Source organism: Robiginitomaculum antarcticum DSM 21748, assembly GCF_000365025.1.
Taxonomy (GTDB): domain Bacteria; phylum Pseudomonadota; class Alphaproteobacteria; order Caulobacterales; family Maricaulaceae; genus Robiginitomaculum; species Robiginitomaculum antarcticum.
The window spans coordinates 459352-501823 of record NZ_KB823013.1 but is presented as its reverse complement, the minus strand read 5'-3'; the positions used below and the strand labels follow the sequence as shown (position 1 = coordinate 501823).

The window sequence follows — 42472 nt, the reverse complement described above, 5'->3', positions numbered from 1 at the left end:
AGGATCAATTCCTAGAGGGTTCTGTTACGTGCAAAATTATTTAGAGACGCGGCCCCCAGGCATGGATCCTTCGCCGCCTTGCGGCTCTGGATGACGAAAAGGATGTGCGTTTGGCTTACGCCTGTCAGCCCGTGCGGGCGGCCCCGTTGGCTGCGCTCTAGCTGACCTACATTTCTGTTCAGCCTCGTAGGTCGGATAGAGCACCGCGAAATCCGACATCACGAAACGAGGCATTCCTTGGCCGCTAGGACGCGGCGGCTATCCTTCGGCCCGTTTTATGAGCGCGGCTTTATTTGTAATAAAAAATCTGCGGCCCGCTTTTTTAATGCAGCCGGCTTCAGTTAAAGACGACATAGTTCGCGATACCGTCTCCCGGCTGGTATTTAATTGCTGCGCTAGGGTTGTCACGGTGAGGTCGGAGTTAACCGCAAGCAGTCCATTGCCGAACTGATGGGGACTGGCCTGACGTAACAGCTCCGCACAAATCCGGCCGGGGATTTCAAGGGCTACGCGTTCATTGGAATATAGCGTCGCCTTTTGGAGACGCGAAACCATGTCTTTTAGGAAAAATAGAGCCACGCCGGAATCAGATTCGAGGGCATTTAAAAAGTGAGATTTTGACAATATCCCAATTTTTGACTCTTCAAGCGTGACGATTGTAGCGCTGCGCGGCAAACCGCTTATGGCGGCCATTTCTCCAAATGTATGGCCTTGGTTCAGAGCCGCATGCCAGACCTCTTTGCCGTTGGGATGAAATGACGTCACTTTAACTTTGCCGTGCAGAATAAAATAAACTTGCGCCGTGGATTCACTTTCAATGAGAATTGTTTGGCCGGCCGAAAATTCACTGAGCACAATATTATCGCGGATAATGGCGCAGTTTTTAATGGCGCGGTCAAAGGTCTTAAACTCATCTGTCATATACGTTTTGCCCGAAGAGATCATAGAAGTTTCATGAACGATTAAAAAATCAAACCCTGCGTGACGTGGGTCACAGACAATACTCAATTAGAACGGCTAAGCGGTATTTGCAACAGGATGCGAGCGTGTGGAATGGGGCTTCATATTTGTTCCCATCTTGTTGCACTCATAAGACATTATGAGATGCGCGGCCTGCAATGCGAGCATGACACCCTCCAAACGCTCAAAGCCAATATCCTGACGGATGACCGCCATACTAACATACTAATATTGTCTCTGAAGTGTGGGAGCTGGAAGAGACGCGTGCTTATCCGAAATGGTCTATTTTCGCTCTTCAAAGCTCGGCGTGTAATGTGTCAAAATAATTGGGGTTCATTACGATGTGTGACTTTAATCAAATCACAGCCCTTCCCACGGCACCCCCTTTCCTTTAACAGGTTGCAAACACAACTAAATAAGGTTGATCTATGTCTGCTATTGTACATCTCGCTATTCCCGCCGGCGATCTCGCCGTCACCGTCAAATTCTACACCGATATTTTCGGCTGCACGCTTGGCAATCGCGAAGAGGGCCGCTGGGTCGATGTCAATTTTTGGGGCAATGAGCTGACATTGCATCAAAGTGAAGAGCAGCTTCCCAATGTTCGTCATGATGTCGAGATGGGCGCTGTGCTCGTCCCGCATTTCGGCGTTCATCTCTGCCAGGACGATTTTGACGCTGTTAAAGCCCGCATCGCCGCTGCAGGTCTCGACTATATCGATAAACCTTACCGCCGGTTTGAGGACGATAAATATGAGCAGGAAACCTTCTTTATCGCCGATCCGAATAATAATGTCCTCGAGATCAAGGCTATGAAAAATCCAGAGGTTTTGTTCCCCGTGATCTAAGGAACGGTCACTCTTTAACTTTCCGTCGCGAGCCGCGCCTTGGCTTTGTCCAAAATAGCGGGATCGACATTGTCTTCGAGGCGTTTTTTAAGCTCGCGATAATCCCGGTCATAGACATCAATGCCGGACGGCTTAACTTTGAGCAGCCAGTAATAGGCATCTTCAAAATCTTGTGTGACGCCTTCGCCTTTGGCGAGGGTGAAAGCGTATAGGAATTTACCTTGATCGTCACCGGAATTGGCCGAGCGGGCAAACCATTGTGCGGCCTCGGCCTGACTGCCTCCGGCGAGGCCCTGATAGACATAGAGTCCGTAATCCGCCATCGCTGCGCCGTGACCCGACCGTGCCGCCTGATGCATCAGCTCTACCGAGCGCGGCTCATTGGGGCGGATATCCATATTTTCGACATACATAATCGCGGCTATATAGGCCGCGTCAGCGTCGCCCGCTATTGCGGCCTGTTCATAAGCCTCCAGCGCGGCTTTGGGATCCGTTTCGATCAGCAGGTCACCGCGTTTTTTTGCTGCGCCCGCATCGCCCTGCGCAGCGGCTTTGGCGAGCCAAACGGCGGCTTCATTATTATCTTTGGTTACGCCGCGCCCGGTTTGATACATCACGCCTAAGGCTTGCATCGCCTCCTCGCGGCCTTGCGCCGCGGCATCTTTGAAATAGCCCTGCGCGTCCAATGGTGTTAGCCCGCCTTCACCTTTGAGCGCCATATCGCCCAGCGCCAGCATAGCGTCGCTATTTCGGCTTTGCGCCGCGCGGCTATACCACTGCGCCGCATCTACGTAATTTACGTCTCCGGCGCGGCCGCTGCGCAGGATTTGCCCCGCCATTAGCTGGGCCAGAACATGACCCTGTGATCCGGCCGTTTTGGCATAGACCAGAGCCTGGGCATAATTACCGTCATTATAGTGAGTTGCGGCGCTCTCATAGCTGACATTGTCAGTTTGGGGCGCAGTCAAAAGCCAGCCATTCGTCTGTGTATCATCGCTCATTTGCGCCTGCGCAGGTATTGATGCGCTAATCAGGAGTCCGAGAGCTGACAGAGCGCCGAGAGCTTTGACACCGCTGCGGCGGCGCCATCCGGATGCGCCCAAACGCCCGACGAGACCGCGATAAAGTCCGCGCCCGCTGCGATCACTTGCGCGGCGTTGCCGGGCGTAATTCCGCCGATTGCCACGCAGGGCACTTCTACCATTTCTTGCCACCATGACAAAATCTCCAATTGCGCCCGAGTTTTGGGCGTTTTTGTCGGCGTATCGAAGAAAGCTCCGAACGCCACATAATCTGCCCCGTCCATCGCGGCTTCGAACCCCAGATCCCGGCTGTCGTGACAGGTCACTCCGATGATCGCGTCGGGGCCCAAATAATCGCGCGCTTCGGCATAAGGCATGTCCTCTTGCCCGATATGGACGCCGTCCGCGCCTAAATCTTTGGCCATCTTCACATCGTCATTGATCAGAACCGCTGTACCGTATCCTTGGGCAAGCTCGACTATAGCGCGGGCCGCCTGAATGCGGGCTGAACTGTTCCAGTCCTTATGGCTGTCATCCTCTTTGAACCGGATTTGAAGGCATGCCACAGACGCGGCCGACAAGGCCGCGTCAAGCGTGCTCAAATAGGCATCTAAATCTTCAATGCGCGGCGGCGTCAGAAGATAAATTTGGCACGGTTGGGGCGGCGAAGGTATATGTGCTTGCGATTTTGATTTTCTTTTACTCATATCATCCCCCTAACGTAACCCCGCCAAGGCGGTAACGCAGGAGCACGCGGCAATCTGACAGGCCGCCATTTTTCGGCGGCTCGAAGCGCCAGTCGCGTACGGCGTTAACCGCGGATTTGCTAAAGCGACCTTCCGGGACGGAGCGCTCGACGGCAATATTTTGCGTGACGCCGGCAGCATCGACATCAAGTCGTACAATCACCCAGCCCTGACGGCCCGCGCGGTAAGAGGCGCGGGGGTAATCCGGCATATCGAGACTCATCGCCGCGAGGTCTTCGCCGCCTATACAATCATCATCATTGGCATAGCCTTTGACCCAAGGATCAGGTGGATAATCGCTTCGCGGTGTGAAAGGAGCATTGGTGGCACAAGCGGCCAGCGCGAATGCGGATAATATTAAAGCGGCAGTCTTCATGCCGCCCTCATAGCCTTTAACGCTAAAATGTCAGCCCCCAAAGGCATGACATATTAGACAGGCCGTTAGCCTATTTTCCCAAAAGCGGCTTCAAGCCGGCTAATCTGGTCAGCGACCGTATTACCGGTCTGGGCATTGATCGCGCCGTACAGGCTGCGGTCAAGGCGCACTATACGTTCGTAAAGGGCTTCGGACCGCGCCAACAAATCCAGCAGAAGGGCGGGCAAGATGTCTCCATATTCTGCCAGAGGCTTTACGCTGTCATCCGGCATTTCTGAAGAGAGGCGGTATTTTTCCTGCCGCGCTTCGACAGTGGTCATGTCACTTTCTTTAAGTGCGCGCTGCACCAGCAGCCACGACGCGACTTGCATAAGGCGTGTTGTCAGTTTCATGGACTGGCTGGCATAGACCAGTGCATTATCACGCGCCAGGGCTTTACTCTGCGCACGGCCCGGACCGTCCAGATAGGCAGCGGTTTCTTCAACCATATCCATGCCTTCCCGGAAAGTGCGTGCAAAAAGCTCGCTGCGCGTGAATTCAAGCAGGCGCGCTTCAGCCTGCGGGCCAAGCGTATCGGCAGCGGAGCTGTGGGCACCCTTTTCGGTCATAACATTATCTTTCTGTGTCTGCACGCCGCGCCAATGCGGGAACGCACCGTATTATTTGCCTTTGATGTGCAAGGCGCGTTCCAACATGGATGCCTCTCATGCCAAAGGCGTAATTTCCGCTCAGTCTGTCTTGCGGGGGGCGAAAAGTGTTTCAGCCTCGGACATATCACCGCGTTTTTTAGTTAACGCCAAATATGTACGCTCGACTTCTGCGTTTAACGCATCAATGCGGGCCTGTAATTCTTTGATCGACAGGCCGTATAAATCGTCCCCGATTGATACAGACCCCATGAGTTTAAGCAGGGCTTCATTTTCATCATTTGTCATAGTCATCCCTCTTGCTCCAAAATCTATCATTGGCGCAATCTGTCTCTTCTAGCGGTCAACCCCACAAGACGAAAGACCGGAATAAGACAAAGTCGCAATGCATACATTAAAGCTCCCAATACAGTTAGGCGCGCGTAAACACTGCGAAAGCCGCGTTACTGCACGGCCTCTTGATATTTATCTCAATCAGCGGTACATAGAGGCTAATGGATTACGGAATTCCCCGAATTCCACGCAAAACGACCCCGCCGAGCGGGGTTTTTTTAATGGCCCGACACGGCCACCAAGGAGACGATGATGAGCACGATTTTAATGCCAAAGGCTACAGCCGTCTGGTTGATCGATAATACCGCCCTGACATTTGAGCAGATTTCTAAATTTTGCGATCTGCATCTTCTCGAAGTTAAAGGCATTGCAGATGGCGACGTCGCCACAGGTATTCGCGGTGCGGATCCGATTGCTAACGGGCAATTGGCGCGCTCTGAAATTGAAAAGGCCGAAGGCAATGCCGATTATGACATGAAGGGTGAGACCTTTGATCATGCGCCTGTTACGACAGGGAAGAAAAAGCGTAAAGCGCCGCGTTATACGCCGCTGTCACGCCGTCAGGATCGCCCGGATGCCATTGCTTGGATCGTACGGAATCATCCCGAAGTGTCAGACCCGCAAATCTCCAAGCTTATCGGCACAACCAAGCCGACTATTAATGCTATTCGGGACCGCACCCACTGGAAAACATCGACAATCAATCCAACCGATCCGGTCAGCCTCGGCCTGTGCAGCCAGATTGAACTTGATGAAATGGTGAAAACCGCTGCTGAAAAGCTCGCTAAGAAACGCGCGAAAGACGGCATTATCGATGACGAAGTGACAACGGACAGTCTTGCCCCTGTGGCCGATACGCCCGCCGAAGCGCCGAAGACAGAGCATACGCTGGAATCTCTGTTCAAACCCAGCACGCACGATCAATAGTTAAGCGTACATCGCGTATTTAATTAACCCCGCTACGCTTTTGCGCGGCGGGGTTTTTTACGACCCCGCGCCTGTGCGCGGCGGCATCACATAATTGAGCGCGAGGCGGCCACCATCGACATAAATAATTTCGCCGGTCACATAGCTGGCGTCATCCCCGGCTAAAAAGGCGGCGACGCTGGCGATCTCGCTGGGCTGAGCGATGCGGCCCAGCGGCGTGCGGGAATAAATTTTGCCCATAGCATCTTCATCATCGACCACGCTGGCCAGCATATCGGTGCGAACGCTGCCCGGCCCAATCGCATTCACCCGGATGGCTTTGGGCGCCAGCTCTAACGCCATAGAGCGCGTCAGCTGGTTCATGCCGCCTTTGGACACATTATAGGCCAGATTATCAGCAATGGCGACTTTGGCGTTAATTGAGCTAATATTGATAATGTTATAATTGGGCAGACGCAGTCCCGAGCGGTCGTCAGCCTTATCGAGCGTTTCAACCATATGGCGCGCGACGGCGCGGCTGACGAGAAATGCGCCGCGCAAATTCACAGCTAAAACACGGTCAAAATCAGCTTCGGAGACATCCAACGCGCCGCCGCGCGCCACGATGCCCGCATTATTGATTAGCACGTCGATCTGATTAAAGGCGCTCAACGTCTCTGCGACCAGATTGTGCACGGAGAGGCGGTCCGCCACATCGCAATGCAAAAAGGCCAGACGCGATTCCGGCATATCCAAAGTGTTAATGGCCTCTTGCCCCGCATATTCATCACGATCAGCCAGCATGACGCGGTAGCCGTCATCTAAAAACCGCTGCACGCAGGCAAAGCCGATGCCGCGGGCTCCGCCAGTAATAATTGCTACGCGTCCTGCCATGATCTGCCTCTTAATGTTTGCGCAGACCTAACAAATTGAGCGGCGCAGCGGTAGAGCAAATACGCTCAAACTCTCTCAATTTATAAGACCAGGCTTGGACTGACGCGGCGATTATGCTGCCGCGAAGAAATGTGCGACATTTACTTAATGCCATGCTAGCCAGAGTCTAATTTGAACATATTATAGCATTGCTGGTTGTGAAGACTATATGATGCTGCCGGATTGGTATTCGAAAGACGTCTATGCTTATCGCGCAAATTACAGATCTGCATATCGGATTTGACGGGCCGGGTCCCGGTGATGAAAACACGAAGCGATTCAAAGATGTTTTAGCGTGGATTGGAAGTCTGATAAAACAGCCCGACATGATCTTTCTAACGGGAGATTTGGTCGAATCGGGTGAAGTCCGCGATTATAAAACCCTCAAAGCCATCGCTTCGACCCTGAATGTCCCCGTCTATATGGGCATGGGCAATCACGATCGCCGCGCGGCATATTTATCTGTTTTCAGAGACTCGCCCCAGGAAAACGGTTTTATTCAATATGCGGTAGAACATGACGGTCTGCGTTTTATAATGCTTGATACACTTAAAGAAGGACGCCATGGCGGCGGATTTTGCGAGGGCCGGGCAAACTGGATGGACAAGACCCTGTCTGAAAAGCCGGATATGCCCACGCTGATTGCTATGCATCATCCCCCTATCGAGACGCAAATTCCCTGGATGACATCAGACAATGATGCCCCGTGGGTCAAACGGTTTAGGGCCGTTGTCGACAAGCACAAAAATATTATTCACATTATGTCGGGTCATATTCACCGCCCAATATCGCAGCGATTTTCCCATACCTCGGTCAGCGTCTCGCCGGCAACCGCGCCGCAAGTGAAGTTCGAAATCGCCGATATGGATTTAAATACGCCCGACAACCGGCCGCTTTTAGTTGAAAGCCGGCCAGGATTGTGCCTGCATCACTGGGATGGGGGGCACGTGACCACACACACCGTTTACGCACCGGAAGGTAAACCGATTATCCGATTTGATAAAGATCACGCCTATATTCCGAAAATGACCCGGGATATATCGGAGCCGCGTTGAAATATTTTACAACGTCTATAATTTTGTGAAATTAAAAGAATTAATATACGCAGCCATTGGGGGGACGCGACATGATTATTGAAAAGAATATTTCTTTTATAAGGCTGTTTAAAGTCATTTGGAAGCAATTGCTGGCCATGGTTTTACTGGCCTCTGTAATTATCGTTCCCATTCAGGTATTTAACCTTCAATATCTGACCATTGATATGGCAACGCCGCTCATTTTGGGTACGGCCCTCTCTATCTTTTTAGGGTTTCAAACCAATAGCGCTTATGAGCGCTGGATGACGGGCCGGAGTACATTTGGGCAGGTTCGCTGTAATATCCGTAATATGGCGATACTTTTAACGCGGCGCCGCGGAGAGGCCTATATTAATCATAAGACCGGCAAACCGTCTAAGATTGCGGCCCAAGTGATGCCGCGCATGCTGCGCCGGATGATGGCCTATATTTGGGTCTTGAACCGTCAACTCAAGGGCCTGTCTCCGCTTGGAGATATTGAGGCCTTTCTGGATCATGATGAATATGAGGCTTTGAAAAGCTCGCCCAATCCTGCCTATGACCTTTTATTAAACAATAGCCGTGATTTTCGAATCGCGCAGTCCGAAGGCCAGTTTTATGATGGTGAGCACTTCGAAATGGTCGGTATTCACCGCGGTTTGATCACGGCGCAAAATACCTGCGAGAGCCTTAAAAATACGCCTTTTCCCGCACATTATATCTTTTTTACCAAGACATTTATCTGGCTGTTGATAATTTTAACGTCGCTATCTCTGCCGTCTCTTGAAGAATTTTCCTATTTTGCGATTTTATTAGTCGTTCTGATCGGTTGGATGTTTTCCATGATTATGGGAATTGGGAGCTATATGGACGAGCCTTTCGTAAATAACCGCAATGTCATTCCGATGGACTCAATAGCCCGTGATGTTGAAATTGCGATAAAATCCCATGCTCTGGGCGAGACAGACCTGCCGCCGGCTGTGGAGCCGATAGAGGGCGCGCTGTATTAACCGATATAGAGGCTTCACCAATCCGGTCAACAAGAGCAGACCTAGGCGCCGAGACCCCAAGACCCCGATAGATTGCGTGGATAATCAATGGGGCCGCTTTCGCAGAAGTTCGACACTTAGCCCTCAATCAGACCCTTATGCGTCGCGGCATTCATCATCGCCTCTTGCAGTTTTTCAAATGCGCGCGCTTCAATCTGGCGGATACGTTCGCGTGATACCTTATAGACTTGCGCCAGTTCTTCCAGCGTTTGCGGGCTATCCGACAGGCGGCGTTTTTCAATAATATCCTGCTCACGCGCATTCAGATCGCTCATGGCGTCACGCAGAAGCGACATGCGGGCATCATATTCCTGGCTATCGCCAATAACCTTATCCTGCGGCGCATAATTTTCATCTTCGAGCCAATCCTGCCACTGGCCGCCGCCATCCTCGCCGCCTATGGTGACGTTAAGCGACGCATCACCGCCTGACATACGGCGGTTCATCGACACGACTTCGGCTTCTTTGACGTTAAGCTTGGTCGCGATCTTGGCGACATCATCGGGATGCAAATCGCCGTCATCAATCGCTTTCATCTCGCCTTTAAGGCGGCGTAGATTGAAAAATAATTTCTTTTGCGCGGCGGTCGTGCCCATTTTCACAAGCGACCAACTGCGCAGAACATATTCCTGTATCGCGGCGCGGATCCACCACATGGCATAGGTTGACAGGCGAAACCCCTTATCAGGATCAAATTTCTTGACCGCCTGCATCAACCCGACATTGCCTTCACTGATGACTTCACCAATGGGCAGGCCATAGCCGCGATAGCCCATGGCGATCTTCGCCACGAGACGCAAATGTGATGTCACCATTTGCTCAGCCGCGCCCATATCATCGTGATCGGCAAAACGCTTGGCGAGCATAAACTCCTGGTCCGGCTCAAGCATAGGGAATTTACGAATTTCGGAGAGGTAACGCGACAATCCCTGCTCGGGTGAGAGCGCCACAGACATCGTCATATTGCCCGTATAGGTCGACGGGGTCGACGCAGCGGTTTTCTTCGCGACCGCTTTGCTCTTAGGTTTCGTTTTTGATTTCGTCTTGGGTGTCTTGGCCATAAGTCCCTCCAGCAGAGTTATATAGATATGATTTCACATTTGTGAAGGTTTCGCGCGCGGAATTATGATTTTGTAATGGGAAATAAGATATTGGCCGAGCAGATAAAAACGAATTTCGGTTTGCCATGTAGGCTTATTTCCCTATGATTTCCAATCATGGCGCTTAAGAATCTAAAATATATATTTTTTCTTGTTATATGTTTACCTGCCTTTAACTCGAACTTAGTGACGGCGGCAAGCGGTGCAACCGCTTTAAGTCGTTATGATTTTGATATTCAAAGCGGGCATTATGATTATATTGATATCGAAGCTAAATCAAAACTTACACTATCGGGCCAAATTAGCGGAAAAATGAACATAACAGCTTGTAACCGCCACGAAAAATGGGGTTCAGGGTTAAGGTTTCAAATTAAAAGTGTTCAGGAAGGCCTATCTATAAATATTGGGATTATATGCCCACAGGTTGGCAACCATGTTGAAGCGGAATGGATGAAGTCGAAAAAAACAGGTAAGAGCTGGGACACCATTGATGGTGACTACGCAGTTTTGCACCAAGTTATTGGACAAGAAGTTCAATTTAGTATCACATTACGCAGTAATATTGTCATTCTAGTTGTCGAAGGTATAAGATATGATGTTTCGGTTGATTTTAATCCTGAGACAATCGAATTGGCGGCATTTGGAAGCACAGGCTATATTTTAATCACGCCTCCTGTAGGCTAACCCCAGCCCTCAGGCAGGCGTTTGATCAGGTCTTCCAGCTCTTCATCATTGCGGTAATGAATTTCAAGGCGTCCATTCGGGCCTTTATGTTTTAAATCCACCCGTAGGCCGAGCGTATCGCCGAGCTGTTTTTCCAGCGCGCGGATGTCCGCCGACTTTGTCTCTAAGCGCGGCTGTAGCGGCTGTCCTTTTTTCAGACGGCGAACCATCTTCTCGGTTTCGCGTACGGACAGATCTTTGGCGACAATCATTTCAGCCAGAGCCAGTGGGTCCGGGGCAGATATAACGGCGCGCGCATGTCCGGCTGATAGTTTTCCCATAGCGAGAAAGTGCTGTGCACGGTCAGGCAGGGTTAAAAGCCGCACCATATTCGCCACATGTGAACGGCTTTTGCCGACGGCAGTGGCGACGTCTTCCTGTGTGCGTCCAAATTCATCCATCAAATTGCGATAGGCGCTGGCCTCTTCGATCGGGTTCAAATTGGCGCGCTGGACATTTTCGACCACGCCAATCTCAAGAACCTCGCGGTCCGACAACTCGCGTATCATAGCGGGGAGCTGATCCAGTCCCGCCTTCAATGCAGCTTGATAGCGGCGTTCGCCGGCCACGATCTGGTAACGGGTCTTCCCCTTGCTCTCAAACGGGCGCACGAGCAATGGCTGCAACACGCCCTTCTCCTTAACGCTGCGCTCCAGCTCCACCATCTTGACCGGGTCGAAATATTGGCGTGGTTGATTAGGGTTACGTTCAATCAGAGATATCGAAATAAATTCGGCTGCGCTGCGTGTAGATGGGGTAGTCTTTACATTTTCATGCGTTTTATCAGGTGATACCTTCGATATCTTCGGAGATTCTTCAGAGGCAGGATTGTCTAAAACAGCGTCTGAAACATCATTCATCAATGCAGATAAACCCCGTCCAAGACCACGATCGCGTGCCCGTTTGGGCGTCGATGCTTCAGATTTGGGAGATTTTACCATTATGTGCCTCGTTTCTGTTCAGGTTTTCTTCGCGCCAATATCTCTTTTGCTAAATCCATATAGGCGATGGATCCGGCGCAATTACGATCATACATAAGCACCGGCCGGCCATAGCTGGGCGCCTCGGCAATGCGGACATTGCGCGGCACCATGGTTTTAAACACGGCGCGGCCCAAATGCTTGCGGACATCCGCGGCGACCTGCGCTGACAAGCGATTACGTTGATCATACATGGTCAGCATAACGCCCTCGATGATCAAAGCGGGATTAATATTGGCCTTCGCCATCTCTACAGTTTTGAGCAGCTGGCTTAATCCCTCAAGCGCATAAAACTCACATTGTAGCGGCACAAGAACGCTATCGGATGCCGCTAAGGCATTGACAGTCAATAGACTTAAGGACGGCGGACAGTCGATCAAGATATAGTCCGGTTTGGGCGACAAGCTGTTCAGGGCAGATTTTAACCGCGTTGTGCGCCCGGCCTGCTCACCAATTTCGAGCTCCGCGCCGGATAAATCCATATCGGACGGGATGATCTGTAAATTCGGCACAGAGGTTTCGTGAATAGTGTCATCAATATCCACGCCATCGACTAGTAAATCATAACTGGTTTGATTGCGGTCTGCGCGCAAAAGGCCAAGACCTGTACTGGCATTGCCTTGTGGGTCCAGATCAATGATTAGAACCGTTTTCCCGAGAAGGGTCAACGCTGCGGCCAGATTGATCGTTGTCGTCGTTTTCCCGACGCCGCCCTTCTGATTGACGATAGCAATAGTCTTCATGGCGGTTATGGCGTCCCTATTTGGCGGTGTCTCAGATCAGAAAGCACGAGCACATGTCCCTCAGGGTCAGAGATACTGGGGAATATATCGCAATTAAAGTCAAAATCGGTGCGCGCTTGCTTGATTTCTGTGGGTGCTTGCCGCCCTTTAAGCAAAATCAGCCGTGTATCAGGCCCCGTAAACCGTTCGGCATAGGTCAAAAGCTTCGGCAGCGGCGCAAAAGCCCGCGCCGTTATCACATTATAGGGGTCGTTAGGGAGCGATTCAGCCCGTTTCGCCGCGACATTCACCGGTAAGTCCATTTCGCGCGCCGCCGTGCGTAAAAATGAGGCCTTTTTACCGGCTGCCTCGACAAGCTTCACCCCGCCTTTACCTTGTGTCTTAAGCCATATCCCGACCGCCAGGCCCGGAAATCCCCCGCCGGAGCCCAGATCAATGGCCCGCAGTGTTCCGTCTGGAATATAATCGGTGATTTGCCAGCTATCGGCGGCATGACGGGTCCAAAATTGCTCAAGTGACGTTTTTTGAACCAAATTTATCGATGCATTCCAGCGGGTGAGAAGATTAAACCAAATATCGAAAGCCGCCAATGTTTCACGTGAAACATTGTCCTGAGCAGCGAAAACGGCGCGTCCCGGCATAATCGGCTCAGCTTGCTTTGCGGACATAGGCGAGCAAAGCGGACAAAGCGCCGGGCGTAACGCCTTCAATGCGCGCGGCTTGGCCAAATGTAGCAGGCCGCGTAGTTATCAGCTTTTCGCGCACTTCATTGGAAATTCCGCCAATCGACGTATAATCCAGAGCATCAGGCAGTTTTAGACCCTCTTCACGACGAAATGTGGCGATATCAGCGGCTTGACGGTCAATATACCCGGCATAAAGCGCGTCAATTTCCATCTGCTCAGCAATCTCAGGGCCAATTCCGGAAAGCTCCGGCCAAACGCGGCACATATCCGTCCACTGAACATCCGGATAGGCTAACAGATCCGCAACCGTGCGCGACCGGCCGTCCTGATTGACTTTAAGGCCGTGCTTTTGCAGTTCTGTCGGTGTCCCCGCCAGCGTTTTGACTAAATGCGTCGCGGCTGTGATTTCGCCCATCTTGCTCTCAAACGCGCCGCGTCGGTCGCCATCGACTAGACCACGCTCTATAGCCAGAGGGGTAAGGCGGCGATCAGCATTATCGGCCCGTAATGTCAGGCGATATTCGGCCCTTGATGTAAACATACGGTAAGGCTCGGAGACGCCTTTTGTAATCAAATCATCAATCATAACGCCGATATAGGCATCTGAGCGCGTCAATATTAGCGGGTCTTTGCCCTTCACCGCAAACGCCGCATTAACGCCGGCAATAAGACCTTGCGCCGCCGCTTCTTCATATCCGGTCGTGCCGTTAATCTGTCCCGCCAAATAGAGGCCGGAGAGTTTACGCACCTCCAAAGTCGCGCGAAGTTCTCTCGGGTCGACATAATCATATTCTATCGCGTAGCCATATCGCTCCACCACGCACACTTCGAGTCCCGGAATAGTGCGCAGCCACATATCCTGAACCTCTTCGGGCAAGGAGCTGCTAATCCCATTGGGATAAACCGTATCTCCGTCAGGGCCGCCCGGAAGACCTTCGGGTTCGAGAAAGACCTGATGGGCATTTCGATCCGCAAACCGCACGACTTTATCCTCGATAGACGGACAATAGCGCGGCCCGCGTCCGGATATGGAGCCGCTAAAAACCGCAGATTTTTCGATATTATCCGAAATAATCTTATGTGTATGCGACGTTGTGCCTGTTATAGCGCAAGATATTTGAGGAATCGTGATTTTGGGTGTCATAAATGAGAACGGTACTGGCGTCTCATCAGCCTCCTGTTTCGGCAAGCTATCCCAGTCCAAGCTGGATTTTTGAAGCCGGGCCGGCGTCCCTGTCTTAAGCCGCCCGAGATCAAGTCCGGCCTTATACAGACGCTCAGATAAACCCAAAGCCGGTGCTTCGCCATGACGTCCGGCCGGAATACGTTGATCGCCGATATGAATAACGCCTTTGAGGAATGTCCCAGTCGTCAAAACGACTTTAGACGCGCCGTACTCACATCCATCCTCACACCGCACCCCAATAATGCGGCCGGCGTCAAGAATAAGGTCGTCAACAGCCCCCGCAATGATGGACAGGTTTTCAACTTGTGACAAAGCCAGCTGCATAGCGCTGCGGTATAAGCCGCGGTCACTTTGCGTGCGAGGCCCGCGCACGGCCGGGCCTTTACTGCGGTTTAACACCCGAAACTGTATGCCTGAAGCATCAGCGGTTTTGCCCATCAAACCGCCAAGCGCATCCACTTCGCGGACAAGATGACCCTTACCCAGACCGCCGATCGCCGGATTGCACGACATTTCGCCGATCGTCTCCATATTATGGGTCAAAAGCAATGTCGCTACGCCGGCTCGCGCAGACGCGCTGGCCGCTTCACAGCCCGCATGGCCACCGCCAATTACAATAACGTCATATGTGGAATTTTTACTCATAACGGCGCTATAGCAGATTTGCGCGGCGAGTCATCTGGCAGAATCACCCACGCAAACTACTTGCCGATACAAAAGCGCGAGAAGATGCGATCCAAAACGGCTTCAATATCCGTTTCTCCGGCCAATTCCTTTATCGCATGCAAGGCACGGCGCAGATCATCTCCGGCCAATTCAGGCGCTATGGATAAAGCCGTAATCGCGCGGCTGACGGCTTCATTGGCTTTTACAACACAATCACGATGGCGCGCGCGAGTCAGACCCGCATCCTCCGTCATAGAAAATCTGTCCTGCAAAACTTTAGTGAGAAGTCTCCGCGCCGCAGTAACGCCGTCAATGTCCGTCGCCGCAATACGGGCGATTTCGAATGTTTCACGTGAAACATCTCGGCGGTCTGTTATCATTGCAAGCACAGCCTCCGCCGCTTTATCAGCAGGATTGAGATCCGTCTTATTGAGTAGAATAATGTCTCCGGGCTGTAAAAGATCTAATAAAACCCGAACATGTTGAGACCGTTTTGTCATATCTATCAAAGCGATACGCAAATCTGCTTGACTAGCGCGGGCGCGGGCGCGCCGAACGCCCTCCGCTTCAATAACATTCTTCGTGAGCCGCAATCCCGCCGTATCCGATAGTCGAACGGGCAAGCCGTCAATATCAATATAAGCGTCCAGAACATCACGTGTCGTTCCCGCTATATGAGACACGATAGCAGTATCTTTATTTGTTAAGCCATTGATTAAAGATGATTTTCCAGCATTAGGCGCTCCGATAATCGCTATATCCACGCCATGCCTAATAGCTTCGCCGCGCCGGCTTTGCTGTAAAGCAGTTTTAAGCTGGTCTGACAGTGTTTGCAGGCCCGGCAAAGCTCTGTGTGAGAGCCCGTCCGGAACATCACCCTCATCGGGAAAGTCGATCTCCCCTTCAATCTGCGCCAATGCGTCTAGAATCGCCTCGCGCCATAGTTCATATTCGTCTTTCAGCCCGCCGTCCATTTGGCGCAAGGCTTGCACGCGTTGACGCTCGGTTTGGGCATCAATCAGATCAGCCAGGCCTTCAGCCTCTGTCAGATCCATTTTTCCATTTTCAAAGCCGCGGCGTGTAAACTCCCCCGCCCGCGCTAAACGCAAGCCGAGAGACAGCATGGCCGTAGCGACAGCTTCAAGGACTGCCGGACTGCCATGCAAATGAAGCTCGGCCATATCCTCGCCTGTAAAACTGGCCGGGGCGGAAAAGCGTAGAACCAGCGCTTCATCCAGAACATGTCCGCTCTCCGGGTGGCGAATTTTACGAAGGCTGGCTTTTCGTACATTCGGAAGGCTGCCACGCAGGATTTGCCGCAATATAGTGTTGGTGTCGGGCCCGGATATGCGGACAACGCTAATGCCCGCACGGCCTTGTCCGCTCGCGGGGGCAAAAATAGTGTCATTGGGAAAGTTTTGGTTTAAAGCATCCATAACGCCTTTTGAACAAAGAGTCAGACAATGAAAAGAACGCTTTTCGGTTTCATCTCCTCTCTTGCACTCGCAGCATGTGATCCGGCCCCCCAATCCAGCGTAGAAAACATTAATACCACAAAAACCGAAATCGCTCAGACCGAAACAGTCGCAGCCCTACCGTCTATCGCATCAACATTATCCTGCCTGTCGGACAGCGGCCCGATACTGGCCCTCCACCGCGGCCGTGATAAAGGTCTCGATCAAGCTGAAAACGCCTTGGAAACGTTAAAACTGGCTTATGAGGCTGGCTTTATAATGGGTGAGGTCGATATTGCGCAGATCAAAGACCGCACAATCATTCTATTTCATGATGGAGTGTGGGAAGAAAAAACCACGGGCAGAGGCGTCGTCGCAGCATCTACCGCAGGTGATTTGGATAAAATTCTGCTTAAAACGCCCCGAGGCGAATTTACATCTTACCGGCCCGCAACCCTCTCTCAAGTTCTCGATTGGGCGAAAGGCAAATTATATCTGGAGATAGATTTTAAAAGTTCAGCCAATGAGGCTGATGTTGTGGCCCTCATCTCAAACAAAAATATGGGACCCCAAGTCATCCTGATTGCTTATTATCCTGAGCAAGCCGCACGCCTACGGGCCCTGGCACCGGATATGATGATCTCCGTATCCCCGAATGCAATAGATGAAACCGGAGACCAATTGGTTTGGCTTGGTACAGATGATATTTCGGAGGACGAAGAGATATTTGTCCGTAATCCAAAGACATACACCGCATTTGGGCAGTTCTCCGCACGGCGGGCTCTGCCGGATAATTGGCGCAATGTTGATATATTAGTCACAGATTATGCGTCGGAACTTATGGGCAAAATAGGCCAAAACCAAACCGATCAAGAACGGCTTGCAGACTGCCGCTAACTTGACGGCAATGCGGCTAACTTGACGGCAATGCGGCTAGCCTAATTTATGTCCCAAAACAAAAAGCCATCCCGAAATATATTCGGGATGACTAAATAATGTTAATCTTTAAGTGTTCATGCTATCGAAGAATTCTTCGTTTGATTTGGTGTCTTTGAGTTTCGAAATCAGGAAATCAATCGCGTCCATTGTGCCCATAGGGTTTAAAATACGGCGCAAAACATAGGTTTTCTGCAAATCAACAGGCGTAATCAAAAGCTCTTCTTTCCGCGTTCCGGATTTCGTCACATCAATCGCCGGGAAAATACGTTTATCCGCAACTTTGCGGTCAAGCACAATTTCGCAATTGCCCGTACCTTTAAATTCTTCAAAGATAACTTCGTCCATGCGCGAGCCGGTATCAATCAGCGCCGTCGCAATAATCGTCAGGCTTCCGCCTTCTTCGATATTGCGCGCTGCGCCGAAGAACCGCTTAGGGCGTTGCAAAGCATTCGCGTCGACACCACCGGTCAAAACTTTACCGGAGCTGGGCACAACCGTATTATAGGCGCGGCCAAGACGGGTGATGGAATCAAGCAAAATAACCACATCTTTGCCGTGTTCGGTCAGGCGCTTCGCTTTCTGAATTACCATTTCAGCCACCTGCACATGGCGGGTTGCGGGCTCGTCAAAAGTCGAGCTGACAACTTCGCCCTTCACGCTACGCTGCATATCCGTAACTTCTTCTGGGCGCTCATCGATCAGCAGCACTAGGACGTAACATTCAGGATGATTACGTTCGATACTGTGCGCTATATTTTGCAGAAGCACGGTTTTACCCGTGCGCGGGGGCGCAACAATCAAAGCCCGCTGGCCTTTCCCGATCGGCGAGACGATATCAATAATCCGGCCGGACTGATCTTTGAGCGTCGGGTCTTCTATTTCCATTTTCATCCGCTCATCGGGATACAGCGGAGTCAAATTATCAAAATGAACTTTATTTTTGGCTTGCTCCGGCGTTGAGAAATTAATCATCAAGGTTTTCGTCAGGGCAAAATAGCGCTCTGTATCTTGCGGACTGCGGATTTGACCGGAAATTGTGTCGCCCGTGCGCAAACCAAATTTACGGATTTGTTGCGGCGTGACATAAATATCGTCAGGGCCGGGAAGATAATTTGCTTCAGGCGCGCGCAAGAAACCAAAGCCGTCCAGCAGCACTTCCAAAACGCCGCTACCGTGAATCTCAACATCGTTTTCGGCCAGGTCTTTAAGGACCGCAACGAATATGTCTTGTTTGCGCATTGAGCCGGCATTTTCAATGCCGACGGCTTCAGCAAAGGCGATCAATTCGCCGGGTTTTTTTTGTTTTAAATCATCGAGGCTAAGCTCGGTCAGCGCGTCTATTTCGGCTGGATCCACCTTGGGCGCAGCGGCCAATTTGGCGTTCATATACATCTCTATCGTTTTGCCCGAACATAAAAACCGGGACTTAAGGGGGAAAATGCGCAGCGGACGCCGCGTCTTTATAAATCGCTCTTAGCAGAGCCGTTGGTTTCGTCAAGTCCGGTCTGCGGCGCTAGAACGGTTCAACGATTGCCATAATCACAATCACTATCGCAGCTATAGACGGAATCTCGTTCAACTTGCGATATGTTTTCTCACTCCGTGGCCGTTCCCCGCGGGCAAATTTTTTGCGGTCAGCACTGAGCATGCCGTGAAACCCAATCAAGCCAAAGACAAAAACTAGCTTCACCCAAAGCCAAGCAGAGCTAAATAGATCCGCATGGCGATAAGCAATCAAAGCCAATCCCAGTACAAAGGCGACAACCATAGCCGGGTTCATGATAATCTTCATCAGCCGCGCTTCAGCAATAAGCATTTGCGCTTCAAGCTCGCCGCCCGGCTTAGCCGTGCTGTGATACACGTAGAATCTCGGCAGGAGCAAAAGCCCCGCCATCCAAAAAATCACGGCTATGACATGAAAGGCTTTCACCCATATAAAGATATCCCATATCAAATTTTCGGTGGCCATTTATCTCTCCCGAATGCGATTAATTACGCCATGGACGCTCTCAATCTTTACGTCCGGCGTCACGCCATGTCCCAGATTGAAAATATGCGGCCCTTGAGCGGCATCGTCAAGCACGCGGTCAACGCCGTCCAGCATAGCCTGCCCGCCCATCCGTAGCAGAAGCGGGTCCAGATTACCCTGAAGGCACAAGCCGTCCCTGACATGGGGCCGCAATGCACCCATAGACGTATCGGTGCCTACGGCCAATCCTTGAAGGTCCAGCGCATTTGAAAATGTGATCATATTCAGCCCCGCCGCGCGCGGAAACCCGATAATTGGCACGGTAATGCCCGCTTCGCGGACCAAATGAATAATTTTGCGCGTTGGCGATATGACCAGAGTCTCAAATTGCGCAGGACTTAGGCCTTGCGCCCAACTCTCAAAAATTTTGAGAACCTGTGTGCCCGCTCTCGCCTGACCTACCAAATATTCTGCAGTGCTCACAGCCAGAGCGTCCAGTAAATCATCCATGGCGTCCGGATTTTCATAGGCAAAGCGTTTGGCCTTTTCCTTATCCGGAGTGCCGCGTCCTTCAATCATATAGGTCGCCACCGTCCAGCATCCGCCCGCAAAGCCGATGAGCGTTTTATCTTCCGGCAAAGCGGCTCTAACTTTGGATACTGTTTCATAAATACTGGAGATGCGGTCCGCTGCGCCGTCAATCGTCAGCTTGGATATACCCTCTACCGTGATCGGCTCCAGCACAGGACCAACACCCTTTTCAAAATGCACAGACCGCCCAAGTCCGATTGGAATGAGCAAGATATCGGCAAAGAGAATAGCGCCGTCGACATCGTAACGCCGTACGGGCTGCAAGGTCGCTTCACTGGCCAGATCAGGCGAAAAACAAAAATCGATAAAGTCTTTGGATTTAGCCCGAGTCGCCAGATATTCCGGCAAGTGCCGACCGGCCTGACGCATAAACCAAATAGGAGGCGTAGGCAGAGTTTCACCCTGCAAAGCTCTAAGTATTAACGGTGTCATATTGAAAAAAGCTCTCGTTTATCGCTCTCCCCTTATCTTATAAATATAAGTAGGGGTAGATGTAGGGCCTGTGACTATGTGCGCAAAGATTAACGCATCTTTACTTGTCTTAAGAAAGGGTGAATTCATATGCCTCTATGCACAGAGGATAAAATAATCCACAGCTTAATAAATCAATGAATAAGTCAAAAAAATGTTGTATTTCAAAGATTATGGTCGGGATAACTCAACAAGATAAAATGTGGATTAGATATTATCCTCTTAATTCCCGACTCTCGACTACATTTCGCTCACAAGTGCAAAAGTTAATGAAAGATTAACGAAGTTATTCGCATAGACAGGTGAGGGCACCCTTCGATAAGTGTTGAGTGCACAGTCCCGACCCTGCTATGCACAGGCAGACACTCTTTATGCCCCGTCTATGAACAGGATATCCCGAGAATTTGAAATCTCAAACCGACATATCGATCTATTTCCATGTTCATCTTGTTTCCGACTCGACCGGTGAAACGTTGGTTGCTGTGATGAAAGCGTCGACCGCGCAATTTGTCCATGCCACAGCGCTGGAGCATCTACACGCGCTGGTGCGAACGCCGGCGCAAATGGAGCGTACATTGGAACAGATCGAAGCCCGTCCTGGGATCGTGCTCTATACACTCGTTAATGATGAAAATCGCCACCGGCTTGAGCAGCGCTGTGCGGAGCTCAATATGCAGGCCGTGTCTATTTTAGACCCAACTTTAGCTACTTTGGGCAGGTATCTTGGTGAAGCTATGTCTTCAGAGGTTGGGGCGCAGCGTCATCTGGACGAGCAATATTATGACCGCATCAAGGCCCTGGATTTTGCCATGGCTCATGATGACGGACAAAATGTTGCCGGTCTTAAAGACGCAGACGTTATCTTGCTCGGCGTTTCGCGGACGTCAAAAACGCCGACCTGTATTTATCTAGCCAACCGAGGAATTAAAGCCGGAAATATTCCGCTCGTGCCCGGCGCGACATTACCCAAAGATGTGATAAGCTTTAAAAAGCCGCTAATAGTTGGACTTGTTGCCCGGCCCGAACGCATAGCAGAGATACGCGAGCAGCGCCTGGCTAGCCTGAATGAAACCAAAGCGAGTGCTTATGCGAATGAGATTAGTGTGCGCGACGAAATGTTAAAATCCAAGCGGCTCTTTGCGAAACACCGCTGGCCGACAGTGGATGTGTCGCGCCGCTCTATCGAGGAAACCGCCGCGCGGATTATCAATATTTATCAGGAACACAAACGATGAATGTGCCGTCTATTACTCTGGCCTCGGGCAGCGTAATACGCCGCCGGATTCTAAATGATGCGGGCGTGACATTTGAGGTCATTACAAAACCTGTTGACGAAGCCGCAATTAAGACTGCGATGCTGGCTGAGGGTGCAAGATTGCGCGATATCGCCGACGCTTTAGCCGAAGCCAAATCTGTACGGGTGTCGCGCAATCAAGACGGCTTGGTTATTGGGGCAGACCAGATTATGGTGTTTGAAGACAGGCTTTATGACAAACCTCAAACATTGGACGAGGCGCGGGCGCGCTTGCTGGCTCTGCGCGGCAAAACGCATTACCTTATCGGTGCCGCCGTTATAAGTGAGAACGGATCTGCTGTATGGCGTCATATATCAAAAACAAAACTCACCATGCGTGATTTTAGCGACAGTTTTTTAGACGGCTATCTCGAGGCCGGCGGAGAGGATCTGCTGACCTCAGTCGGCGCTTATAAATTCGAAGGTCTTGGCGCGCAGCTTTTCTCAGCTGTTGACGGAGATTTCTTCTCCATTCTCGGCCTCTCGCTCCTGCCCGTTTTGGATTATCTACGCATACGCGGCGCAATTGCATCATGACCCGTCCTATAGCCCAAATCGCCGGCGTTGCGGGATGGCCAATCCATCAATCGCTCTCGCCTATGCTACATAGTTTTTGGCTCCGGAAAACGCGGCTAAACGGGGCCTATATCCCCTTTGCCGTTCACCCCGATGAGGCCTTGCGGGCTTTTAAAACATTAAAACGTACGACGCTGACCGGGCTCAATGTTACGGCGCCGCTTAAACAACTCGCCTATGAGGCTGCCGACGTCATGACAGCCGATGCACGGCGACTGGGCGTCGCTAATGTGCTGTACAAACGCGGCGGCAAATTAGTGGCCCATAATACGGACATGCAAGGCTTTGCCGCGCCGCTTCTCTCTCGGGGTCTTCATGGGCATTTGTCCAGCGCGCCCGCAGCGGTCATCGGCGCCGGCGGCGCCTCGCGCGCCGTCATAGCGGCGCTGATGTCTTTATCCGTGCCGGAAATACGGCTGACTAACCGTACAGATAGCCGCGCGGTACAGCTCGCCGACCAGCTTTCTGTGCCCAGTCTTTATGCGGTGCCGTGGGCGGATCGTAATGAGGCTCTGCGCGGGGCGGGGCTTATTATCAATGCGTCCAGCGCCGGAATGGTGGGCAAATCGCGATTGGATATTAATGTGGCTTACGCGCCGGAGACAGCCTGGGTTTATGATCTGGTTTATAACCCGACTGAGACGCGGCTGCTCAAAGCCGCGGCGCGTAGAGGGCTGCAGACATTGGGGGGACTCGATATGTTGATTGCGCAGGCCCGTCCCAGCTTTAAAGCTTTTTTCGGTATAGATGCGCCGCCGGATGATCCAACCCCGCTCTTGCTTAACCTGCTTAAAAACCCATGATTACCGTAGGGCTGACAGGCTCAATCGGAATGGGCAAGACAGTAACAGCGAAAATGTTTCAGGCCTGCGGCGCGGCGGTTTTTAATGCCGATGTAGCCGTCCATGCTTTATATGCGCGCGGCGGCGCGGCTGTGCCGATATTGCGCGCCGGACTGCCGGACACTATAGTTAACGGCGCCGTAGACCGCGCAAAACTATCCGAAGCTTTGGCGCAAAACCCGCTTTTATTCGGCGTACTTGAATCCTTTATTCATCCCCTTGTGGCGCAAATGCGCGCCGCGGCGATGGCGGATGCCAAATCGCGCGGGGTTAAAATATTTATCGATGACGTGCCGCTCTTATTTGAAACGGGCGGCGATAAACGCGTGGACAAAACGGTTGTTGTGACAGCGCCCTATGCTGTGCAGCGTGACCGTGTTCTGGCCCGTCCGAATATGAGCGAGGATAAATTTAAGTCTATTTTAGCGCGCCAAATGCCGGATGCAGAGAAACGCCGACGCGCGAATTTTGTGGTTAACTCCGGCGCGGGTCTGGATGCGGCGCGCGAACAGGTTGAAAAAATTGTCGCGCAGCTACTGGCCGCGGGAGAGACACATGACACGACGCGCTAAAAACCCCGGACGCGAAATCGTCTTTGATACAGAGACAACCGGATTTGACGCCAAGGGTGAGGACCGCATTACAGAGATCGGGTGCATCGAGCTTATCGACTATCTGCCAACCGGAAAAAGCTTTCACCGCTATTGTGACCCCTTGCGGGAAGTTCCTGAACGCGTCGTTGAAATTACCGGGCTGACGACAGAATTTCTGAGTGGAAAACCGCTATTTAAGGACGTGGCGCAGGACTTTCTTGATTTTATTGGCGAAGCACCGCTGATCGCCCATAATTCTGATTTTGACCGTGGCTTCGTCAATGCAGAACTTGGCCGCGCCGGATTTAGCCAAATCCCGACGCCGCGTTTCGTCGATACGCTAAAAATGGCGCGGGCAAAGTTCCCGGGCTCGCCCGCTACGCTTGATGCATTGTGCAAGCGTTTTGATATTTCACTGGCCAGCCGCGATAAACATGGCGCAATTACCGACTCCATCCTTCTGGCCGAAGTTTATTTGGAGTTGTCAGGCGGCCGCGCGCGGCGTCTTGGTCTGGATGATTTTGGGAGTAAACCTCTTCAAGACACAGGCCGCCGCGCTGCGCCGCAACGTCCCGCGCCCTTGCCTCTATGCGTGACGCATGCTGAAAAAACCGCTCATGAGGCCTTTATTGAGTCGCTCGGTGATAGCTCAATTTGGCGTAAATTCCGCCGGATTTAGAATAGCTTCTCATCCCGCATCTGATAAGCCTCGATATCAATATTTAGGATTTAGCCTGATGCACAACGCGCTGCGGGAACGGTATTTCGATATTGGCCTGATCCAGCGCCTGTTTGACTTTTATCCGGATGTCGGAGGTGTTTTTAAGCCAGTCCGCCGGGCCCATCATACAGCGCGCGGAGAGATTGATGGCGCTGTCGCCAAAACTCATCACATGGCATTCCGGCAACGTTGGAAAATCCAGGACCCGCGTATCCGCGGCCATCGTCGCGATGATTAAATCCCGCGCGGCTTCCAAGTCGGTGTCATAAGCGACGCCGATATCCATGATAAGCTTGCGCTCCGTATGGCGGGCAAAATTCTGGATCCGGTTTTTCCAGACTTCGGAGTTAGGGACAAAAACAAAGACGCCTTCAATATTTTTGAACGTCGTCTGGAACAGGCCGATCTCGTCAACAGTGCCGACCACAGTCGTGGTATCGACATATTCACCGACGCGTAGCGGCTGTAAAAACAGCATCATAACGCCCGAGGCAATATTGGATAATGTGCCTTGCAGAGCCAGACCGATAGCGAGCGCCGCGCCGCCGAAGGCCGCGAGCAAAGGCGCGCTGTCAATATTGAGACTGCGCAGCGCCGCATAAATAGCTGCCAGGAAAACGACATAGCCGACAACGCTGGCCAGAACCGGACGCATCGTGCTGGCTGTCGATGGGTTTAAACGGGAGAATTTACGCGTTCTGACCCAGCGGCGGGAAAACTTTGCGATCAGCCATCCAGCCGTGAGAATTATGACGGCGCTGACAATCGGTGTTACGAACAGGAAAAATTGATCCAATTCCAGACCATGTGCGTTCAGCCACTCACGTAAATTCTCAATCATAAAATTTCTCAAAATATGGTTTTGCGTTTGATAACGATAAGGCCGGATTATTCAAGACGTTGTGGCTGGCCAATAACAGGGTCTACCGGGCGCGCCGCGCCGCCTGCATGGATAGCGCGAGAATAAAGCGTCCGGTCAGGCTTGCAGCAGGAGAGCCGGCTGTTTTCACCGCGCGGTCAGTCTCGAGAGATTGGGCGAGCACTTTTGACAATGCGCCGGCGGGCCAGAGCCGCATTTGCCGTTCAAAATCGCGTTGCCGCATAGCAAAGACCGGCGGACGAAGGCTGCGCATGGCCTCGCTTGCGCTGCGGCCCGTATCCATCGCCAAGACAGCAGCATGAAGCCGGGTCAAATGCCGCTGCAAACTGCGTAAAATCATGGCGGGGTTCATATTGGCGTCAATGGCGCGGGCATAGGCATTGTCAGCGAGACCAACCTGCCCGCTACAAGCGGGGTAAATGATATCGTCCAGTGACGCGCCCTGCGCGCCTGCGGCCAGAACCTCAATGTCGTCAACCGTAACGCTCTCGCCTTCACTGGCCCCATAACCCTTATAAAGCGCCATTTTGTCGATTTCACCTTTAGCCAGCGCGCTATTGCCTTCGAGCAAAGGCAGCCATGCCGCCAGTGCGTCGCGGCCAATGCCGACGCCATGCTCTCCGGCTGCGCCCAATCCGTCACGCACCATATTCTCCAAATCACGCGCGCTGGGCTCATAGCAAGGAATTGCCGCGAAATGCCCTGCGGCTTCAAAGGCCTTACGCGTCGCGCTGCGCGACTGCATATCCCCGGCCTCTATGATCAGCCGCGCGGCAATAATTTCCGGGTTGGTATCCAGATGTTTAATCAGCTTTGACAGCGCCCCGCCTTGACGTTCATGGTCCAGTCGCACGCGGATAAGCCGCGTATCGCCAAACATACTGAGCGCGCTCATCTCATCGGAAAGCTTGCCGAAGTCAGAGGACAGATCATCAGCGGTCAGAACGGTCTGGCCAAAGGCTTCGTCCGCATCCGGGACAAAGGCTTTAGCCAGTGCGGCACTGCGTTCATGGACAAGGCCGCGGTCAGGACCGTAAAGCAGCGCGCCAAACACATCTGAATTTGGTGAAGCGCAGAATTTATCCGCCCGTGATCCGGTCAGCTTCACAGTATTTATTGCCGTTTAAAATAAGTCGCGACATCAAACAAAAGACGGTCAGCCGCTTCGCGCGCCACGCGCTTTTCTGCATTATTTTGCGCTGCAATTGAGCCGTAAGGGTCGCCGGGAGCGCCAAATGTTGAAATGGCGCTGACACTGCCTGTATCCAAAACATCGCCGGTTTTCGTCTCCAACAAACGGTAATTGACAGTCAGACGAAGATCGAAACGCCCCGCCACATCATCTTGGCGCACGCCAATAGATGAACGCTGTATTTTCGATGTCAGGCTGAGTGTATAGGGGCTGCTGCCTGATGGCGTGCCCATGCTGTCGATCAGGGATTGGCGAAGCAGGAATTCAATCTTGTCACCCGTCGCGCCGCGCGCGTCTGTCTCGACAAAATCCAAATACATATTTTGTGTTGGCATGACGCCAAGCGGACTTGGTGCATGCAATGGCGTAAACCCGCAAGCGGAAACAATCAGAGCCGCAGCAATAAGAATAATGTGTTTCATTAGTTGGCCACTATATTGATAATCCGCCCGGGAACAACAATGACTTTGCGTATGGTCAGGCCTTCAAGCGATTTTTGTGTCCGCTCATCCGCCATAGCCGCCGCCTCAACGCCGCCTTTGTCCAAATTGGCCGCAACCTCGATTTCGCTGCGGCGCTTGCCGTTGACTTGCACGGGCAATGTAACGGTATCTTCGGTCAGAAGGTCAAGATCGGCGACGGGCCATGGCGCGTGATAACACAGACCCTCTCCGCCAATATTGGCCCAGCATTCTTCGGCCAGATGCGGCATAAAAGGTGCAATCGCGCGGATCAAAATCCCCAGCGCTTCCAGCCGCGCGGCGTCATCGCCTTTATATTTTGTCAGCGCATTAGTCAGTTCATAAATTTGCGCCACGGAAGTATTGAACCGAAAGGATTCAATGCCTGAGGTGATATTGTCGATGGCTTTATGCGCCACTTTGCGAAGCTCCAGCGCCTCGCCTGTGGCGTCATGAGCGGGCGTCACCGGATTGCCGTCAAACGCCGTGCCTGTGACCAAAGTCCAGACTTTGCCGGAGAACCGCCACGCGCCGACAACACCGGATTCTGTCCATTCGAAATCACGCGCAGGCGGACTGTCAGACAGCACGAACCAGCGGGCGACATCCGCGCCGTAATCGGCAATTATATCTTCGGGGTCGATGGTGTTTTTTTTCGACTTGGACATTTTAATGACGTCACCTTTGGTAACTGTCTTGCCCGTATCGATGGTCAAAAGCGTCCCGTCTTTATCGTCGACATTGGCGGGTTCGATATAGGCGCCGTCCTCGTCTTGATAGACCGCGTGGGTGACCATGCCCTGGGTGAACAGTCCGGCAAAGGGCTCCCCGCTGGGCAGATCCAACAGCCCGCAATCGCGCAGCCCGCGCGTGAAAAAACGCGCATATAAAAGATGCAGCACGGCATGTTCAACGCCGCCAATATATTGATCGACGGGCAGCCAATTTGACGCCTCAACCTTATCAAAGGGACGGTCATCCGTATTGCCGCCCGCAAAGCGCGCGAAATACCAAGATGAGTCTGCAAAGGTATCCAGCGTATCGGTTTCGCGGCGGGCGGGCTTGCCACATGTTGGACATGGCACGTTTTTCCATGTCGGGTGATGATCCAACGGATTACCGGGCTTATCAAAGCTCACATCATCAGGCAGCTCGACAGGAAGGTCGCCTTCGGGGACGGGAACCGCGCCGCAATCTTTGCAGTAGATAATTGGAATCGGGCATCCCCAATAGCGTTGCCGCGAGACGCCCCAATCGCGCAGACGGTATTGCACTGTGCCGTGGCCGAGGCCCATCTCTTCAATTTTTGCTGTGGCAGCTTTTATACCTTCATCTTTGGACAGGCCGTCCAGGAAACCGGAATTATATATTGTGCCCTCGCCTGTATAGGCTTCCGTTCCGACATCATAGCTGGCCGCGTCTTCGCCTTCGGGCAAAACGACGGCGAGCACAGGCAAACCGTATTTACGCGAAAAATCAAGGTCGCGTTGGTCATGGGCAGGACAGCCAAAAATTGCGCCTGTGCCATACCCCATTAGGACAAAATTCGCGATCCAGACTGGAAGCTCTTTGCCCGTGAAAGGGTGTTTAACTTTCAGGCCAGTATCAAAACCCAATTTTGGCGCGGTCGCTATCGCTTCTTCTGTCGTCCCGATCTGGCCGCATTTAATGCGGAAATTTTTTATTTCAGAATTGCTTTTGGCCATATTTTTGATGATTGGGTGATCGGCAGATAAGGCAATAAAGCTTGCGCCGAACAAAGTGTCTGGTCGCGTCGTGTAAATTTCGATGCCGTCGTAGGATGCATCTTCGTCTTTAAAAACTCTATCAAAAGCCATTTTATCAAGTGTTTTACGCGCGTCTACTGATTGCGTCTCTGCCCACTCAAACCGCATATTCAAACCTTCAGACCGTCCAATCCAATTGGCTTGCATGGTGCGGACTTTTTCGGGCCAGCGGTCGAGCGTGTCGAGGCCTTCCAAAAGCTCCTGCGCGTAATGGGTGATTTTAAACACCCATTGGTTCATCTCGCGCTGCTCAATAGTCGCCCCGCTGCGCCAGCCTTTGCCGTCAACGACCTGCTCATTGGCGAGGACAGAGTTCTCAACCGGGTCCCAATTCACTTTGGATTTTTTACGGTAAACCAAACCCTGTTTCATAAAGGCGAGGAAAATGGCTTGCTGCTGATTGTAATACCCAACGTCGCAGGTCGCAAATTCGCGTGTCCAATCCAGCGCAAAGCCAAGCCGTTTCATCGGCGCGCGCATCGCCGCGATATTATCATAGGTCCATCCCTTGGGATGAACGCCTTTATCGCGCGCGGCGTTCTCTGCGGGCATCCCAAAAGCGTCCCAGCCCATGGGATGCAAAACGCGGTAACCGCTGGCCGCTTTATAGCGCGCAATCACGTCGCCCATGGCGTAATTGCGCACATGGCCCATATGGATGCGCCCGCTGGGGTAAGGAAACATTTCCAGCGCGTAATAGCCCGGCTTTCTGGCGTCCATCGCGTCGGCGTCAAACGCTTTGGCGGCTTCCCAGGCGGCCTGCCATTTCGGCTCTGCATCGGCGGGGTTATAACGGCTCATAATTTTTCGCTCACGGCATAATTTCAAGCCTGCTGTATAACAGAGCGTCGCACACTGGCTAGGGCCATTGGCGGCATAAATTAGAGCGATGCTATCAGTAGACTAAAGCTAACAAAAAACCCGCCACGGGGACGGGTCTTTCAATCAAAGGTTTCGGCAGCGCTAATTGCTGGCGATATAAAGCTCGCGCGCGCGAGTCAGGATCGCATTTTCAATCGTGCGGCCTGTGTCAGCATCAACGGGAGCGTCCTGCCAGCCATTCGCGCCTTGAACCTGTTTGAACACGCCCACTTTAAGCGCGTCGGCGCGAAGCTGTGTGTCCAAAATATAGACATTGACCTTGAGGCGCTCTTGCGGCGCTTCAGGGTTGGAATACCACTCGGTTAGGATAACACCGCCAAACGGGTCGATATCGCTCATCGGCATAAAGTTAAGCGTTTCCAGAGAGGCGCGCCACAAATAGGAGTTTACGCCAATTTTCGGAGCCGGCATATTGCGCTGCGTCGCTTCGACCTTATTGCGTTTAAACGGGTTTTTGCTGAGCAGACCGTTATTGGCGCAGCCAGCCAGCAAAACGGTTGTTAGGCCTAGTACGGCAAATTTAGTCAGATGCGATCTCATGAGAGGTCCTGTATGTCATGTGGCGGGCGCGGCCCGCAAAGTGATTTGAACGCTTATAGCACTCTGTTACGCCCCCGCCAGTCCCCATGCGTGTAAATATGGACAGGTTACAGGTGAGGCGCGCGGCGTGATATTAGTTTAAAACGGGCTCAGCAGCTGCGCCGTTTTGGCCTCCGCGCTGTTGTTGATAAAGCTGCGCAAAGTCGATCGGATCAAGCATGAGCGGCGGGAAGCCGCCTTGCTGTGTGAGCGATGATAGAAGCTGGCGTATGAATGGGAACAGGATGCGGGGGCATTCTACCAGCATAACGCCTTCTATCTGCTCAACAGGGATGTTGGCAAAGGCAAATAGGCCCGCATATTCGATTTCGCAGATGAAGGCGATGTCATTGCCGCGTTTCGCGGTGGCAGTGACAAAGATAGCGACTTCGGCGGTGTTGTCGTCCTTTGGGGCGCCTTTGACTTCAACATTGAGATCAATGCCCGGCGCGGGAAGGTCAGCGCGAAGGCTTTCCGGTGCGCCCGGATTTTCAAAACTGGCATCTTTAACATATTGCGCCAAAACACGCAGCATAGGCGCGTCGATTCCAGCCTGCAGTTCGAGCTCAGGGGCTGCGTCAGGGGTCGCTTTCGGAGCTTTTTTTGAAGGCTTTGCGGCCTTTGGCGCATCAGTTTTGGATTTTGCGGGTTTCTTAGCCATTAAATCTCTCTTTTGTCAGGATCCGGTTTATCGGAAAGGTGCGTGTCAGGGTCGGCGGCCCGCCGGGCAGCCTGTAAATTTCGTGATGCGCCTAACATGGGTATGGGGGCCGCGCAATGCCAGTGCCGCATGCGCAAATGAGTTCAGAGACTACTGCCCGCGATAACTTGAAGTTAAGTTTAAATACGTTACCTAAGAGGGGAGAGCGCCGGACTTAACCGGCCCGCTTATAAATACGCCGCGCACGGAGCCTGCATGACCGAATTGATGATTTACGCCGCTATCGCCTTCGCTGTCTGCGCGATGCTGTATGCTGTTTTGGGCAAACAAGTCGGCGAGTCCCCGGACAAGAAATTTCTTGATGACGCCTTTGGCGAAGGTTCCGGCCAGGATCAAAACGCTGCTGCGGACGAGCAGGCTCAAACCGCCGCTATATATGGCGGCCCTGCAGGCGCAGGCCTGACTGAAATAGCCAAGGGCGATGGCGGGTTTAACGAAGCTCAATTTATGGATGGCGCGAAAGCGGCCTATTCTATGATCTTGGAGTATTACGCGGACGGCAATACGGATGAGCTTCGCCCGCTTTTGACGCTGGAGGTTTATGACGCCTATGCCGCCGGGATCAGTGATCGCGAGGCGCAGGGCTTCACCCAGACGACGGATATGGCCCGCCTCATCAGCGCTGATATCGTCGCCGCGAGCAGAGACGGCAATATCGGACGGATCGATATCCGCTATGTTGCCGAACTGGCCAGCGCACTGATGGACGCGGACGGCACAATTGTCGAAGGTGATCTGGATATTCTCAGCCAGGTTGACGAGGTCTGGAGCTTTGAACGCGAATTGGGCCAAGATGATCCGTCATGGAAACTGGCCGGAGTCGAGGAACAGGGTGAGGATACCCTGGGCAGCGCGCCGGACATTCCCGCCAATAAACGCCCGTCATAGGCTAAGTATTATGACTGCCTTTCGCTTGCTCATGATCGTTCTGCTTGCCGGGTTGCTTCCCGCCTGCGCACATAATGCCGGTAAAAAACCCGCCGATGTTGTTTTGGTAAGCAAAGGCGGCGAAGTCGTTTATGATCCGGTATTGCGCGATGAGACACTGCCGGACAAAGAGGGCTCCACCCCTGTTCCGGGCAAGGAAGCCATATTGGATATTCCTGTTCCGACCGGATATGCGGGGCTCATTAGCTGGCGCGCCTCTGACGCGCTACCGGCTTTGAAGTCATTTCGTCAGAGCTGCATCAAATTCTCAAGCCGTGATCCTGAAGCTTATTTAAAGACATCCTTGCCGCAATATGGCCAGTACCGGGATTGGGAAGCGGCGTGTTTTTCGGCTGATTATATTCAGGATGACAATGCCAGCGCGCAAAAGTTTTTTGAAAGCTATTTTCTCCCTGTCGCTGTAGTCACAGGGCCGGATACGAAAACAGGCCTTTTGACGGGATATTACGAACCGGAGATTGAGGTGCGCCGCCGTCCGGACAGCGTATATTCAGAGCCTATTCTGGGCCCGCCTTATAAGAAAAAAGACCGTAAATTGGGGCGAAAAAACATTTCGCCTTCTATTGCGCCGGTCATTGCCTATGGCCGCCCGATCGATGTGTTTTTTATGCAAATTCAAGGCTCGGGCCAAATTGCGTTCAGAGATGGCTCGCGCAAGCGCGCCGCCTTTGCCGCGCATAATAGTCAAAAATATAAATCCATTGGCACGGCGCTAATACGGCGCGGGGCTATGACCAAAGACCAGGCGTCTAAGCAATCTATCGAATCGTGGATGGCTAAAAACGGTCCGCAAGCGACGCGCGATTTAATGAATGAAAATCCGCGCTATGTGTTTTTTAATATCGAGGATGTGCCCAAAGGCGAAGGACCAAAAGGCGCGATGGGCGTGCCGCTCACGCCCGTAGGCTCAGTGGCAATTGACCCGCGCTACCATCCTTATGGCGCGCTAATTTGGCTGGATACAACTTTGCCTCAAAGCGGCGGGGATTACACGGGCCAAGACGCGGGCCTGCTGGTCAGCGCGCAGGATACGGGCGGCGCAATCAAGGGCCCGATGCGCGGCGATCTGTTTTTCGGTTCAGGTTTTGACGCTGGAGATCGCGCCGGCGTAATGAAACATGATACGCGCTTTACGATCTTCCTGCCTATTGCTCTGGCCTTGCAGCTACAGCCCCTGTCTTAACGCTACTCCTGTGGCGAAACGCAAAACTCCGCTGACTTCCGAGGACGCGCAAATCTGGCGACGGGTCGCGAAAACCGTTCGGCTCGCCCCGGATAAAATCCTGCCTGATGTGGCCGACTTACCGGGCGGTGATGTAAATCCGTCGGGACAAACCAAATTACCCTCAAAACGCAAACCGAAAATTAGAGCGCCCTATACCGCGCCGCAGGCTTACGTTGCGCCATCTTTAAAGCCGCTTGATCAGGCTCTGGACCGCAAGACGCGGCGCGGTAAAATCTCGGTCGATATGAAAATCGATCTTCATGATCTTACGCAGGATGAGGCGCTTGCCGCATTGGTTCAAGGCCTAGGCCGCGCCCGCGCGCGGCGCGCCAAATGCGTTTTGGTCGTGACCGGAAAAGGCAGCGTCACATCGGGCGGTGTACTGCGCCGCCGCTTGCCGGAATGGCTGGCGCGCGCCGATATCCGGCCTATGATCGCGCGCTATGCGCCCGCTCATATCCGCCATGGCGGCAGCGGTGCGTGGTATGTCTATTTAAAATCCAACGCTGCGCAGCGCTAGTCGCGCTAGAGAATGAATTTGGACAGATCAGTATCGCCGGCCAAAGCTTCGACTTTGTCACGGACATAATCCGCGTCGATAATGACGGTCTCGCCGTCCCGGTCAGAAGCCGAGTAGCTGACTTCGTCAAGCAGACGCTCCATTACCGTATGTAGGCGCCGCGCGCCGATATTTTCAACCGTCGCATTGATCTGCGCGGACAGACGGGCAATTTCGGCAATGCCGTCATCCGTGAAATCCAGCGTCAGACCTTCGGTTAACATCAGAGCGACATATTGTTTGATCAAGCTGGCTTGCGGCTCTTTGAGTATCCGCACGAAATCTTCTTCGGTCAACGCGCGCAGCTCTACCCGGATCGGCAGGCGGCCTTGCAGTTCAGGCAAAAGGTCTGAGGGTTTGGCGATATGAAAAGCGCCGCTCGCAATAAAGAGTATATGGTCGGTTTTGACGGGGCCGTGTTTCGTGGCAACCGTCGTGCCTTCAATCAGCGGAAGCAAATCGCGCTGCACGCCTTCGCGCGATACGCCCGCGCCGCGCGCATCGGACCGCGTGGTAATTTTATCAATCTCGTCCAGAAAGACGATGCCGTCATTTTCCGCGCGCTCCAGCGCTTCGCGCTTAATGCCGTCATCATCCAGTAGCTTATCGGATTCTTCGGCCAGAAGCGGTGCATAGGCATCGCCGATTTTCATCTTCACAGTTTTTGTTGGCCGCGCGCCTTTCCCGAACAAGCTGCCCAGATCGATCATTCCCATGGATGCCCCGGGCTGTCCGGGGATGTCGAATTGCGGCATGGAGGGCGCGTCTTCGAGTTTTAGCTCCACCTCTGTGTCGTCCATTTCACCATTTCGCAGGCGCGAGCGGAATTTGGCGCGGGTGGCCTCGCCGGCGGTGTCGCCAACCAGCGCGTCAATGATGCGGTCTTCGGCATTTTGCTCGGCCTGCGCCCGTACATCTTCGCGGCGCAGCTCGCGCGTCATGGCGATAGAGGCCTCGACCAAATCACGCACGATCTGCTCGACATCGCGGCCGACATAACCCACTTCGGTAAATTTTGTCGCTTCAATCTTGATAAAGGGCGCATTGGCCAGCTTTGCGAGGCGGCGGGATATTTCGGTTTTGCCGACACCCGTTGGCCCGATCAGGAGGATATTTTTCGGCGTAATTTCATCGCGTAGCTCTACAGGCACGCGGCGGCGGCGCCATCGTCCGCGCAGGGCAATCGCGACAGCGCGCTTGGCGTCGCTCTGGGCGATAATATGCTTGTCCAGTTCAGAAACAATTTCGCGGGGGGAAAAATCAGTCATGCAAATCCTCTAAGGGTCTTAGCCCTATTATCATTTAAAACTTAAATGGGGATTAGGCGCGTGAGGTCAAGGCAGCGTTGATGCGCTATATGAACGCCTTATTTTTTTTTAGGCTTGCCATAAAGCTCGAGGCGGTGGTCGACCAGATCATAGCCCAGCTTCTCGGCGATTTTAATTTGCAGCGCTTCAATCTCGTCGTCGACGAATTCGATGACGTCGCCCGTCGACACGTCAATCAAATGGTCGTGATGTTCGTCATGTGCCGGCTCATAGCGCGAGCGGCCATCGCGAAAATCATGTGTTTCAATAATGCCGGCATCGGCAAACAAACGCACCGTGCGGTAAACTGTAGCGAGCGAAATATTCGGATCCAATTTTTCCGCGCGGGCATAAAGCTCTTCGGCGTCAGGGTGATCTTCGGCGTCCGACAAGACACGCGCGATGATACGGCGCTGGTCTGTCATGCGCATATTATGCTCAACGCATTTCTTTTCGATCCATGATGTCATGTCTAAGCTCTACGCGTTTCGCGCTGCGCGGTAAAGTCCATGATTTTCTTATATACATGGGCGTCGGTATAGACGGGCCGCCCTGCGACCATGTCTTTGTAATAATTCTTGCGTTTGCCGACGCGTTTAAATCCGGCACGGCGATAGAGCGAAATGGCGGGCCTGTTATCCTGCCGGACATCAAGCAGAATGTCTTCCACGCCGGTTTTAAGCGTCGTTTCTAGCGCGGCAATCAACAGCGCCGCCCCAAAGCCCATATCCTGACAGACGGGAGCTACGCCGAATGTTAGGATCTCGGCGCTATCGTCTGACTGGCGGATATGACAAAATCCGGCGACATAGTCATCATCATAGATCACGGTCAAACTATCCGTTGGTGCACTCAAGGCCGCTTCAAAATCTTCTGCCGGCCAGGCTTTGGCTCCAAAACAGGCGGCATGAATGCGGGTGATGGCGGCAATGTCCTGCAATTTGGCCGACGCGCATTTCATGGTAAATAGCTCATGAGAGTGAAATCCCGCCGGGCAGTTTTGCGTCAGGTGGACGGTGATAGAGCGGCGTCGCGGGATAATCCTCCGGGCGCGCCAACGCACCCAGACGGGCCAGGATAACCGGATCCACATAATCCTCTTCGTCAGGTCCGCCAAAGAGCTTCGCCGCGCTGCCTGTCAGGATCATATTCTGGTCAAGCGCGGTTTTTGCTTGCGCCGCGCCTGACAGGATAGGCTTACCGATAGGGCGCCCCTGCTTGAAAATCTGCCAAAAAATTTCGCCGCGCCGCACGCCTTGCGCGGTCAAAACCGTGCTTTTGCCCTCAGGGTCAGCCATAGCGGCGCGCACCCAAAGGCCGGATATACCTAAAACAGGAATGCTATGTGGCAGCGCCAGACCTTTGGCAAAGGCCAAGGCGACACGTAGACCCGTAAAACTGCCCGGGCCGGTACAGACCGCGATACGGTCTATATCAGAGACGGACATTCCAGCCTCGGCCAGCAGGTCTTTGACCTGCGGGCCGAGACGCTCGGCATGGCCGCGCCCTATCGTCTCACGGCGGGCCCCCAGAACGTCGCCGCCGTCAGTTAAGGCGGCGCTGCAGTCGCGACCTGTTGTGTCCAGCGCCAGAACACGCATGTTTAAGCGGCTTGTTCCACGCGGGTTACTTCAGGAACATAATGTTTGAGCAGGTTTTCAATACCGGATTTCAGCGTTAGGGTTGAACTTGGGCATCCCGCGCAGGCTCCGCGCATTTCAAGGTACACTGCGCCATCGTCTTCATTGAAATGATGAAAAACGATATCGCCGCCGTCTTGTGCAACGGCCGGCCGCACGCGCAGCTCTATAATCTCTTTAATCTGCTCCACGATTTCCGCTGTTTCGCCCTCATATTCATGCGTGTCTATGTCCGCCGTAGCGGCGGCAGGCGCCATATCACTGGATAGGACATCGCCGCCCGCAACATAGAAATCCATAATCGCGCCTAAAACGGCGGGCTTGATATGCGGCCATTTGGCCTCATCTGTTTTCGTCACAGAAATAAAGTCCGAGCCGTAAAAAACCCGTCCGACGCCGGGTATCATGAACAGCATTTCGGCTAGAGGCGCGCCCTTGGCGCCTTCGCTGCGTTCAAATTCGCGCGGGCTGGCCCCTGCGCCAAGCACGTCTTTGCCGGGCAAAAACTTGAGTGTGGCGGGGTTCGGCGTATCTTCGGTTTGTATAAACATGGTGCGGCCTTTCATTACTATTGCAGATAAGCCTCTTTCGCGCGCGCTGCAAGACTGCGGCGCTGTATTGACCGCGGCCCCGGGGCTTCTAATCTGGTGATATGAGACGACTTATCATCATATCTGCACTGTGCTTATCCGGCTGCTTGTCCGTTGGCACGATTTTGCCGCCCAGCACGGCGGAGATGCAACAGGCCGAGCAAGATACTCAGACGGCGGCGGCTTATGACCGCTACATTGCGCTGAATGACCGATTGCAACGCGTCGCCGGCAAAATCCTGACCCGTAATGATGAGCTGTGTTCCCGCCAGATGAATGATATCGGCGTGCAGACGGTCACGGTGAAAAGCTTCCCTAAACCTTTGCGCGATTATGCAGAAACCCAAGGGTTTGATAAAGACCCGCGCGTTCTGTTTTCTATGGCGCAGAGCATAGAGCGCGGCGACGTGCTTCTTGACGCCAAGGGCGAGCCGCTCTCGGTTTATGACAAGGACTTTGACGGAGAAATCTTTATCGGCGGGCAGCGTATAATGCCTCAAACCGTGTCCGCCTGCCGCTATCCGGTGACATTGGAATATAGCCCCGCCGTCAATGCCTATGCCACAGGGCGCGCCATCCGTATCACGACGGGGATGATGGATTTTACCGACGACGATGAACTGGCCATAATTATCGGCCATGAACTGGCCCATAATACTGAAGGCCATGTGGTTAAAATTGTCACTGCCCGTATTGCCGGTTTAGGCACGGGCGTATTTTCGCGGCAATATGAAAGCGAAGCGGATTATGTCGGGCTTTACTATGCCGCCCGCGCAGGGTTTGATATTTCCAAAGCGCCGGACATTTGGCGGCGCATGGGGCTGCGTTCTATCCGCGCGCTGGACCGCGCGCGCAGCCATCCGACAACACCGGAGCGCTATGTGCGCCTGTCCGGCGCAATTGCCGAAATTGAGGATAAGATCAAAGCAGGCGCGCCGCTCTTACCGGAGCGAAAGCCGTGAAATTGAGCCGCTTATATGGGTTTGCGGTGCTGATGTTATCGGCCTGCGCAACCTCCACTGCCCCCGTTCAGACAGGCATATTTGACAGCGCAGAGACAATGTTCGCCGAGGCGCGCGCTAAAGCGATCTCTATCGCCGCGCCGGTCTTTCGCGCCAATGCGCCTTATTGCTCCAGGACTCAAACCATTGATTTTACCGATGAGCCGGCCTTTGATATTTGCGCGCAGCAAATCAGGCTGCTTCACGGGGCGGCGGCCAACGCCCATACGGAAGGGCAATTTATCTATGTCTATGACGGGGCCGTTCTGGCGCTCTCCAAAGATGAGACCGCGTTTTTAATTGCTCACGAACTGGCCCATGATATTCTGGGTCACAATATGGCTGCGGGATCATATCCGCAGGCCGAGATCGAGGCCGACCGGGTCGCGGTGGCAGTCATGCACCGCAGCGGATTTTCGCCGCGCGCCGTACCGCCTTTTTTACGCCGTATGGGATTTGAAACTTCGCCCGAATCGGACAGTCATCCTGCGGGCATTATGCGCATTGAAACTGTCGAGAATGCGATTTTAGACTTAGGCCTTTAATCCAGATCAGGCATATCGCCTTCATGGCGCACCTTCGCCTGAACTGTAATATCTCCGGCGACTTCAAATTGAAGCGTTAACGGAACGGTGTCGGTATCTGCGGCAATCGTGGTTTCAAAAACCATAATATGATCTGCGCCGCGCTTTAATGTAAGGCTCTGTCCGGGCTTGATTTCCAGCCCGCCTTCGACGCGGCGCATTTTCATCACGCCGCCATCTTCGATATGGGTATGGGTTTCGATGCGCTCACTGACCGGACTGCTTATGAATAACAGCCTGTCAGCTGTGTCACCGATATTGGTGATTTTAAATCCGGCCAGCGCTGTGTCGCGACCCGGAAAGGGCGGAATAATATAGGGCTGGCTGATGGAGAGCTGGGTCAATTGCCCGGCGTCATTTTGCGCCGGGGTCAGAGCGGGTTTGGTGCAACCCGCCAATATAGCGCTTGCGGCGATGGCGATTATAAAGACGCGTTTATTGATCATAGCTACGCTCCCAAAAATCCGATAATTTTACGGACATCACGCATAATCGGTTCAGATATTTCGGCCGCTTTTTCCGCGCCAGCCAAAAGAATACGGTCAATCTCATCAGGGTCAGATAAGTAACGACTCATCAACAGCGTAATCGGCGCCAGTTTTTCCACCGCCAGATCCGCCAGTGCAGGTTTAAACACGCCAAAGCCCTGACCCTCAAATTGCGCAACAACCTGTTTGCGGTTCATTTCCGACAAAGCCGAATAAATACTGATCAGATTATCAACCTCGGGACGCTCTGATAGATCCTCACCGGGCGCAGGCATGACGCCCATATCGGTTTTAGCTTTTTTGAATTTCTTGACGATTATATCCGCATTATCGGTCAAGTTGATGCGCGAATTATCCGACGGATCGGATTTGCTCATTTTGGCCGTGCCGTCCCGCAATGACATAACGCGCGCGCCAGGTCCTTGGGTTAATGCTTCGGGAAGCGGAAAAAAATCCGGGACATTAAAATCATTATTGAACTTTTGCGCAATATCGCGCGATAATTCCAGATGCTGTTTTTGGTCTTCTCCGACCGGAACATGTGTGGCTTTGAAGGCCAGAATATCGGCGGCCTGCAAGACGGGATAGGTATAAAGTCCGACAGAGGCGCGTTCCGTATTTTTTCCGGCTTTGTCTTTGAACTGGGTCATGCGGTTCACCCATCCGGTGCGCGCCACGCAATTGAAATACCAGGCCAGCTCAGTATGGGCGCGAACGTTCGATTGGGGGTAGATAATCGCTTTTTTCGGATCGACGCCGGAAGCCAAATAAGCTGCCGCGATCTCTCGGGTCTGCTGTTTGAGCACCGTTGGATCCTGCCAAACCGTGATGGCGTGCAGATCGACAATGCAATACAGGCATTCATGTTCATGCTGCAAAATTGCAAATTTCTTTAACGCGCCCAGATAATTGCCCAAATGCATCGCGCCAGAGGGCTGGACACCGGAAAAGACGCGCGGTGTGTGGGAAGTTTTGCTCATAAGTTTGTCTCAATTTAGGCCGCGCTTATACCGCGCTGCGCATCAGAGGCAACAGCGTGCTATTGGCGCAGCCCTATTTCCTGCGCTCTATTTTCGGCCCAGCGCCGCAAGCATTTCAGTCCCGTTGACCGCGCGCAGCGCCAGCGCCGCAATGGCGTAAATGATAATACCCGCCGTCGACACAGCCAGAAGAATAAAAATATCTATGCTGAACCGCTCGGTTAGTATCGGCTCGGCCCGCTGCGCCAACACCCAAATGGCTGCGCCCATGACCGCGCTGGCCAGTATCAGCCGCGGCAGCCGTTTTAAAAGCTGCGCGTCCGGTACATAATGTTTAGACTTATGCAAAGAGCGGTAAAGCAGCGCAACATTGACCCAGGCCGCAATCGTGGTGGCCAGCGCCAGACCGTAAAAGCCGATAGTAAAAAACAGCGCCGCGCCGAACACCATATTTACCACCGCGCTGACGCCGGCATAGATCATCGGGGATTTGGTGTTTTCGCGAGAGAAAAAGGCAGGTGTCAGAATTTTAATCAGGACAAATGCGGGCAGGCCGAGCGCAAACATTTGTAGCGCCTTGGCCGTTTGCACCGTATCTGCGGCGTCAAACGCCCCGCTTTGAAACAGTCCCGCGACAAGTAATGTCGGCATGACAGCCAGCGCGAAGGCTGCGGGCAGGGTGAGCGCCATGGACATTTCTATGGCGCGGTTCATGGCGCGCATGGCCCCATTTGGATTACCGCTGCGCAGGCTGCGCGTCATGGCGGGAAGCAGCGCTACGCCCATCGCAATGCCGATCATGCCTAAAGGCAGCTGATACAGACGATCCGCATAATTGAGCCAGCTGGGCGCGCTTGCCTGCGTGGTGGCGATATTATGGCTGACCATTAAATTAATCTGCGTAATTCCGGCGGCCAGCGCGCCGGGTACGCCCAATGTCAACAGGCGCTTCACGCCCGGCGTCATACGCGGACGGCGAAGGCCCACCACAACTCCCGCGCGGCGGCACCCCCAAACAACCATGGCGACCTGCACTATACCGGACAGGCTCATAGCGACGCAGAGGTAAAGCCCGATCTGGCGCGCGCTCCATTGCGCGCTGGGCGCGGATAGCAAGACGCCGAGCAGAGCGATATTGAGCGCTATGGGCGCCGCGGCGGCCATCGCGAAATAGTGTTTGGTATTGAGTATGCCAGAAAATAACGCCGCGACTGACATGAATAATAAATAGGGCATTGTAATCTGTGCGTAGAGCACAGCCAGATCATAAGGCGAGAGCGCGCCAAGGCTGTCACCGGCAGTAGGCGCGCGGTCCAATCCCGCGCCGAGCAGGTTCATGGCGACGGGCATGGTCAGCTCGAATATAACAACAATGACCGCCACCGCGACGAGCAGAACAGACAGCGCCTCGCGCGCCAGATCATTGGCGGCGTCCTGACCGCGCTCTTCCAGCCGGCGCGCATAAAGCGGAACAAAGGCGGCGTTAAATGCGCCTTCGGCAAAGACGCGTCGAAACAGATTAGGCAGGCGAAAGGCTGTAAACAGCGCATCGGTGACCGGGCCTGCGCCAAGAAATCGCGCAATTAAAATATCGCGCGCCATGCCTAATATACGGCTGACCAGCGTAAAAAATCCGATAATTGCGGTCGAGCGCAGCAGGGTCATGAGATAGCGACCGCTTTAATGTTCAGGGATTTGCGCAAGTCTTTGGTCAGAGCGGTCATGCGGGCCTTGTCAAAAGCGAGGGCAAAATTCTCGGATCTGATATAAAATGTGTCCACGGCCATTACCCCTACCACCTCGATGTGAGCGGATAAAATGGCGGCATTATGGTCGGCAAATATTTTTGCCAGCACATGCAGAAGGCCCGGGCGGTCACGGCCTTCAACCTCGATCAATATGCGTTCAGCTTCGCCTTTCTTACGTTCGCGCAGGACGCGCACGGCGGGCTTAATTGGTATGGCACTGGCGCGTCGTGAGGGGCGGTAGGCGGGAACAGTCAGATTTTCAGCCTCGCCCAGAGCGGCAGAGCGCGCGCGCCGGATCAGCGTATCCAAGACATGAGCAGAACTGCGTCCGAAGGCAAGATTATCATTATTTTGCAGATAGAAAATATCGAAAACTTGACCGGCGCGGCCTGTAAAGAGATGCGCCCCGACGACGGAGGCGCCGACAGAGCAAATTGCTTCGGTCAGATCGGAAAATAGTCCGGGCCTGTCCGCGCCCGCGACCCACAGCT

The 42472-nt window shown here is 53.1% G+C and carries 47 protein-coding genes (1 of these 47 cut by a window edge); 16 read left to right on the top strand and 31 right to left on the bottom strand.

The window, feature by feature from the left end:
* Positions 1-258: 258 nt before the first annotated feature.
* On the bottom strand, positions 259-921 hold the full coding sequence (locus tag H142_RS0111910; RefSeq protein ID WP_169331858.1) for a Crp/Fnr family transcriptional regulator: 663 nt from the start codon (positions 919-921) through the stop codon (positions 259-261).
* Between the two features lie 467 nt (positions 922-1388).
* On the opposite strand from H142_RS0111910, the gene H142_RS0111900 reads away from it, so the two are divergent.
* Positions 1389-1808, top strand: coding sequence for a VOC family protein (locus H142_RS0111900; RefSeq protein WP_017932369.1), 420 nt, complete (start codon positions 1389-1391; stop codon positions 1806-1808).
* Between the two features lie 14 nt (positions 1809-1822).
* On the opposite strand, the gene H142_RS0111895 is transcribed toward H142_RS0111900, so the two are convergent.
* The 5 genes from H142_RS0111895 to H142_RS15640 all read right to left on the bottom strand — a co-directional run bounded on the left by H142_RS0111895 (position 1823) and on the right by H142_RS15640 (position 4887).
* Positions 1823-2809: a tetratricopeptide repeat protein gene (locus H142_RS0111895; protein WP_017932368.1), complete on the bottom strand. Its 987-nt coding sequence runs from the start codon at positions 2807-2809 to the stop codon at positions 1823-1825.
* A 29-nt stretch (positions 2810-2838) separates the two neighbouring features.
* Positions 2839-3537, bottom strand: coding sequence for a thiamine phosphate synthase (gene thiE, locus H142_RS0111890; RefSeq protein WP_017932367.1), 699 nt, complete (start codon positions 3535-3537; stop codon positions 2839-2841).
* A gap of 1 nt (position 3538) precedes the next feature.
* Positions 3539-3952, bottom strand: a complete 414-nt coding sequence (locus H142_RS16455) for an energy transducer TonB (RefSeq protein WP_017932366.1) — start codon at positions 3950-3952, stop codon at positions 3539-3541.
* A 65-nt stretch (positions 3953-4017) separates the two neighbouring features.
* Complete coding sequence (rcdA, locus tag H142_RS0111880) at positions 4018-4560, bottom strand: protease adaptor protein RcdA (RefSeq protein ID WP_033315304.1); 543 nt, start codon at positions 4558-4560, stop codon at positions 4018-4020.
* 120 nt (positions 4561-4680) lie between these two features.
* Positions 4681-4887: a DUF1192 domain-containing protein gene (locus H142_RS15640; RefSeq protein ID WP_017932364.1), complete on the bottom strand. Its 207-nt coding sequence runs from the start codon at positions 4885-4887 to the stop codon at positions 4681-4683.
* A gap of 297 nt (positions 4888-5184) precedes the next feature.
* Here H142_RS15640 and H142_RS0111870 point away from each other — a divergent pair, with 297 nt between their 5' ends.
* Positions 5185-5859, top strand: coding sequence for a DUF1013 domain-containing protein (locus tag H142_RS0111870; RefSeq protein WP_017932363.1), 675 nt, complete (start codon positions 5185-5187; stop codon positions 5857-5859).
* Positions 5860-5916: 57 nt separating this feature from the next.
* Here H142_RS0111870 and H142_RS0111865 read toward each other — a convergent pair whose 3' ends face one another.
* Positions 5917-6732 (bottom strand): SDR family NAD(P)-dependent oxidoreductase, encoded by an 816-nt coding sequence (locus H142_RS0111865; protein WP_017932362.1) that lies wholly within the window; start codon positions 6730-6732, stop codon positions 5917-5919.
* A gap of 242 nt (positions 6733-6974) precedes the next feature.
* Here H142_RS0111865 and H142_RS0111860 point away from each other — a divergent pair, with 242 nt between their 5' ends.
* Together H142_RS0111860 and H142_RS0111855 are read left to right on the top strand one after the other, a co-directional pair.
* Positions 6975-7826, top strand: a complete 852-nt coding sequence (locus H142_RS0111860) for a phosphodiesterase (protein WP_017932361.1) — start codon at positions 6975-6977, stop codon at positions 7824-7826.
* A gap of 71 nt (positions 7827-7897) precedes the next feature.
* Positions 7898-8836 (top strand): bestrophin family protein, encoded by a 939-nt coding sequence (locus tag H142_RS0111855; protein WP_017932360.1) that lies wholly within the window; start codon positions 7898-7900, stop codon positions 8834-8836.
* A 116-nt stretch (positions 8837-8952) separates the two neighbouring features.
* Here the strand turns inward: H142_RS0111855 and rpoH are convergent, their stop codons facing one another.
* Complete coding sequence (rpoH, locus tag H142_RS0111850; protein ID WP_017932359.1) at positions 8953-9936, bottom strand: RNA polymerase sigma factor RpoH; 984 nt, start codon at positions 9934-9936, stop codon at positions 8953-8955.
* A gap of 156 nt (positions 9937-10092) precedes the next feature.
* On the opposite strand from rpoH, the gene H142_RS0111845 reads away from it, so the two are divergent.
* A complete protein-coding gene (locus H142_RS0111845; protein WP_017932358.1) occupies positions 10093-10659 on the top strand; it encodes a hypothetical protein in 567 nt (188 codons plus the stop codon).
* Here the strand turns inward: H142_RS0111845 and H142_RS15635 are convergent.
* From H142_RS15635 to mnmE, 5 genes are read right to left on the bottom strand one after another with little or no spacing between them, the layout of a single operon-like run.
* A complete protein-coding gene (locus H142_RS15635) occupies positions 10656-11639 on the bottom strand; it encodes a ParB/RepB/Spo0J family partition protein (RefSeq protein ID WP_017932357.1) in 984 nt (327 codons plus the stop codon). The two genes, H142_RS0111845 and H142_RS15635, sit on opposite strands and share 4 nt — an antisense overlap.
* The gene (locus H142_RS0111835; RefSeq protein WP_017932356.1) at positions 11639-12421 is read right to left on the bottom strand and encodes a ParA family protein; all 783 of its coding nucleotides are present in this window, start codon (positions 12419-12421) and stop codon (positions 11639-11641) included. The genes H142_RS15635 and H142_RS0111835 overlap by 1 nt, the downstream gene beginning before the upstream one ends.
* Before the next feature lie 5 nt (positions 12422-12426).
* Positions 12427-13089: a 16S rRNA (guanine(527)-N(7))-methyltransferase RsmG gene (gene rsmG, locus H142_RS0111830; protein ID WP_017932355.1), complete on the bottom strand. Its 663-nt coding sequence runs from the start codon at positions 13087-13089 to the stop codon at positions 12427-12429.
* Complete coding sequence (gene mnmG / locus H142_RS0111825; RefSeq protein WP_017932354.1) at positions 13070-14938, bottom strand: tRNA uridine-5-carboxymethylaminomethyl(34) synthesis enzyme MnmG; 1869 nt, start codon at positions 14936-14938, stop codon at positions 13070-13072. Before mnmG ends, rsmG begins: the two co-directional genes overlap by 20 nt.
* Before the next feature lie 56 nt (positions 14939-14994).
* On the bottom strand, positions 14995-16395 hold the full coding sequence (mnmE, locus tag H142_RS0111820; RefSeq protein WP_017932353.1) for a tRNA uridine-5-carboxymethylaminomethyl(34) synthesis GTPase MnmE: 1401 nt from the start codon (positions 16393-16395) through the stop codon (positions 14995-14997).
* Positions 16396-16422: 27 nt separating this feature from the next.
* On the opposite strand from mnmE, the gene H142_RS0111815 reads away from it, so the two are divergent.
* Positions 16423-17310 carry a glycerophosphodiester phosphodiesterase family protein gene (locus H142_RS0111815; protein WP_017932352.1) on the top strand — a complete coding sequence of 296 codons (888 nt, stop codon included), beginning with the start codon at positions 16423-16425 and terminating at the stop codon, positions 17308-17310.
* Between the two features lie 108 nt (positions 17311-17418).
* Here H142_RS0111815 and rho read toward each other — a convergent pair whose 3' ends face one another.
* The 3 genes from rho to hemE all read right to left on the bottom strand — a co-directional run bounded on the left by rho (position 17419) and on the right by hemE (position 20344).
* On the bottom strand, positions 17419-18738 hold the full coding sequence (gene rho, locus H142_RS0111810; RefSeq protein ID WP_051048618.1) for a transcription termination factor Rho: 1320 nt from the start codon (positions 18736-18738) through the stop codon (positions 17419-17421).
* A gap of 127 nt (positions 18739-18865) precedes the next feature.
* Positions 18866-19321, bottom strand: coding sequence for a protoporphyrinogen oxidase HemJ (hemJ, locus tag H142_RS0111805; RefSeq protein ID WP_017932350.1), 456 nt, complete (start codon positions 19319-19321; stop codon positions 18866-18868).
* Positions 19322-20344 carry a uroporphyrinogen decarboxylase gene (hemE, locus tag H142_RS0111800; RefSeq protein ID WP_026148023.1) on the bottom strand — a complete coding sequence of 341 codons (1023 nt, stop codon included), beginning with the start codon at positions 20342-20344 and terminating at the stop codon, positions 19322-19324. It lies immediately after the preceding gene.
* 443 nt (positions 20345-20787) lie between these two features.
* On the opposite strand from hemE, the gene H142_RS0111795 reads away from it, so the two are divergent.
* The 5 genes from H142_RS0111795 to dnaQ are packed head-to-tail and all read left to right on the top strand — an operon-like array spanning position 20788 to position 24367.
* Positions 20788-21618 carry a pyruvate, water dikinase regulatory protein gene (locus tag H142_RS0111795; RefSeq protein WP_017932348.1) on the top strand — a complete coding sequence of 277 codons (831 nt, stop codon included), beginning with the start codon at positions 20788-20790 and terminating at the stop codon, positions 21616-21618.
* Positions 21615-22214: a Maf family protein gene (locus H142_RS0111790; RefSeq protein ID WP_017932347.1), complete on the top strand. Its 600-nt coding sequence runs from the start codon at positions 21615-21617 to the stop codon at positions 22212-22214. The genes H142_RS0111795 and H142_RS0111790 overlap by 4 nt, the downstream gene beginning before the upstream one ends.
* A complete protein-coding gene (locus H142_RS0111785; RefSeq protein ID WP_017932346.1) occupies positions 22211-23056 on the top strand; it encodes a shikimate dehydrogenase family protein in 846 nt (281 codons plus the stop codon). Before H142_RS0111790 ends, H142_RS0111785 begins: the two co-directional genes overlap by 4 nt.
* Entirely contained in the window at positions 23053-23667 is a 615-nt protein-coding gene (gene coaE / locus H142_RS0111780; RefSeq protein ID WP_017932345.1) for a dephospho-CoA kinase, read from the top strand. The genes H142_RS0111785 and coaE overlap by 4 nt, the downstream gene beginning before the upstream one ends.
* Positions 23651-24367: a DNA polymerase III subunit epsilon gene (gene dnaQ, locus H142_RS0111775; protein ID WP_017932344.1), complete on the top strand. Its 717-nt coding sequence runs from the start codon at positions 23651-23653 to the stop codon at positions 24365-24367. Before coaE ends, dnaQ begins: the two co-directional genes overlap by 17 nt.
* Before the next feature lie 43 nt (positions 24368-24410).
* On the opposite strand, the gene H142_RS15630 is transcribed toward dnaQ, so the two are convergent.
* The 6 genes from H142_RS15630 to secB all read right to left on the bottom strand — a co-directional run bounded on the left by H142_RS15630 (position 24411) and on the right by secB (position 30851).
* Positions 24411-25250, bottom strand: coding sequence for a mechanosensitive ion channel family protein (locus tag H142_RS15630; protein ID WP_017932343.1), 840 nt, complete (start codon positions 25248-25250; stop codon positions 24411-24413).
* A gap of 82 nt (positions 25251-25332) precedes the next feature.
* On the bottom strand, positions 25333-26397 hold the full coding sequence (gene holA / locus H142_RS0111765; RefSeq protein ID WP_051048612.1) for a DNA polymerase III subunit delta: 1065 nt from the start codon (positions 26395-26397) through the stop codon (positions 25333-25335).
* A gap of 5 nt (positions 26398-26402) precedes the next feature.
* Entirely contained in the window at positions 26403-26903 is a 501-nt protein-coding gene (lptE, locus tag H142_RS16450; RefSeq protein ID WP_017932341.1) for an LPS assembly lipoprotein LptE, read from the bottom strand.
* Positions 26903-29530, bottom strand: a complete 2628-nt coding sequence (leuS, locus tag H142_RS0111750) for a leucine--tRNA ligase (RefSeq protein ID WP_017932340.1) — start codon at positions 29528-29530, stop codon at positions 26903-26905. The genes lptE and leuS overlap by 1 nt, the downstream gene beginning before the upstream one ends.
* A gap of 162 nt (positions 29531-29692) precedes the next feature.
* Entirely contained in the window at positions 29693-30151 is a 459-nt protein-coding gene (locus H142_RS0111745) for a DUF3576 domain-containing protein (protein ID WP_017932339.1), read from the bottom strand.
* A 133-nt stretch (positions 30152-30284) separates the two neighbouring features.
* The gene (gene secB / locus H142_RS0111740; protein WP_017932338.1) at positions 30285-30851 is read right to left on the bottom strand and encodes a protein-export chaperone SecB; all 567 of its coding nucleotides are present in this window, start codon (positions 30849-30851) and stop codon (positions 30285-30287) included.
* A 255-nt stretch (positions 30852-31106) separates the two neighbouring features.
* Here secB and H142_RS16445 point away from each other — a divergent pair, with 255 nt between their 5' ends.
* Genes H142_RS16445 through H142_RS16440 form a run of 3 tightly spaced genes read left to right on the top strand, consistent with a single transcriptional unit; the run spans position 31107 to position 33604 of the window.
* Positions 31107-31799, top strand: coding sequence for a Tim44/TimA family putative adaptor protein (locus tag H142_RS16445; RefSeq protein ID WP_017932337.1), 693 nt, complete (start codon positions 31107-31109; stop codon positions 31797-31799).
* Between the two features lie 10 nt (positions 31800-31809).
* Positions 31810-33042 (top strand): murein transglycosylase A, encoded by a 1233-nt coding sequence (gene mltA / locus H142_RS15615; protein WP_017932336.1) that lies wholly within the window; start codon positions 31810-31812, stop codon positions 33040-33042.
* Between the two features lie 10 nt (positions 33043-33052).
* Positions 33053-33604 carry a Smr/MutS family protein gene (locus H142_RS16440; RefSeq protein ID WP_017932335.1) on the top strand — a complete coding sequence of 184 codons (552 nt, stop codon included), beginning with the start codon at positions 33053-33055 and terminating at the stop codon, positions 33602-33604.
* 5 nt (positions 33605-33609) lie between these two features.
* Here the strand turns inward: H142_RS16440 and hslU are convergent, their stop codons facing one another.
* The 5 genes from hslU to H142_RS17200 all read right to left on the bottom strand — a co-directional run bounded on the left by hslU (position 33610) and on the right by H142_RS17200 (position 37141).
* Entirely contained in the window at positions 33610-34911 is a 1302-nt protein-coding gene (gene hslU, locus H142_RS0111720) for an ATP-dependent protease ATPase subunit HslU (RefSeq protein WP_017932334.1), read from the bottom strand.
* Positions 34912-35009: 98 nt separating this feature from the next.
* Positions 35010-35420, bottom strand: coding sequence for a Fur family transcriptional regulator (locus H142_RS0111715; RefSeq protein ID WP_017932333.1), 411 nt, complete (start codon positions 35418-35420; stop codon positions 35010-35012).
* 2 nt (positions 35421-35422) lie between these two features.
* Positions 35423-35911, bottom strand: a complete 489-nt coding sequence (gene rimI / locus H142_RS15605; protein ID WP_017932332.1) for a ribosomal protein S18-alanine N-acetyltransferase — start codon at positions 35909-35911, stop codon at positions 35423-35425.
* Between the two features lie 10 nt (positions 35912-35921).
* Positions 35922-36551, bottom strand: a complete 630-nt coding sequence (tsaB, locus tag H142_RS0111705) for a tRNA (adenosine(37)-N6)-threonylcarbamoyltransferase complex dimerization subunit type 1 TsaB (RefSeq protein WP_017932331.1) — start codon at positions 36549-36551, stop codon at positions 35922-35924.
* A 2-nt stretch (positions 36552-36553) separates the two neighbouring features.
* Positions 36554-37141 carry a NifU family protein gene (locus H142_RS17200; protein WP_017932330.1) on the bottom strand — a complete coding sequence of 196 codons (588 nt, stop codon included), beginning with the start codon at positions 37139-37141 and terminating at the stop codon, positions 36554-36556.
* 101 nt (positions 37142-37242) lie between these two features.
* Between H142_RS17200 and H142_RS16435 the strand changes: the two genes are divergently transcribed.
* On the top strand, positions 37243-38142 hold the full coding sequence (locus H142_RS16435; RefSeq protein ID WP_017932328.1) for a M48 family metallopeptidase: 900 nt from the start codon (positions 37243-37245) through the stop codon (positions 38140-38142).
* Between the two features lie 2 nt (positions 38143-38144).
* Complete coding sequence (locus H142_RS0111690) at positions 38145-38726, top strand: M48 family metalloprotease (protein WP_156812008.1); 582 nt, start codon at positions 38145-38147, stop codon at positions 38724-38726.
* On the opposite strand, the gene H142_RS15595 is transcribed toward H142_RS0111690, so the two are convergent.
* The 4 genes from H142_RS15595 to H142_RS15590 all read right to left on the bottom strand — a co-directional run.
* Positions 38723-39211, bottom strand: coding sequence for a copper chaperone PCu(A)C (locus tag H142_RS15595; RefSeq protein ID WP_017932326.1), 489 nt, complete (start codon positions 39209-39211; stop codon positions 38723-38725). The genes H142_RS0111690 and H142_RS15595 overlap by 4 nt on opposite strands.
* Positions 39212-39213: 2 nt before the next feature.
* The gene (gene trpS / locus H142_RS0111680; protein ID WP_017932325.1) at positions 39214-40233 is read right to left on the bottom strand and encodes a tryptophan--tRNA ligase; all 1020 of its coding nucleotides are present in this window, start codon (positions 40231-40233) and stop codon (positions 39214-39216) included.
* Between the two features lie 87 nt (positions 40234-40320).
* On the bottom strand, positions 40321-41898 hold the full coding sequence (gene murJ, locus H142_RS0111675; RefSeq protein ID WP_017932324.1) for a murein biosynthesis integral membrane protein MurJ: 1578 nt from the start codon (positions 41896-41898) through the stop codon (positions 40321-40323).
* On the bottom strand, positions 41895-42472 hold the 3' portion of the coding sequence (locus tag H142_RS15590; protein WP_017932323.1) for a [protein-PII] uridylyltransferase. Its footprint extends 2176 nt past the window's final position; the window shows 578 of its 2754 coding nt (coding positions 2177-2754); its start codon lies off the right edge, out of view; it ends in the stop codon at positions 41895-41897. The genes murJ and H142_RS15590 overlap by 4 nt, the downstream gene beginning before the upstream one ends.

Coding starts and splice junctions, on each gene's coding strand:
- H142_RS0111910 (WP_169331858.1), bottom strand. CDS start 921: ATGACAGATGAGTTTAAGACCTTTGACCGCGCCATTAAAAACTGCGCC.
- H142_RS0111900 (WP_017932369.1), top strand. CDS start 1,389: ATGTCTGCTATTGTACATCTCGCTATTCCCGCCGGCGATCTCGCCGTC.
- H142_RS0111895 (WP_017932368.1), bottom strand. CDS start 2,809: ATGAGCGATGATACACAGACGAATGGCTGGCTTTTGACTGCGCCCCAA.
- thiE (WP_017932367.1), bottom strand. CDS start 3,537: ATGAGTAAAAGAAAATCAAAATCGCAAGCACATATACCTTCGCCGCCC.
- H142_RS16455 (WP_017932366.1), bottom strand. CDS start 3,952: ATGAAGACTGCCGCTTTAATATTATCCGCATTCGCGCTGGCCGCTTGT.
- rcdA (WP_033315304.1), bottom strand. CDS start 4,560: ATGACCGAAAAGGGTGCCCACAGCTCCGCTGCCGATACGCTTGGCCCG.
- H142_RS15640 (WP_017932364.1), bottom strand. CDS start 4,887: ATGACAAATGATGAAAATGAAGCCCTGCTTAAACTCATGGGGTCTGTA.
- H142_RS0111870 (WP_017932363.1), top strand. CDS start 5,185: ATGAGCACGATTTTAATGCCAAAGGCTACAGCCGTCTGGTTGATCGAT.
- H142_RS0111865 (WP_017932362.1), bottom strand. CDS start 6,732: ATGGCAGGACGCGTAGCAATTATTACTGGCGGAGCCCGCGGCATCGGC.
- H142_RS0111860 (WP_017932361.1), top strand. CDS start 6,975: ATGCTTATCGCGCAAATTACAGATCTGCATATCGGATTTGACGGGCCG.
- H142_RS0111855 (WP_017932360.1), top strand. CDS start 7,898: ATGATTATTGAAAAGAATATTTCTTTTATAAGGCTGTTTAAAGTCATT.
- rpoH (WP_017932359.1), bottom strand. CDS start 9,936: ATGGCCAAGACACCCAAGACGAAATCAAAAACGAAACCTAAGAGCAAA.
- H142_RS0111845 (WP_017932358.1), top strand. CDS start 10,093: ATGGCGCTTAAGAATCTAAAATATATATTTTTTCTTGTTATATGTTTA.
- H142_RS15635 (WP_017932357.1), bottom strand. CDS start 11,639: ATGGTAAAATCTCCCAAATCTGAAGCATCGACGCCCAAACGGGCACGC.
- H142_RS0111835 (WP_017932356.1), bottom strand. CDS start 12,421: ATGAAGACTATTGCTATCGTCAATCAGAAGGGCGGCGTCGGGAAAACG.
- rsmG (WP_017932355.1), bottom strand. CDS start 13,089: ATGTCCGCAAAGCAAGCTGAGCCGATTATGCCGGGACGCGCCGTTTTC.
- mnmG (WP_017932354.1), bottom strand. CDS start 14,938: ATGAGTAAAAATTCCACATATGACGTTATTGTAATTGGCGGTGGCCAT.
- mnmE (WP_017932353.1), bottom strand. CDS start 16,395: ATGGATGCTTTAAACCAAAACTTTCCCAATGACACTATTTTTGCCCCC.
- H142_RS0111815 (WP_017932352.1), top strand. CDS start 16,423: ATGAAAAGAACGCTTTTCGGTTTCATCTCCTCTCTTGCACTCGCAGCA.
- rho (WP_051048618.1), bottom strand. CDS start 18,738: ATGAACGCCAAATTGGCCGCTGCGCCCAAGGTGGATCCAGCCGAAATA.
- hemJ (WP_017932350.1), bottom strand. CDS start 19,321: ATGGCCACCGAAAATTTGATATGGGATATCTTTATATGGGTGAAAGCC.
- hemE (WP_026148023.1), bottom strand. CDS start 20,344: ATGACACCGTTAATACTTAGAGCTTTGCAGGGTGAAACTCTGCCTACG.
- H142_RS0111790 (WP_017932347.1), top strand. CDS start 21,615: ATGAATGTGCCGTCTATTACTCTGGCCTCGGGCAGCGTAATACGCCGC.
- H142_RS0111785 (WP_017932346.1), top strand. CDS start 22,211: ATGACCCGTCCTATAGCCCAAATCGCCGGCGTTGCGGGATGGCCAATC.
- coaE (WP_017932345.1), top strand. CDS start 23,053: ATGATTACCGTAGGGCTGACAGGCTCAATCGGAATGGGCAAGACAGTA.
- dnaQ (WP_017932344.1), top strand. CDS start 23,651: ATGACACGACGCGCTAAAAACCCCGGACGCGAAATCGTCTTTGATACA.
- H142_RS15630 (WP_017932343.1), bottom strand. CDS start 25,250: ATGATTGAGAATTTACGTGAGTGGCTGAACGCACATGGTCTGGAATTG.
- lptE (WP_017932341.1), bottom strand. CDS start 26,903: ATGAAACACATTATTCTTATTGCTGCGGCTCTGATTGTTTCCGCTTGC.
- leuS (WP_017932340.1), bottom strand. CDS start 29,530: ATGAGCCGTTATAACCCCGCCGATGCAGAGCCGAAATGGCAGGCCGCC.
- H142_RS0111745 (WP_017932339.1), bottom strand. CDS start 30,151: ATGAGATCGCATCTGACTAAATTTGCCGTACTAGGCCTAACAACCGTT.
- secB (WP_017932338.1), bottom strand. CDS start 30,851: ATGGCTAAGAAACCCGCAAAATCCAAAACTGATGCGCCAAAGGCCGCA.
- H142_RS16445 (WP_017932337.1), top strand. CDS start 31,107: ATGACCGAATTGATGATTTACGCCGCTATCGCCTTCGCTGTCTGCGCG.
- mltA (WP_017932336.1), top strand. CDS start 31,810: ATGACTGCCTTTCGCTTGCTCATGATCGTTCTGCTTGCCGGGTTGCTT.
- hslU (WP_017932334.1), bottom strand. CDS start 34,911: ATGACTGATTTTTCCCCCCGCGAAATTGTTTCTGAACTGGACAAGCAT.
- H142_RS0111715 (WP_017932333.1), bottom strand. CDS start 35,420: ATGACATCATGGATCGAAAAGAAATGCGTTGAGCATAATATGCGCATG.
- rimI (WP_017932332.1), bottom strand. CDS start 35,911: ATGAAATGCGCGTCGGCCAAATTGCAGGACATTGCCGCCATCACCCGC.
- tsaB (WP_017932331.1), bottom strand. CDS start 36,551: ATGCGTGTTCTGGCGCTGGACACAACAGGTCGCGACTGCAGCGCCGCC.
- H142_RS17200 (WP_017932330.1), bottom strand. CDS start 37,141: ATGTTTATACAAACCGAAGATACGCCGAACCCCGCCACACTCAAGTTT.
- H142_RS16435 (WP_017932328.1), top strand. CDS start 37,243: ATGAGACGACTTATCATCATATCTGCACTGTGCTTATCCGGCTGCTTG.
- H142_RS15595 (WP_017932326.1), bottom strand. CDS start 39,211: ATGATCAATAAACGCGTCTTTATAATCGCCATCGCCGCAAGCGCTATA.
- trpS (WP_017932325.1), bottom strand. CDS start 40,233: ATGAGCAAAACTTCCCACACACCGCGCGTCTTTTCCGGTGTCCAGCCC.
- murJ (WP_017932324.1), bottom strand. CDS start 41,898: ATGACCCTGCTGCGCTCGACCGCAATTATCGGATTTTTTACGCTGGTC.